This is a genomic window from Pseudomonas sp. xss_2, from assembly GCF_043104195.1.
Lineage (GTDB): Bacteria > Pseudomonadota > Gammaproteobacteria > Pseudomonadales > Pseudomonadaceae > Aquipseudomonas > Aquipseudomonas urmiensis.
This window is the reverse complement of record NZ_JBICKL010000023.1, coordinates 56,973-114,643: the sequence shown is the minus strand read 5'-3', so window position 1 is coordinate 114,643 and position 57,671 is coordinate 56,973. Positions and strand designations below refer to the sequence as shown.

The following is a 57,671-nucleotide window of genomic DNA, read 5'->3' as shown; positions in this document are numbered from 1 at the left end:
AGGTCTTGCTGGGTGCCGGGGATGTACAGGCCGATGCCGATACTGACGGTTATTGGCAGGCTATCCTCGCCAAATAGCGGCAGCGCTTGAACGTCGGCGCGAATCCGCTCGGCCAGCATCAGTGCGCCGGCCAGCTCGGTCTCCGGCAGCACCACCTGAAATTCCTCTCCCCCATAGCGCGCTGCCAGGTCTGCCGGGCGGCGGATAGCTTGTTCGATGGTCTTGGCCACTTCGCGCAAGGCATGATCGCCACCGGCATGGCCGTGACGCTGATTGAACGCCTTGAAGTGATCGATATCGACCATCAGGATCGCCAGTGGCCGGCGGTTACGCTGCGCCCGTGCCCATTCCAGACGCAACACCTGATCCAGACGGCGGCGGTTGGCCAAGCCGGTGAGGCTGTCGGTCGCGGCCAGGGTGGCCAGGCTTCGCTCGGCATCATGCCGGCGACGGAGCTCGCGGCCCAGCAGCAGGGTCAGCCAGAGAATGCCTATGCACAGCACGCCGGTGGCCACGCTGACCACGATTGCCGTGCGCCGCCACGATTCGAAGACTTCATCGGAGGCGTGCGCGACCAGCACGATCAGTGGCAGGTCGGCAACCCTGGCGAAGGTGTACATGCGTTGCTTGTCAGACAAGGCTGACCTGGCGCTGAAGCTACCGCTGCGCTCATTGAGAATACGTTGGAAGTTGGCCCGCTTGCTGTAATCGGCACCGATCATAGGATCTTGCGGCCGGGATGGCTGGCGAGCCAATAACTGCCCCTGGGTGTTGAACAGGTTAATGCTGCTGTCCTTGCCAATGTCCAAGCGTTGGAACAGCTCGTTGAAGTAGGACAGGCGCAAGGCGCCTGCGGCCAGTCCGAGAAACTCACCCTGCGGGCCACTGATCCGTCGACTGAAGCTGATACACCAGTCCAGGTCGCCCAGCTTCGCCTTGAAAGGCGGGCCGACCAGCAGGCCCAAATTGGCGTCGTTCAAATGCGCCTTGAACACCCCGGTATCGGCGAAATTGGCCTTGCGTGGCAGCATGCTGGTGGAGTCACCGACCACATTGCCTTGGGCGTCGAGCCACAGTACATCGCCGCGGCGACGATCGACGAAGGCTTCATTGAAAAGCAGGCGTTGACGTAGTTGGCCGGGGACTTGTGGCAGTTCCTTGCGCCCGACTGCCCAGATCAGCCCTTGTAGCGACTGATCGTAGAGCTCGACATTGCGCAGGATATCGCTCTCGATCAGCTGGACGATGTTGCTCGATGCGCGAATCGCCGATTGCTCGACGCTGTCTCGCTCGCGCGCCAGCAGATAGCTGACGATGGCCACAATGGCGAGCACGGCGAGGCAACTGCCCAGATTGAGGATCAGTTCGGGGTGGGTCTTGTACAGGGCGGCGCGCGGTGATCGGGTGGGCAACGTCATACTCGCAACTGCATAAGCCCCTCATGTCCTTGAGGGTAGGGCCATTAAGCGGCGGCGGTAGTTTAGGCAAGTGGATATTGTCGGACAAGATTTTATCTGGCTGTCCGACGGAATGAGGGGCAACTTCTCTTCGTCGCGGGAAAGCCCACGCCCACGCTACCCCTTGAATGGCTGGCGTGAGAGTGGGCTTGCCGCGCGATTACAGGATCAGAATACGTTCAACGGATAATCGACGATCAGCCGAATCTCGTCATTGTCCTGCTCGGACGCATAGGCCTGGTTGGCCCGATGGCTGGCATAGCGCAGCAGCACCGAGAGGTCCTTCAGGTTGCCTTCCTGGAACACATACTTCACGTCCAGGTCACGTTCCCAGTGGGTGGCGTGCTTGCCGGCCGGGTTGTAGTAGTCGTAGTAGGTGCGGTTCTGGTCAGCCTTGGTCAGGTCGGCCTCACCGCGCGAATACGACAGCGACGAGCTCAGGCCAGCAATGCCAATACCGGCGAAGTCATAGTCGTACTGCAGCTTCCACGAACGCTCGTTCGGCGCATTGAAGTCCGAGTACATCCGCGAGTTGTCCAGGTACACGCTGTCGCCCAGGTTGATGTAGTCGAACGGGGTGTCGCCATTGACCCGCTGATAGGCGGCCGTGATGCTGTGGTAACCGGCATTGACCGTGAAGTGCAGGCTGAAGGTGTTGTTGTCGATGTCGCCCAGCAGCGCCTGGCCGGTGTCCTGGGTGTGATAGAAGTGCACACCAGGGTTGAGACTGACCAGGTCATTGACCACGTAGGTGTAGTCGAAGTCGACGTAGTACTGGTTCCAGATGTCCTTCAGCTCGGCGGCATACAGGTTGGTGGTGATGTTCTCGCTGCCGCTCCACGATGCACCCGCCCAGCTCAGGTGATCGCTGTCGCGGTTGTCTTGCAGAGCACCGTAGTAGGTGTCGATACGCCGATGGCCGCTCTGGTTGTACGGCTTGGTGAAGCTCACCTGGCCGCCTTCGAGCAGCAGGCCGTCGACACTGGTGTTGGTCAGGCTTACGCCGCGGAAGGTCTGCGGCAGCATGCGCGTCTCACCGCCGGCAATCACTGGGTTGGTGAGGAACAGGTCACCGGCCTTGAGCTCGGTGTCGAATGCCTTGAGCTTGACCGCCGCCCCTGCGGTGGAAAACGAGTGCGGCGCGGCGCCCAGTTCGTCTTCGTTCTTGAAGTGCGACGGGAGAATGCTGGTGCCAGCATGGCCGCCACCGCCATCGAGTTTCAAGCCCAGCATGGCGTGGGCATCGAGGCCGAAGCCTACAGTGCCGGGGGTGTAACCGGACTCGAAGCGGGCGACGAAGCCCTGGCCCCATTCGCGGTTGTCACGCACGCCGGTATTGAGGTTATTGCGATTGAAGTAGGCGTTGCGAAAGTGCAGGTTCAGCGACGAGCCTTCGATAAAGCCTTCAGCCTTGGCTTGTTCGTCGGCCTGTGCCATGAGTGGCATCGTTGCGGTGAATGCAATGAACAGCGGGGTAAAACGGAACGCGGAAGTCACCGGTAAGAGCTCCTTTGGTCTGACGGTGGGCAGTTTTTATTGTCGCAATTGCAAGTCTTCTTATTGATATACGTAACAGTCAGGCTGAATTATTCGACACATAAAAAAAGCCGCTGATTGGCAGCGGCTTTAAGAGGCTAACATATTGGCGCGCTGGGCGGCCATGCACTAGCCCAGGGAAAAAGGAGCGTTGTGGCAGGATTGATCAGCTATCGGCATTGTCGTCGTTGACGACTTTGGAAGCGGTCTGCTGAGCGTCTTTCGCAGCGTCTTGCTGTTGCGCGGCGTAGCTCTGGCGAGCTTCTTGATGAACGGCGGCAAGTTCTGCGTTTCGGGCGACGAAGGCCGGCGATTCTTCAGCCATGGCCAGGGGCGACAACAACAGGGAAGACAGAACGAATACGCTGGCAACACCCATACTGTTGGACATTTGGAGCAACCTTCTTGCGGGGCAAGTGATAATTAAGACAGGGGCTAAGTTAGTCCCAATACCGCCGCGGAAACAGCGCAAAGATGGATAAGCACTATTGCGCAAAAGGTAAGGATATGTCGCGAACTCCTCAGTTCTGCGGCGCAAACCCGCGGGCTTGAGCGCTCGGCAGGCGAATGCCAAAGGTGTTGGCGCCGCCTTCGCTGCGCACGAAAACACTCCCGCCATGCATCAAGGCGATGGCCTTGACGATTGCCAGGCCCAAGCCATGATTGCCACTGCCGGTATTGGTGCGGGCAGCATCGACCCGGTAGAAGCGTTCGAACAACAGCGCCAGGTGCTCGTCGGCAATGGCGGGGCCTGGGTTGCTCACGGCGATGCTGACATGCTCCGGCCCTGCCTCGATGTGCACCGCGATGATTTGCTGGGGCGCGGTGTGCTGCACGGCATTGTTGAGCAGGTTGATCAGTGCCCGGCGCAGTTGGGCTTTCTCGATCGGCGCCAGCGCATCGCCGCTGACACTGACCTTCACCTGGGCGTCTTCGAGGATATAGTCCAGGTAGTCGAGGGTGGTGGCGACTTCTTCGGCCAGTGACGCCTGGGTCAGCGCGGTGGCCTTGCTGCCCTGGTCGGCGCTGGCCAGAAACAGCATGTCGTTGATGATGCTGCGCAGTCGTTCAAGCTCTTCAAGGTTCGATTGCAGGACCTCGAAGTAGTGTTCGGCGCTGCGTCCACGGGTCAGTGCCACCTGGGTCTGGCCGATCAGGTTGGTCAGCGGCGAGCGCAGTTCGTGGGCGACATCGGCGTTGAACGCCTCCAGGCGCGAGTAGGCCAGGCTGACCCGGTCCAGCGCTGCGTTGAAGGCGCCAGCGAATTGCGCCAGCTCAGGTGCCAGGTCGTGGGTTTGCAGGCGTCCGTCCAGGCGCGGTGGGGCCAAGGCTTGCGCTTCATTGGACAGCGCCAGTAACGGTCGCAGGCCAATCCGCGCCACCCAGTAGCCGAGCACTGCGGCCAGCAGCACGCCAAGTACGGCCAGGCCCACGATGGCTACCAGCAGGCTGTGCTGGGCCTGCCAGAAGGTTTCGGTATCGATGCCGATCATGAAGCGTAGGGCTGGCCGCTCACCCAGGGCCGGCAGTTCGCTGACCAGCACTTTGTACGGATAGGGGCTGTCGGCCAGGCGCAGATCGCGCATGCCCTGCGCGCCCTCGGCGAAGGCGCGGACCTGCTCGGTCGGCTTGCCATACTCGTAGGCCGGGTCGCTGCTCACCACCCAGAAGCGAATGCGCCGGTCTTCCTCGCTCAGCAGGTTGAGCTTGTTGTGAATCTTCACCCAGTGCTCGCGGGTGCCGAAGCGATTGAGGGTCGACTCCAGCACGCTGAAGCGCGCATCCAGCTCGGCCGCCGGGAGCATGTCCAGGCTGCGGTCGACCTGACGATACAGGGCAGTGCCGATCAGCAGGAAGACGCCCATCGCCACCAGCAGAAACAGCGCCGCCAGGCGCAGGGCGATGGAGTTAGCCGGCACGGTTTTCCAGGACATAGCCCATGCCTCGAATGGTATGCAGCAGCTTGTTGTCGAACGGCCCGTCGAGCTTGGCCCGTAGGCGTTTGATGGCCACCTCGACGACATTCGCGTCGCTGTCGAAATTGATGTCCCAGACCAGCTCGGCGATGGCGGTCTTGGAAAGGATTTCGCCCTGGCGGCGGGCTAGCACGCTGAGCAGCGAGAACTCCTTGGCGGTCAGCTCCAGACGTTGCCCAGCGCGGCTGGCCTTGCGACTGATCAGGTCGATCCACAAGTCGCCGACCTGCACCTGCAAGGGCTCATGGTTGCTGCTGCGGCGCGTCAGTGCTTGCAGGCGCGCGACCAGCTCAAGGAACGAAAACGGCTTGCCCAGGTAGTCGTCGGCGCCTTCGCGCAGGCCGTGGATGCGGTCTTCGACGCGCTCGCGGGCGGTCAGCATGATCACCGGCGTCTGCTTGCGTGCACGCAATGCGCGCAGCACGCCGTAACCATCCAGGCCGGGCAGCATGACGTCGAGGACGATCACCGCGTAGTCGCCTTCCAGGGCCAGGTGCAGGCCGTCGATGCCGTCACGGGCCAGGTCGACGGTAAAGCCCTGTTCGCTCAAGCCGCGATGCAGGTAGTCGGCGGTTTTCTCTTCGTCTTCGATGATCAGTACACGCATGCTCTTGTCTCAACTGGCGTTCGGCGCGGCCGCGGTGGCGGCCTGGCGGCGATGGAACAGACGCTCCAGGGCCAAGTATATGACCGGGGTGGTGAACAGCGTCAGCGCCTGGCTCACCACCAGCCCACCGACCACCGCAATGCCCAGCGGCTGGCGCAGTTCAGCGCCAGTGCCAAAGCCGAACATCAGCGGGACTGCGCCGAGCAAGGCGGCCAGGGTGGTCATGATGATCGGCCGAAAGCGCGTCAAGCACGCTTGATGGATCGCCTGCTCCGGAGTAAGGCCCTGCTTGCGCTGCGCCTCCAGGGCGAAGTCGATCAACAGGATGCCGTTCTTCTTGACGATGCCGATCAGCAGCACCACGCCGATCAAGCCCATGATGCTGAAGTCCTGACCCATCGCCCACAGCAGGATCAACGCCCCCAGGCCGGCCGAGGGCAGGGTGGAGATGATGGTCAGCGGGTGGACGAAGCTCTCGTAGAGCACGCCGAGAATGATGTACACCGCCACCAGCGCAGCGAGGATCAGCCACGGCTGGCTCGACAGCGAACTCTGGAAGGCCTGGGCGGCGCCCTGGAAGTTGCCGGCAATCGAGTCGGGCATGCCCAGTTCGCGCTGGGTCTGGTCGAGGATGCGCACCGCATCGCCCAGGGCTACCCCGGGCGCCAGGTTGAACGACAGGTTGGCGGCCGGGAACAGGCCGTCATGGGCGATCGACAGTGGCCCGGTGCTTGGCGCGGCGACGTGCGCGAGGGCCGACAGTGGCACCATTTGGTTGGTCAGCGGTGAGCGCAGGTAGAAGTAATTGAGGCTCTCGGCCTTGCCACGCTGGCGGGCGTCCAGTTCGAGAATCACTTTGTACTGGTTGGTCTCGGTCTGGAACTCACTGATCTGCCGCTGGCCGAAGGCGTCATACAGCGCCTGGTCGACATCGGTGGTGGTCAGGCCGAAGCGCGCTGCGGCCTGGCGGTCGATCTCGATGCGGGTGACGCTGGCGCCCAACTGCAGGTCGTTGGACAGGTCGCGAAACGCCGGGATCTCGCGCAGGCGCTCGGTCAAGCGCTGGGTCCAGAGGTTCAGGGCGACGCCGTCATTGCTCTTGAGCACGTACTGGTACTGGGTACGCGAGGGGCCGGAACTGAGGTTGATATCCTGCCCGGCACGCATGTACAGCACCACCCCGGGGACTTTTGCCAGTTGCGGGCGCAGCCGGTCGATCAGCTCGCTGGCCGACACATCGCGCTCGCCGCGTGGCTTGAGGGCGATCCAAAAGCGGCCGTTGGCGATGGTCTGGTTGTTGCCGGTGACCCCCACCGCGTGGGAGAAGGCGCGCACCGCAGGGTCAGCCTCGATGATCCTGGCCAGCGCCTGATGCTTTTCGATCATCGCCGGATAAGAGACGTCGGCCGCTGCCTCGCTGGTGCCGAGGATGAAACCGGTGTCTTGCAGCGGGAAGAAGCCTTTGGGAATGGCCACGTAGCCGACCACCGCCAGCGCCAGAGTCAGGCCGAACACGCCGAGGGTCAGGCGTTGATGGGCGAGGGCGCGGTTCAGGCCTTTTTCGTACCAGCGCACCAGGCGCTCGCCAAAGCCATCGTGATGCTCCTTGGGTGGCCGGCGCATGAACAGCGCACACAGGGTCGGCGCCAGGGTCAGCGATACCACCACCGAAATCAGGATGGTCGAGGTCGCGGTGAGGGCGAACTCCTTGAACAGCCGCCCAACCACGCCGCCCATGAACAACAGCGGGATAAATGCGGCGATCAGCGAGAAGCTGATCGATATCACGGTAAAGCCGATCTCGCCGGCGCCTTTTATTGCCGCGGTGCGGCTGTCGTCGCCAGCCTCCAGGTGGCGGTGGATGTTCTCCACCACCACGATCGCATCGTCGACCACGAAGCCCACCGAGATGACGATGGCCACCAGGGTCAGGTTGTTCAAGCTGAAACCAAAGATATACATCAGCGCGCAGCTGGCGATCAGCGACACGCCCAGCACACTCGACACCACCAAGGTCGCCGACCATTGGCGCAGGAACAACGCCATCACCCCGATCACCAGGATCACCGCGATCATCAAGGTCAGCTCCACCTCATGCAGCGAGGCGCGGATGGTCTGGGTGCGGTCCTGCAGCACAGATACCTCGACCGAGGCCGGGAGCATTTCCTGCAAGCGCGGTAGCGCCTCCAGCACCCGGTCGACGGTATCGACGATGTTCGCCCCAGGCTGGCGGAACACCACCAGGTTCAGCCCAGGCTGATCGCCAGACCAGGATTTGACGTAGGCGTTTTCCGCGCCCTGGATCACCTTGGCCACATCCGACAGGTGTACCGGCGCGCCGTCGCGGTAGGAGACGATCAGCTTTGCGTAGTCCTCGGGATGGAACAGCTGGTCGTTGGCGGCCAGGGTCGACACGCTGTGTTCGCCGTACAGCGCGCCCTTGGCCAGGTTCAGGCTGGTCTGCTGGATAGCCAGGCGCAGGTCGGCCAGGGTCAGGCCGATGGCGGCGAGTTTCTCCGGCTGGGCCTGGACGCGGATCGCCGGGCGCAGTTGGCCGGTGATGTTGATCAAGCCGACCCCGTCGATCTGGCTCAACTGTCGCGCCAGCAAGGTCTCGGTGTAGTCGCTCAGCTCGTTGCCGGGCATCTGCGCGGAGCTGACGGTGAGCACCAGCACCGGGCTGTCGGCCGGGTTGACCTTGCGCCAGGTTGGCGGGTTGGGCAGGTCCTGGGGCAGGCGCGCGGTGGCGGTGTTGATCGCCGCCTGGACTTCCTGGGCGGCGGTGTCGATGTTCTTGTCGAGGGTGAATTGCAGGATCAGGTTGGTCGAGCCCAGCGCGCTGCTGCTGGTCATCTGGGTCATGCCGGGGATGGCGCTGAACTGTACTTCCAGTGGCGTTGCCACCGACGAGGCCATGGTTTCCGGGCTGGCGCCGGGCAGCTGCGCGGTAACTTGGATGGTCGGGAAATCTGCCTCTGGCAAGGGCGCCACGGGTAAGCGTGGGAAGGCGATGGCGCCAAGCAGGACCAGGGCGAAGGTCAGCAGCAGGGTAGCGACCGGGTGGTCGATGCACCAGGCAGAAAGACCGTTGCGGGTAGTCATGGTTGCGCCCTGCGATCGGCCATCTCAGTGCTGTTGGGCGCGTCGCTCAGCACTTCGACCTGAGCCCCCGGCTTGAGCCGCGACTGACCATCGAGCACCAGCCGATCACCGGCTTTGACCCCGGCAATGATGTTCAGCGTGCTGTCCTGGAACAGCACCTTGACCGGCACACTGGTGACCTTGTCGCCGTCCAGGCGGTAGACGAAATGGCCGTCGACGCCGCGCTGGACCACCGGTGGCGGCACCACCAGGGCGCTTTCGTCGACCGCGGTGCGCAGCTTTATCGTCACCAGTTGGCCGGGCCAGAGCAGCCCATCCTTGTTGTCGAATTCGGCCTTGACCCGCAGCGTGCCAGTGCTGGCCGAGATCTGGTTGTCGATCAGGGCCAGATGTCCTTCGGCGAGCAGTTTGCTTTCGCCGTCGGCATCCAAGTAGGCCTGGACCACGGCTGGGGTTCGCGCCTTGAGCAGGCTTTGCAGGGTCGGCAGCATCTGTTGTGGCAGGGCGAACTCGATGCCGATCGGGTCGATCTGGGTCACGCTGAACAGGTTCTGGTTATCGCTGGTACGTACCAGGTTGCCGGGGTCGACATTGCGTATGCCGACACGCCCGGTTACCGGGGAGCGGATCTGTGTATAAGAAAGCTGCACCTGGGCATTGGCGATGGCCGCCTGGTTGCCCTTGCCGGTGGCTTGCAACTGATTGACCAGCGCCTGTTGCTGGTCGAGGGTCTGTTTGGAGACGCCATCGTCGCTGCTGAGCAGCTTGTAGCGCTTAAGATCGACCCCGGCCACTTGCAGCTGCGCCTGGCTCTGGCCGAGCTGGGCACGCGCCTGGTCGAGGCTGGCGCGGATGGCCCGATCGTCGAGGGTGGCGAGCAGGTCCCCCTGCTTGACCCACTGGCCTTCCTTGACCAGCACTTGGGTCAGCACGCCTTCGACCTGTGGCCGAATCTCGACACTGTGCAATGACAGCACCGAGCCAATGGCGCTGGCATAGCGCGGCACATCTTGCTGGGCGACGCTGACCACCCGCACTGGAATCGCCGTTTGCGCACGAACGGCCGGCGCCGATTGGCGTTGGCTCAGCCAGCCGCCTGCGCCAATCAGGGCAATGAGCGCCAAGGCGACAAGAAACACAGAGCGGGACGGACGTCGCATCGGGTCGGGCACCGTAGCCGGGGGTGAGAAAACGGATGTCTGTACTCAAGCTTATAGCGCTGGGATCGGGTCGCCAGCGTGACGCCACGCTGACAGCGCTGACAGTTTCGGCAGGTTAGTGGCGAAATGCCAATATGCTGCCCCAGATCAATGTTTCTCTGCTAGTTGGCCATAGAGTCGAACGCCCTGCCGATCTTCCCGACAAGAACGAGAGCCGCCGATGAAGTGCAATGTGCCTGTTACCGGTCGCCAAGTGGAGTACCCCGGCGATGCCAACATCCTGTCCACCACCGACCTGGACAGCCTGATCACCTATGCCAATGACGATTTCGTGCGCATCAGTGGCTTTGCCCGCGACGAATTGCTCGGCCAAGCGCATCACCTGGTGCGCCACCCCGACATGCCGCCGCAGGCGTTCGAGCAGATGTGGCGGGCGTTGAAGGCCGGCAGTTCATGGATGGGTTTGGTCAAGAACCGCTGCAAGAATGGCGATCACTATTGGGTCAGCGCCTTCGTTTCGCCGATCAGTAGCGGCGGTAATACCGTCGAGTATCAGTCGGTGCGCACCCGACCGACTGAAGCGCAGGTCGCCGCCGCCGAACGTTGCTACGCACGCTTGCGCGCGGGGCGGCGAGGTTGGCGCGAGCGCTTGCCGGTGGTTGGCCTGGGCCTGCGCGCTTGCGTGGCGGTGGCGACTGCCTTGGTGGTGGCGCTCGGCGCTGGGCATTGGTGGCTGGGCACGCCTTGGCAGGCTGCACTGCTGGAGTTGCTGTTGGCCGCAGGTCTGAGCAGTCTGGCGATTGTGCTGGCGTTGCGCCCGTTCGAGCGCTTGCGCCGCCAGGCGCTGAGCATTGCCGACAATCCGCTGAGCCAGCAGCTGTATACCGGACGGCGCGACGGCATCGGCCAGATCGAGTTCGCCATGCGTATGCTCAAGGCGCAGCTGGGCGCGGTGGTTGGGCGTATCGGCGATACCTCGGCGCGTCTGGCCGGCCATTCCGGGGCCTTGGTCAATGCCCTGCAGGCCAGTCACGCCAACAGCCTGGATCAGCAGAACGAAGCCGATCAAGTCGCCACCGCGATCCACCAGATGAGCGCCAGCGTCGCCCAGGTTGCCAGCAGCGCCCAGTTGGCCTCGATGGCCGCTGACCAGGCTGAGGACGAGACCCAGGCCGGCCACCAGTTGGTCGACCGCAATCGCTGCGCGATCCAGGATCTGGCGGGGTCGTTGGTAGAGGCCAGTGAAGTGGTGCAGCAGCTGGAGGGTCACAGCAGCGAGATTTCCGGAGTGCTCGATGTCATTCGCGCGATTGCCGAGCAGACCAACCTGCTGGCCTTGAACGCTGCGATCGAAGCGGCGCGCGCCGGCGATCAGGGGCGCGGCTTTGCCGTGGTTGCCGACGAGGTTCGCGGCTTGGCCCAGCGCACGGCGCAGTCGACCCATGAAATCCAACGCATGATTGGCGCCCTGCAGGATGGTGCGCGTGCCGCCGTGCAGGTGATGCAGCAGAGCAGCGCCCACGCAGGACACAGCGTGAGCCAGGCGCAGTTGGCCAGCGGCGCGCTGGATAGCATCAGCGTGCGGGTCAACCAGATCAATGAGATGAGCTTGCAGATTGCGGCGGCGGTGGAGCAGCAGAGTCAGGTCAGCGAGAGCATCAACCGCAACATCGTCAGCATTCGCCAGGCCAGTGAGGCGACCGTCGATGTGGGTCAGCGCAGTCATACCCGGGCCAGTGATGTGGCGGATTTGGCGCAGGATCTGCGGCGCTTGGCCGATGAGTTCTGGCGGCGCTGTCAGTAATTCTTGCTGGGTCAGTGCCGGCCTCATCGCGGGGCAAGCCCGCTCCCACGCATGTTGTTGAATCCAGGAGCAACTGCGTGGGAGCGGGCTTGCCCCGCGATGAGGCCGGTGCGGCCTCAGAAACCTATAAAGGCATAATAGACAGGCGGCTCGGCGGTGGTTTGCAGGCCGTGACTCACAAGGGTACTGGCAAGCTCTGAGTCCGCTACATGCACAGTCCAAGGCGCACGATCATCGCTGGTGACCTGCTCCAGCGCATTAGCGAAAGCCGCCATTTCCGGCAAATAGGCAGTAAAGCCATTGCCCTTCAGCGCGCTGGTGGTCATGCCCAACGCCTGACAAATCGCCACCTTGGCCGCGATATCGTCCCTATCCGCCTGGCGCGACGCGGCAATCAGCGCGACCAGCTGCGGATCCGCCAGTACCTGGCCATGGATCAATTCAGGCCCCTGGTCCCAGGCTTCGGGTGGGCAGTCCTTGTTTTCCGGGCGCAGCGGCAGGTGCGGGTTGATCTCTGCCGGGTAGATGCGACAGACCAGAGGCCGCGTCTCATAAATAGTGCACAGGTCCTGCGCATCGAGGTTGCGACAGCGCCCTGGATTGAATGCAGCAAAGGTCACTGACACGCGCAATTGCCCAGTGCCGCAGCTGACCGGGTGCGAACGCCCCAGCACGTGCTCGCGCTGCTCGACCGGCATGCCCGGGCCATCGGTGACGAAAGCCTCGAGCAATACCACTACCTGGCCGCCAGCCGCCGCCCATTGGCGCGACTCGGCCAAGGTCAACGGAACATGATGGCCGGTGCAGCACTTGCCACAACCGGTGCAGGAAAAACGAATGCTGTCGTTCACTTGGCGCCTGGGTTCCACTCGCTGACGAACGCCTTCTTGTGCTGACGATCGTATAGGCACAGCTCAGTGCCGGTGCGTTGCTGCATGTGCTTTTGCGGATAGACGCCTTCGATCAGCAGGGCACTGAAACCGACCTGGTCGTCGAACTCGGCTGGCTTGCCGCGGGCGTGGGCGTCCTTGAGTTGGCTGGCGGACAGGCAGTCCTTGAGCATCTGTTGGCGATACTCGTTCCAGGCCTGGCTGCTGGAGGCCTGGGCGACACCTGTAGACAGGGCGCAGGCGATCAGGAGAAAGCTGAAATACTTCATACGCGATACCGGCATAAAACATCCGAGGGGCGCGAATTATGCCCCAGTCTCCCCAGGCATCAAGCCTGGGAGTTTGTCTCTGAATATATCAGGGTGGCCCAGCTTGCCTACTGGCATAACTGTCAGTGCTCAGCGAACACCACGGTGCGTGCGGCGGTCACCAGGCAGTCGGTCAGGTCCGGCGAAGAGAACTTGGTGAGAATCGCATTGGCGCCGGCGGTCTTGGCCTTTTCGCTGCTCATGGCGCTGTCCAGCGAGGTGTGCAGCAATATATAGAGGTGCTGGAAGTCGGGCGTCTCGCGCAGGGTGCGGGTAAAGGCGTAGCCGTCCATCTCCGACATCTCGATGTCGGAAACGATGATGTTGATCTCGCGCTCGGTGCCTTGCAGCTCCAATAGCACATTGATCGCGTCCTTGGCACTGCGCGCGGTGTGGCACTCGATCCCCAGGTTGCGCAGGGTGTGTACCGATTGCTGCAGGGCTACCTGGCTGTCGTCGACGACCAGGATATTGGCGGCGGCCAACAGGCTGGCGTCTTCCTCGCTCAGCTCGCCGGGATGCGGCTCGGGCTGAGGGGGGGCGATGGCATGGATGACCTTTTCAATGTCCAGCACCTGCACCAGGGTGTTGTCGACCCGGGTCACGCCGGTGATGAACGAGCGATTGCCCGAGCCGTAGGGCGGCGGTTTGATGTCGGTGCTCAGGCAATGCACGATGCGGCTCACCGCCTGCACGTGCAGGCCCTGGCGCGAGCGGCTGATCTCGGTGACGATCAGGCAGCCGCCGTCCGGGTCGGCCAGCGGCCGCTCGCCGATGGCGCGCGACAGGTCGATCACCGACAACGAATTGCCGCGCAGGGTCGCCACGCCTTTTACGTGAGGGTGGGACTCCGGCAGCTTGGTCAGTGGCGGGCAGGTGATGATTTCGCTGACCTTGAGCAGGTTGATAGCCATCAGCTTGCCGCTGCGCAGGGTGAACAGCAGCAGGGACAACGAGTCCGCGCGGGCATTTTGCGTGGCCATGGGCAACCTTTGGGTGTGTCAGGAAAAGAGAGGATGCCGGGTTATCGGCCTGTGCTGGCTTGGCTTTAGGGGTTTTTCGGTCCGCTGCGATAGGCTGCAAAGCAGCCCCACCCCCATTCAGCGCAGCCCCAAGCGCTTGGCCACCCGACTCAAATTGGCCCGATCCAGCCCCAACTCACGCGCCGCTGCCGCCCAGTTATCCTCGTGGCGCGCCAGGCACGCCTCGATCACTTGCCGCTGATAATCATCCAGCGCTTCACGCAGCCCACCCTCGGGCAGGCTGGCCAAGACTTGCGCGCTTTCAACCGGCGCGGCAGTGGTCGGCAGCACACTACGCAGATCCAGGTCCGCAGCCTCCAAGGTAAGAATCCGTGGCCGCTGCGGGTGCTGCCCGAGGGCCTTGAGGGCCGAGCGGCCGATCAGGTGCTCCAATTCACGCACATTGCCCGGCCAGTCATAAGCCAGCAGTGCCGCCTGGGCCTCATGACTCAGACGCAAACTATTCAGGCCCAGGCGCGAACGGTTCTGCTCCAGGAAGTAGCCCGCAATCAGCAGCACATCACGGCCGCGCTCGCGCAGCGGTGGAACCTGCAACGGATACACGCTGAGCCGGTGATAGAAATCGGCGCGATAGCGGCCGTTGCGCACCTCATCGGCCAGGTCGCGGTTGGTCGCGGCGATCAGCCGGACATCGACCTGGTGCTCACGATCCGACCCCAAGCGCTGTAGCTGGCCGCTTTGCAACACGCGTAGCAGCTTGGCCTGTACCGTCAGCGACAACTCGCCCACCTCATCGAGAAATAACGTACCGCCATTGGCCAGTTCGAACTTGCCACGTCGTTCGCCATGGGCACCGGTGAACGCCCCACGGACATGGCCAAACAGCTCGCTTTCGACCAGGGTGTCGGGCAGGGCCGCGCAGTTGAGGCTGATCAGTGGCTTGTCGGCGCGGCTGCTGGCCTGGTGCAGGGCCTGGGCCACCAGCTCCTTGCCGACGCCGGTCTCTCCGGTGATCAACACGGTCAGGTCACTGCCGCCTACCAGGCGGATTTCTTCTACCAAGCGTTTGTGCGCCTTGCTCTGGCCGATCAATTCCTTGTCCTGGCCGCTGGCCTGGCGGTAGACCTCGGCGCGTTGCTGTTCGTCTTCCACGCGCAGGGCCAGATGCTCGATGCGCTCGGCCACGGTGACCGTGGCCGCTGCCAGGCTGGCAAACGCTTGCAGGGCATCCAGCTCCAGGCTCTGGAACTGACCGGGGGTCAAGGCATCCAGGGTCAGCAGGCCCCAGGGCTGTTCATCGACCATCAGCGGGCAGCCCATGCAATCGTGTACTTCCAGGTCGGCGTCGGGTGCATTGACCAAGCCGTCATAGGGATCAGGCAGTTGGCTGTCGCTGGCAAAGCGCGTCGGCTCGCTGCGGCTGAGCAGGATCTTGAAGCGCGGGTGCTCACTGACCCGAAAGCGCCTGCCCAAGGTGTCAGGGGCGAGGCCGTCGACCGCCAGCGGCACCAACCACTCGCCATCCAGGCGCAGCAAGGCAGCGGCGTCGCACGGCAGCAAATCGCGCATGGCCTGCAATAGGCGGCGATAGCGCTCTTGGTCGGGCAGGTCGCGCGACAGGTCGCTGACCAGGGGGAGGAGGGCAGTGAGCAACGGTTTTGTGGTCATAAAGACTCCTTCTGGTCGTTATGACTATACGCCTGCCATTGTCATTTTGACACTGTGACCCGCCAAGCCCCGAATACACTGGGTTTTAAAGTTGGCACGATTGCTGAAATAGCCAAGGCATCCATTCGAAGCCACAGGCTCAGGAGTTGTCGCAATGCTCAATGCCGAACAACGTGCAATCATCAAAGCCACTGTCCCTCTGCTGGAAAGCGGTGGCGAGGCGCTGACCACCCACTTCTATAAGATGATGCTCAGCGAGTACCCCGAGGTACGCCCGCTGTTCAACCAGGCCCACCAGGCCAGCGGCGACCAGCCGCGCGCCCTGGCCAACGGTGTATTGATGTACGCCCGCCACATCGATCAGCTCGAGCAGCTCGGCGGGCTGGTTGGGCAGATCATCAACAAGCACGTGGCGCTGCAGATTCTGCCCGAACACTACCCGATCGTGGGGCGCTGCCTGCTGCGCGCCATCGAAGAAGTGCTTGGCAAGGACATCGCCACCCCTGAGGTGATCGATGCCTGGGCCGCGGCCTATGGTCAATTGGCCGATATCCTGATCGGCGCCGAGGAAAACCTCTACAAACAGAAAGAAGAAGCCGCAGGCGGCTGGCGCGGCACGCGCGAGTTCCGCCTGGTGCGCCGCGAGCAAGAGAGCAGCGAGATCGTCTCCTTCTATTTCGCCCCGGTCGATGGCAAGCCGGTGCTCAAGGCCGAACCGGGTCAGTACATTGGCCTGCAACTGTTTATCGACGGTGCCGAGCAACGTCGCAACTATTCCCTCTCGGCTTTGTGCGATGGCGAGCAATACCGCATCAGCGTCAAGCGTGAGGCCGGTGGCAAGGTGTCCAACTACCTGCATGACGGGTTCATGGTAGGCGATACCATCGCCCTGTTCCCGCCTGCAGGCGACTTCACCCTGGCGCAGAGCGACAAGCCGCTGGTGTTGATCAGCGGTGGGGTGGGCATCACTCCGACCTTGGCGATGCTGCAAGCGGCGCTTGCTACCGAGCGTCCGGTGCACTTCATTCACTGTGCGCGTAATGGCGCGGTGCATGCCTTCCGTGACTGGATCGACGGCCTGGCTGCGCGCCATCCGCAGCTCAAGCGTTTCTATTGCCATGCCGAGGAGGGCGGTGATGCCGATGCGGTGGGCTTGTTGAACGAGGAACTGTTGGCGCAGTGGCTGCCGCAGGAGCGCGACGTCGATGCCTACTTCCTGGGGCCTAAGGCCTTCATGGCGGCGATCAAGCGTCAGCTCAAAGGGCTAGGTGTGCCAGAGGCGCAGAGCCGCTACGAGTTCTTTGGGCCGGCGGCTGCATTGGAGTAATCCTCCTGGCAGGTGCGGCATCATCGCGGGGCAAGCCCGCTCCCACGCGATAGCGTAGGAGCGGGCTTGCCCCGCGATGGCTGCTGCAGATGTTTCATCCTTAATCGCGCTTTAATCACTGTATCCTTCACTCGCGGGTGTCGAGGGGCTTGCGCCTGTCCGGCATTCGCGTCGCCATTTGTGCATGGCCGACGTTGAACTGACGTCGATCCGTCTGGTCCTAGAGCTCTGCGGATAGTGCCGTCACGCCACTCCTTCGACATTCAAGGTCATGTTCAGCGTGTAGACTGGCGCCCAGGTCGGCCTCAGCGCTGCCACTCTCCATCGAAGGAATCGGCAATGAACGAACAAACATCGCGCCTCAATCGTGAACGGCGCTTCCTGGTGCTGCTGGGGGTGATCTGTCTCGCCCTGATCGGCGGCGCGCTCTACATGCAGATCGTGCTCGGCGAGGCGCCATGCCCGTTGTGCATCCTGCAGCGCTACGCCTTGCTGCTGATCGCGGTGTTCGCGTTCATCGCAGCGGCCATGCCGGGCAAGCGCAGCCTGACGCTGTTCGAAGGCTTGGTCATGCTCAGCGCCATCGGCGGAATCGTTGCGGCTGGCCGCCATGTGTATATACTCGCCAACCCTGCGGTCAGTTGCGGCATCGATACCCTGCAACCGATCGTCGACGACTTGCCCCTGGCCAAGGTCTGGCCACTGGCGTTCCAGGTCGAGGGTTTCTGCAGCACCCCGTATCCGCCGATCCTGGGTCTGTCGCTGGCGCAATGGGCGCTGGTGGCGTTCATCCTGACCGCCATCCTGGTGCCGCTAGGCATCTATCGCAACCGCCGCGGGGCTTAGACCAAAGTCCCGAATTCGCGCAAGTCTGTTGCACCGCGAGAGAATCACCTGATCTCGCCTCCCAGTTGATCCAGATCAAACACAAAGCCTTGCAGAATGCGGGTTTCAGGCCTACTGGGAGGGGTGCGACAAACTGTCGCGAAGTTGATTTTTTGAGCAGGATTGTTACGCATTCTGTAAAAGACTGTTGCTCAATAAGTCATAGTAAAGGGGGGGCGACCTATCTACAATCGCCCCCAATTTCCGTTCGGCACTGCTTGCAAGTCGCAGGATTGAAGGAAGCCACGGCTCCTTTTTGCTGACTTCGTCAAGTTTCGCCCAACGGCGATACCGGGCGGACACCCCTCCGCGTTTTCCCGCACCAAATGGACTTGGTCTGAAGTACAGGCCGTTTGCCTACGAAACCAAAAGCACCGTAAAGCCCGCTCAACGCCAGGTCCTGCAGTCGGACCCCAGGCAGGAGCGAATTCGAGCCCAAATTGCTAACGCTTGGCAGGACGAAGTGTTGGCGAACAAAACACTATTGCATTGAAGCAAGCTGATCTAGAGGTCGTGAGATGAGTAAAAAGCGTTACCCCAGACTGTTTGGCATATTGCCCTTTTTAGGCATGCTTTTACTCAGTGGGTGCAACTGGACCCTGCTCGACCCGAAGGGCCAGGTCGGCATTGAGCAAAAGAACCTTATCCTGATCGCTACCGGCTTGATGCTGCTGGTGGTCGTGCCGGTCATCATCATGACCCTGGCGTTCGCCTGGAAGTACCGTGCTTCCAACAAGGCAGCCACCTACACCCCCGACTGGTCGCACTCGACCAAGATCGAGCTGGCGATCTGGATCATCCCGGTGATCATCATCTGCGCCCTGGGCTACTTCACCTACCTGTCCACCCACAAGCTGGACCCGTACCGTCCACTGGATTCCGATGTGAAGCCGGTGCAGATCGACGTGGTCGCGCTGGACTGGAAATGGCTGTTCATCTACCCGGAGCAGGGCATTGCCACGGTCAACAAGATCGTCTTCCCAGCTAACACCCCGGTCAACTTCCGCGTCACCTCCGACGCTGTGATGAACTCCTTCTTCATCCCAGGCCTGGGCGGTCAGATCTACGCCATGGCCGGTATGACTACCAAACTGCACCTGATCGCTAACGAGAACGGTGAGTTCGACGGTATCAGCGCCAACTACAGCGGCGCCGGTTTCACAGGTATGAAGTTCAAGGCCACTGCAACCTCCCAAGCTGACTTCGAGAAGTGGGTCGCTGAAGTCAAGCAGTCGCCGAAGAAGCTGGACAAGGCCGAATACGAAGCCTTGGCCAAACCAAGCGAATACAACCCAGTCGCGCTGTACAGCGAGGCTTCGGCTGACCAGTTCCAGATCATCGTCGACAAGTACGAAGGTATGAACCGCGGTCGTCCGAGCCACGAAGAAGAAGGCAGCAAGGATCTGGCCACAACCCAGGGTGTGGAGTCGAGTAAGCAACCAGCTGCCGGGGCAGAGGAGTAAGAGATGTTCGGTAAATTAAGTCTGGAGGCGATCCCGTATCACGAGCCGATAGTCATGGTGACACTTGCCATGATCGCGCTCGGTGGTATCGCTGTAGTAGGTCTGATCACCTACTTCCGCAAGTGGACCTACTTGTGGACCGAGTGGCTGACCACGGTCGACCACAAGAAAATCGGCGTGATGTACATCATCGTCGCCATGATCATGCTGCTGCGTGGCTTTGCCGACGCCATCATGATGCGGACCCAGCTGGCTGCCGCCACCGGTGGCTCCGAAGGCTACCTGCCGCCTGAACACTATGACCAGATCTTCACCGCTCACGGTGTGATCATGATCATCTTCATGGCGATGCCGTTCTTCACTGGTCTGATGAACCTTGCGGTTCCTCTGCAGATCGGTGCACGTGACGTGGCCTTCCCGTTCCTCAACTCCCTGAGCTTCTACCTGCTGCTGGCAGGCGTGCTGCTGGTCAACATCTCCCTGGGTGTTGGTGAGTTCGCCAAGACCGGCTGGGTTGCCTATCCGCCGCTTGCGGGTATTCAGTACAGTCCTGGGGTAGGTGTCGACTACTACATCTGGGCGCTACAGCTATCGGGTCTGGGGACAACGCTGACCGGCGTTAACTTCCTGGTTACCGTGATGAAAATGCGCGCTCCAGGCATGAAGCTGATGGACATGCCGATCTTCACCTGGACCTGCACCTGGGCCAACGTGCTGATCGTAGCTTCGTTCCCGATCCTGACCGCTGCACTCGCTCTGCTGACTGTTGACCGTTATCTGGACTTCCACATTTTCACCAACGAGCTTGGTGGGAACCCGATGATGTACGTCAACCTGTTCTGGGCGTGGGGTCACCCTGAGGTTTACATTCTGATTCTGCCGGCCTTCGGCGTGTTCTCGGAAGTCACCTCGACCTTCGCTGGCAAGCGTCTGTTTGGCCACCACTCGATGATCTACGCATCGGGCGCGATCGCCATCCTCGGCTTTGCCGTTTGGCTGCACCACTTCTTCACCATGGGTGCCGGCGCGAGCGTCAACACCTTCTTCGGCCTGGCGACGATGCTGATCTCCATCCCGACCGGTGTGAAGTTGTTCAACTGGCTGTTCACGATCTACCAGGGCCGTCTGCGCTTCACCGCGCCGATCATGTGGACCCTGGGCTTCATGGTTACCTTCTCGATCGGTGGTATGACTGGCGTTCTGCTGGCTGTTCCAGGTGCTGACTTCGTTCTGCACAACAGCCTGTTCGTAATTGCCCACTTCCACAACGTGATCATCGGTGGTGCGGTCTTCGGCTACATCGCTGGCTTCTCCTTCTGGTTCCCGAAAGCCTTCGGCTTCACCCTGAACGAGAAGTGGGGCAAGGCTGCCTTCTGGTTCTGGATCTCTGGCTTCTACGTTGCGTTCATGCCGCTGTACGCCCTGGGCTTCATGGGCATGACCCGTCGTCTGAACCACTCCGACAACCCGCTGTGGGAACCCTACCTGTACGTTGCCGTCGTCGGCGCCGTGCTGATCCTGTTCGGTATCGCTTGCCAGCTGATCCAGATCTACGTATCGGTTCGCGATCGCAAGCAGAACATGGACGTCACTGGCGACCCATGGGGCGGCCGTACCCTGGAATGGTCGACTTCTTCGCCACCTCCGTTCTACAACTTCGCTCACATGCCTGAGAAAGTTGGTCTGGACGCCTGGCACGAAGCCAAGGAAGCCGGTGTGGCCTACAAGCCTGCGGCCAAGTACGAAGCGATCCACATGCCGAGCAACACCTCTACCGGTTTGTTCATGGGCCTGCTGCTGACCGTCTTCGGCTTCGCCTTCATCTGGCACATCTGGTGGCTGGTAGGCGCGAGCCTGGTAGCAACCATCGCAGTCTTCGTTCGCCACGCTGCACGTGACGACCAGGGCTACATGGTTCCGGCTGAAGAAGTGGCGCGCATCGAAGGCGAGCGCATGAAAGCGCTGGCCCAAGCAGGTGCTCTGCCTGCCGGCGCACGTGTCGAATCGTTTGAACGGGTGTAATCAATGTCCAGTCAAGTAATCCACGGTGACGCTCATGGTCATGACCATGGGCACGACGATCACCACCACGACTCGGGCCAGATGACCGTACTTGGTTTCTGGCTGTACCTGATGACCGACTGCATCCTGTTTGCGTCGCTCTTCGCCACCTACGCGGTGCTGTCCGGCGGTTTCGCCGGCGGCCCGTCGGGTCACGACATCTTCCAGCTCGACTTCGTGCTGGTTGAAACCGCGTTCCTGCTGCTGTCCTCGATCACCTTCGGCTTCGCCATGCTGAAGATGTTCGATGGCAAGAAAGCCGGTGTACTGGGCTGGTTGGCTATCACCTTCCTGTTCGGTGCTGCGTTTATCGCGATGGAAATCTATGAGTTCCATCACCTGATCGCTGAAGGCTACGGCCCGCAGCGCAGTGGCTTCCTGTCGGCGTTCTTCGCGCTGGTCGGTACCCACGGTCTGCACGTGACTGCCGGTCTGATCTGGATGGCGATCATGATGTATCAGATCAACAAGCACGGCATCACGCCGACCGCCAAGACCCGCATGAGCTGCCTGAGCCTGTTCTGGCACTTCCTGGACGTGGTCTGGATCTGCGTGTTCACCGTCGTCTACCTGCTGGGGGTTCTGTAATGGCCAATGCACACGACACTCATCATGAAGGCAACCACGGCAGCGTGAAGTCGTACATGATCGGCTTCGTACTGTCGATCATCCTGACCGCGATTCCGTTCGGCCTGGTGATGTATCCGACCCTGCCGAAGAACCTGACTGTCCTGATCGTGGTGGCCATGGCCGTCATTCAGGTAGTGGTGCACCTGGTTTACTTCCTGCACATGGACCGCTCGAAAGAGCAGCGTTCCAATGTCTCGACGTTCCTGTTCACCGTTCTGGTAATTGCACTGCTGGTCGGCCTGTCGCTGTGGATCATGTTCAGCATCCACTTCGAAATGATGGCCAAGTGAGGTAAGACTGCATGTCCGTGAAGCACTTTATCCAAATCACCAAACCGGGGATCATTTTCGGTAACGTGCTTTCCGTGGCAGGCGGTTTCTTCCTTGCCGCTAAGGGGCATGTGGACTTCGCCCTGTTCCTGGCGGTGGTTGTTGGTACTTCGTTGGTGGTAGCGTCCGGTTGCGTGTTCAACAACTGCATCGACCGCGACATCGACGTGAAGATGGAACGTACCAAGAACCGCGTCATGGTTCAGGGCGGCATGTCGCTGCCCCTCGCGCTGATCTACGCCACTCTCCTGGGGGTGGCCGGCTTCAGCTTGCTGTATGTCCAGGCTAATCCGCTGTCGGCGTTCTGCGCAGCTGTAGGCTTCATCGTCTACGTCGGTTTCTACAGCCTCTGGCTGAAGCGCAAATCGGTGCACGGCACCTTGGTTGGCAGCCTGTCGGGTGCCATGCCTCCGGTGATCGGCTACTGCGCCGTGAGCAACAGCTTCGACCTGGCTGCAGTGACCCTGCTGGTGATGTTCAGCCTGTGGCAGATGCCGCACAGCTTTGCCATCGCGATCTTCCGCTTCAACGATTACGCGGCAGCCAAGATTCCGGTTCTGCCGGTGGCGCGCGGAGTCCTGGCGGCGAAGAAGCAGATCGTGCTGTATGTCCTGGCCTTTGTCCTGGCGACCCTGATGCTCACCCTCGGCGGTTACGCCGGTCTGGGTTATCTGGCCGTAGCGGCTGCCATGGGTCTGTACTGGTTGTACATGGCCTGGGGTGGTTACAAGGCTGAAGACGACAGCAAATGGGCGCGCAAGGTATTTGGTTTCTCCATTCTCACCGTCACCGCCCTGAGCGTGATGATGTCGGTGGATAGCCAGACCGCAGCTGACGTGCTGATGACTTACGCACGCTGATAGTCGCCTGCTACACGAAAAAACCCCGGCCATGTGCCGGGTTTTTTTTTGCCTGTTTTTCCTGTACCGGCCTCTTCGCGGGCAAGCCCGCTCCCACAGGTACAGTGCAAGCTTCAAAGGCTGTGGGAATTCTGTGGGAGCGGGCTTGCCCGCGAAGAGGCCGATACCGCAAATATGGATCTAAAGTTTTCAAAAAATATGCCTGAAAAATATATAAAAAACAGGAAATTATCTTTTGCATTAATAGTGTTTCGGCATTATCTTCTGAATCAGGCCGCCACAGCGGCCAGCGTCGCTCGGACGGTTCCGGGCGCTAACGTCTCTCGAGGAAATCATGGCCGACCAAGGTTCGCCGCGCCGCTTCGCGCGCATCGATCGTCTCCCCCCGTACGTCTTCAACATCACTGCCGAACTGAAGATGGCTGCTCGCCGCCGTGGCGAGGACATCATCGACCTGAGCATGGGTAACCCCGATGGCGCCACGCCGCCGCACATCGTCGAGAAGCTGGTGCAAGTCGCCCAGCGCGAAGACACCCACGGCTATTCCACCTCCCGCGGCATCCCGCGCCTGCGTCGGGCGATTTCGCGTTGGTACCAGGACCGCTACGAGGTCGAGATCGACCCGGAAAGCGAAGCCATCGTCACCATCGGCTCCAAAGAGGGCCTGGCGCACCTGATGCTCGCCACCCTCGATCATGGCGACACGGTACTGGTGCCCAACCCCAGCTACCCGATTCATATCTACGGCGCAGTGATCGCCGGTGCCCAGGTCCGCTCGGTGCCGCTGGTGCCTGGGGTGGATTTCTTCAACGAGCTGGAGCGGGCGATCCGCGAGTCGATCCCCAAGCCGAAGATGATGATCCTGGGCTTCCCGTCCAACCCGACCGCCCAGTGCGTCGAGTTGGATTTCTTCGAGCGCGTGGTCGCTTTGGCCAAACAGTACGATGTGCTGGTGGTGCACGACCTGGCCTACGCCGACATCGTCTATGACGGCTGGAAGGCGCCTTCGATCATGCAGGTGCCGGGGGCCAAGGACATTGCCGTAGAGTTCTTCACCCTGTCCAAAAGCTACAACATGGCAGGCTGGCGCATTGGCTTCATGGTCGGCAACCCTGAGCTGGTCAGTGCCTTGGGGCGGATCAAGAGCTACCACGACTACGGCACCTTCACCCCGCTGCAAGTCGCGGCCATCGCCGCACTGGAAGGCGACCAGCAATGCGTGCGCGACATCGCCGAGCAGTATCGGCAGCGGCGCAACTTGCTGGTCAAGGGGCTGCACGAGCTGGGCTGGATGGTCGAAAACCCCAAGGCCTCGATGTACATCTGGGCGAAGATTCCCGAGGCTTATGCGCACCTGGGCTCGCTCGAGTTCGCCAAGAAGCTGCTGGCTGAAGCCAAGGTCTGCGTGTCGCCGGGCATCGGCTTTGGTGACTACGGCGATGACCATGTGCGCTTCGCCCTGATCGAGAACCAGGACCGTATTCGCCAGGCCATTCGGGGTATCCGCCAGATGTTCCGGGCGGATGGCTTGACCCACAAGTAAGGCTTTACGTCTATCGCGGGGCAAGCCCGCTTCAACGCCAGCTTGAGCCCTGAACTGGTCTGGGATTCAACGCTGATCTGCGTGGGAGCGGGCTTGCCCCGCGATGCATTGGATGCCCCGATCAGCGGCAATGTTTTTTTACTCATCCCCTCTTCTCAGCCGCCTTTGCTTGGATTACAAATGGCGCCGCGGGCCCAGCCCCGATAACAACAATCCTTCCCCCCCCTGGTCATCATGTCCGAATACAACCCTTGCCTTGACTGCGGCGCTTGCTGCGGGTACTTCCGTGTGTCCTTCTTCTGGGGCGAATGCCAGTCTGCTGGCGGAGTCGTGCCCGATGACCTGGTGGTGCAGATCAACCCGACCCGGGTCGCGATGATTGGCACCGACGCCAAACCCTGCCGCTGCATCGGCCTTGAGGGTGAGATTGGCAAACAGGTCGGCTGCACCCTCTACGCTAATCGCTCGACTCCATGCCGGGAGTTCGAAGCGTCCTGGGTCGACGGTGTGCACAACCCTAGCTGCGATGCCGCACGCGCTGCTTATGGCCTGCCACCGCTGGAAGCCAACGAGCCGCATTGGCCTGACGAGGGGGCTGAAGTCGCCTGACGGCTGGAGCGGTAAAGCACACAATCGGCGAACGCAGTAGAACCACCGTTCGTCGGTTGGATCCAACGGCCTCTGGCCTGTACCCCGCGAAACACGTGCTTGAGGCACAAAGTATTAACACCATTTTCTCCGCGTGATTTCCGATTGCCGCGCCGGCAGCGACTACACATTCCCTCAAAGGAAATCAGTAGTCGCCAAGGTCAGGCTATTCGACTCGTCGCGTGTTTTGCTTCCCCCGGCAGCGCAACTTGCCGCACGCATTCAAGGACTGAATGGCCTGATCCACGAAGGAGCTATCCGTGGACAGAAGAGTTGCCAAGCGTTCGCCTGCACGTATTTCACAGTTGTCATTGGCCATCAGCCTGGCAGTGGGGGGCATGGCCTTTGGTTTGAGCAGTGAACAGGCGCTGGCCGCCTGCAGCGCGGCGGGGTCGTTAATCACCTGCAATGGCGCGGCCAACCCACTGGCACCGAGTTATACCAACGGCGGCAGTGGCCTCACGGTCAATGTCAATCCTGGTGCTACCTTAGGCACCCTACTGGGTGTGGGCGGGACGTCATTGTCGCTGGCCGGCAACAACAACACCTTGAACAACTCCGGAACCATCGACCCGACGCTGCTGGGGCTGCTGAGCATCCAGTCTTCCGCCGTGCTGATCGGCAACACCGGCACCTCCAGCACCCTCACCATCAATAACAACGCCAGCGGCGTGATCAAGGGCACCGGCGCCCTGCTGGGCGCGAGCCTGCTGAACCTCACCGGCATGGCGCTGGACGCGCGTAACGGTCCGGCGGGCACCACCACCATCACCAACGCCGGTAGCATCGGCTCCTCGGCGCTGGCCAGCCTCACGATCCTGAGTGAGGACACTCCGGTCATCGCCGTGACCGGCGGCAGCACGGTGAACTTCACCAACACGGGGACCATACTGGGCCGGACAGCCTTCGAGGCCTCGGCGGCGGGCAACACCTTCACCAACGCCGGGACCCTGACCGGCAGCTTGTCGATGGGGGCCAACAGCACCAACCGCTTCAACGCCATCACCGGCTCCAGTGTCGGTGCCGGGCTTGGCGTCAGCGTGGCCTTGTTGGTCAACAGCAACCCCAACCTCGCCTATGCCGCAGCCGGCAAGATCGACGGTGGTGCCGGCGGCACCAACACCCTGGCGCTGCGCAACGCCATCGGAGGTGGTACTGGCACTGCCGGCAGCGGCACCATCAATGCCAGCAACTACATCAACTTCAGCCGGCTGATCGTCGACAGCGGCACCTGGAGCCTGATCGGCCAGGTGCTCAACGGCACCACCCAGACCACCCTCAACGATGGCCTGGTCAACTTCGACAACGCCAGCGCCTTCGGCAGCGGCGCCATTACCGTCAACGGCGGCGGGTTGGCTGGCACCGTCGGTGGCCTGAGCCTGGCCAACAACCTCACCCTCAATGCCGGCCTGAACGTCGGCGGCGCCACCGACATGGCCCTCAATGGCGTGGTCTCGGGTGTCGGCGGACTGACCAAGACCGGCGCGGGCCTGCTCACCCTCGGCGCCACCAACACCTACAGCGGCGGCACCACCCTGGCCGCCGGCGGCCTTAATCTGACCAGTGCAGCGGCCCTCGGCACTGGGGCGCTCACCGTCAGCGGTGCCGGCAGCCTGCAAGGCAGTGTGCCGCTGGTGCTGAATAACGCAGTCGCCCTGAACGCGGCGCTGACCCTGCCCGGGAGTAACGCCCTGACGCTCGGCGGGGTGCTCAGCGGGACCGGCGCGTTGGTCAAGAGTGGTACCGGCAACTTGACGCTGAACGGCGTCAATACCTTCAGCGGCGGCACCACCTTGGCCAGCGGTACACTGACCATCGGCAACGACAGTGCCCTTGGTACCGGTGCCCTGACCCTCACCGGTAACGGTACACTGGACAACACCGCCGCGCTCACCCTGGCCAACGCCGTCAGCCTGGGTGGCAACATCCTCACGCTGCCCGGCAGCAACGCCCTGACCCTGAACGGCGTGATCAGCGGCACCGGCGGCCTGACCAAGAACGGCAGCGCCGACCTCACCCTCAACGGCGTCAACACCTACAGCGGCACCACCACCCTGGGCGGCGGCAAGCTCACCGTCGGCAACAGCGCCGCGCTGGGCACCGGTGGCCTGACCCTGGCCGGCAGTGTCAGCCTGGATGCCAGCAGCGCAGTCAGCCTGGGCAACGCGATCAACCTGGGGGCCAACACCCTCAACCTGCTGGGCACCAGCGCCACCACCCTGGGTGGCGTCATCAGCGGTAGCGGTAACCTGATCAAGAATGGCGCCGGCGACCTGGCCCTCAATGGCAACAACACCTTCAGCGGTGGCCTGACGCTCAACACCGGCAAGCTCACCGTAGGCCACAGCAATGCGCTGGGCGGCGGTGCCCTGAGCCTGGGCGGCAACGCCAGCCTCGACGCCAGCACCGCAGTCAATCTGGGCAACGCGGTCAACCTCGGCGCCAACACCCTCAACCTGCTAGGCACCAGCGCCACCACCCTGGGCGGTGTCATCAGCGGTTCCGGCGCGCTGGTCAAGAATGGCAGCGCCGGCCTGACCCTCAACGGCAGCAACACCTACAGCGGCGGCACCACCCTCAATGGTGGCGTGCTGAGCGTGGGCAACAACAATGCCCTGGGCACCGGCGCGCTGACCCTGGGCGGCAATGCCAGCCTCGATGCCGGCGTGGCGGTCAACCTGGGCAACGCGGTCAACCTCGGCGCCAACACCCTGACCCTGCCGGGCACCAGCGCCACCACCCTGGGCGGGGTGATCAGCGGCACCGGGGCACTGGTCAAGAACGGCAGCACCAACCTGACCCTGGGTGGCAGCAACACCTTCAGCGGCGGGCTGACCCTCAATGCCGGCACCCTGACCCTGGCCAGCGCGGCCGCGTTGGGGACCGGCGCGTTGAGCGTTGGCGGTGCGTCGACCCTGGCCAACAGCACGGCGTTCACGCTGAACAACGGCGTCAACCTCGGCGCCAACCTGACCCTGGCCGGTGCCAACAACCTGGTCCTGGCCGGTAACCTCAGCGGTACCGGCGGGCTGATCAAGAACGGCAGCGCCAGCCTGACCCTGGCGGGCAACAACACCCAGAGCGGCAGCACCACCCTCAACGCCGGCACCCTGGTGCTGGGCAGCGCCACCGCGCTGGGTACCGGGGCGCTCAACGCGGCGGCCGGCACCACCCTCGACACCAGCATCGCCGGGTTGAACATCGGCAACGCCGTGAACCTGGCCGGCAACCTCACCCTCGCCGGCAACAACGACCTTACCCTGGGCGGCGTGATTGCCGGAGTCGGCGGCCTGATCAAGAACGGCAGCACCACGCTGACCCTCACTGGCTCCAATACCCAGGTCGGCGCCACCAACCTCAACGCTGGCACCATCGTGGTCGGCAGCAACACCGCACTGGGCAGTGGCGCGCTCAATGCCGCCGCGGGCACCAGCCTGGACGCCAGCAGTGCGGTCAACCTCGGCAACGCTGTCAACCTGGCCGGCGCCCTGACCATCGGCGGCACCGCCAACCTCGATCTGGGTGGCCTGGTCAGCGGGGCGGGCAGCCTGGTCAAGAACGGCAGCGCGACCCTGACCCTGTCCGGCCCCAACGCCTACCTGGGTGGCACCACCCTCAACGCCGGTGGCCTAGTACTGGGCAACGGCGCCGCGCTGGGCGTGGGCAAGCTCACCGTGGCGGGCGCAGGCAGCCTGGACAGCACGGCGGCGCTAAGCATCGGCAACGCCGTCACTCTCGATGCCGACCTCACCCTGGCCGGCAGCAACAACCTGAGCCTCAACGGCGTGATCGACGGCACCGGCCGGCTGATCAAGAACGGCAGCACCACACTCACCCTCGGTGGCCTCAACAGCTACGCCGGCGGCACCCTGCTCAATGCCGGCGGCCTGGTGCTTGGCAACGGCAGTGCGCTTGGCACGGGTACCCTTACCGTGGGCGGTGCCGCGAGCCTGGACAACAGCAGCGCCATCAGCCTGGGCAACAACGTCGCGCTCGACGCCAACCTCACCCTCGGCGGCAGCAACGCGCTGACCCTGGGCGGTGTGCTCAGTGGGGCAGGGCAACTGGTCAAGAACGGCGCCGCCACCCTGACCGTAAACGGCGTCAACACCTACGCCGGTGGCACCACCCTAAATGCCGGTGGTGTGGTCGTCGGCAACGGCGGCGCCCTGGGCAGCGGCGCCCTCAACGTGACCGGTGCCGCCAGCCTCGACAACAGCGCCGTGCTGACCCTGGCCAACGATATCGGTCTGGGTGCCAACCTCACCCTCGGCGGCAGCAACGACCTCACCTTGAGCGGGGCCATCAGCGGTACCGGCGGCCTGATCAAGAACGGCCTGGCCGACCTGACCCTCACCGGCAACAACACCTTCAGCGGTGCCATCGACCTGCTCGGCGGCAGCCTTACCACTGTGGGCGCTGGCGCGTTGGGCAGTGCCTCGTCGCTCAATGTCGGTGCCGGCGCCAGCCTCAACCTGGGCACCAGCGCCGGGGTAGGCGGCCTCAGCGGTGCGGGTACGGTGAACGTGGCCGGTGGCGGCAACCTGACCGTGGGTGGCAACAACCAGAACAACGTCTTCAGCGGCGTGCTGGCAGGTGCTGGCGGGCTGGTGAAAAACGGCACCGGCAGCCAGGAACTGTCGGGCGTGAACGTGCTGGCCGGCAACACCACGGTCAATGCCGGCCTACTCAATGTCACCGGCTCGCTGGCCAGCACCAGTGTGCAGGTCAACAGCGGCGCCAGCATTGGCGGCACCGGCAGCCTGCTGGGCGCGGTCGACATCGCCAACGGCGCGCACCTGCTGGCCAACAGTGGCTCAACCCTCAGTACCGGCGCGCTGACCCTGCACAGCGGCTCGATTCTCGACTTCGGCCTCGGCTCGCCGGCCACCGGCGGCACCGCACTGGTCAACGTCAACGGCAACCTGACCCTGGACGGCACCCTCAACGTCACCGATATTGGCGGCTTCGGCACCGGTATCTACCGCCTGTTCGACTACACCGGCGCCCTGGTCGACAACGGTGTGGAGCTCGGCAGCATCCCGGGCAGCGTGCTGCCGGGCGACTTGCAGGTGCAAACTTCGATCGGCAGCCAGATCAACCTGCTGGTTGGCGGCGCCAGCGGCACCGTGCAGTTCTGGGATGGCGCCCAGAGTGTGCCCAACGGCGTGATCGACGGCGGCACCGGCACCTGGAATGGCAGCAATACTAACTGGACCGATGTCAACGGCGTGCTCAATGGCAGCTGGGCCGGCGACTTCGCGGTGTTCCAGGGCACGGCGGGCGATGTCACCGTGGTCGGCACCCAGGCCGCCACCGGCCTGCAATTCGTCACCAACGGCTACCGCCTGATCGGTGCCGGTGGCCTGGACCTGGTCAATGGCAGCAACGGTGCCTTCACCGTGCGGGTCGACCCAGGCGCCACCGCGACGCTGAACGTCGGTCTCTCCGGCAGCGGCCAACTGGCCAAGCTCGACAGCGGTACCCTGGTGCTCAACGGTGGCAACAGCTATACCGGCGGCACCGTGCTCAGCGGTGGCAGCATCATCGTAGGCAACAACACGGCCTTCGGCACGGGGGCGGTCAGCGCTGCCGCCGGCACCAGCCTGGACAGCAACACAGCGGTTACCTTGGGCAATGCCTTTGCCTTGGGCGGCGCCTTGACCATCGGTGGCAGCGCCGACCTGGGACTGGCTGGCGTGGTTTCGGGTACCGGCAGCGTGATCAAGGCCGGGGGCGCCAACCTGACCCTGGGCAACGCCAACACCTACAGCGGTGGTACCAGCCTGGGATCCGGCACCCTGACCCTGGGCAATGACCAGGCGCTGGGAACGGGCGGCCTGGCCGTCACTGGCGCCGCCAGCCTGAACTCCAGCAGCAACCTGGCACTGGGCAATACCGTCGCCTTGAACGGCAACCTCACCTTGCTGGGCAGCAACGACCTCACCCTCAACGGTGCGATCAGTGGCACCGGCGGGTTGGTCAAGAACGGTGCAGGTACGCTCACCCTCAACGGCAGCAACAGCCAGCAGGGCGCCACCAGCCTGAACGGCGGCACCCTCGTGGTCGGCAGCAACACCGCGCTGGGCACTGGTGCTTTGAACGCAGTCGGCGGCACCACTTTGAGCAGCAACGCCAACGTCACCTTGGCCAACCAGATCAACCTGGGTGGCAATTTGACCGTGGCCGGGGCGCAGAACCTGACCCTGGGTGGCAATATCAACGGCGTCGGCGGCCTGACCAAGACCGGCAGCGGCATCCTGACCTTGAACGGTACCAACGGCAACCTGGGCAACACCAACCTCAATGCCGGCACCCTGGTGCTCGGCAACTCCAACGCCCTCGGCCTGGGCCAGCTCAACGCGGCTGCCGGCACCGCGCTGGACAGCTCTACGGCGGTCAACATCGGCAACACCGTCAACCTGGCCGGCAACCTCATCATCGCTGGCAGCAACGACCTGGGCCTGGGCGGTCTCGTCACTGGCGCCGGCAGCCTGACCAAGAATGGTGCCGGCAACCTCACCCTCAGTGGCGCCAACAGCCTGAGCGGTGGCGTGACCCTCAATGACGGCACCCTCACCCTGGGCAACAACCAGGCCCTGGGCACTGGCACCCTGACCGTCGGTGGCGCCAGCAACCTGCTCAGCACAGGTGCACTGACCCTGGCCAACCAGCTAGCGTTGAACGCCAACCTGAGCTTGCCAGGCAGCAACAACCTGGTGCTCAACGGCGTGATCAGCGGCGCCGCTGGCTTGAACAAGACCGGCAGTGGCAACCTGACCCTCGCTGCCGCCAACACCTACCAAGGCACCACCACCCTCGCTGCCGGCACGCTCACCTTGGGCAACAACACCGCCCTGGGCCAGGGCAGCTTGTCGGTGACCGGCAACAGCACCCTGGCCAGCAATGGTGTGCTGCAAGTAGCCAATGCGATCGGGCTGGGCAGCGGCAACACCCTGGCTGTCAACAACACCCAGACGCTGACGTTAGCAGGTGTGATCAGTGGCGGCGGCGCTTTGAACAAGCTCGGCGCGGGGCAACTGCTGCTCACAGGCAATAACAACTACAGCGGCGGTACCACAGTGCGCGCTGGCAGCCTGCTCCTAGGCAACAACAACGCCTTGGGTAGCGGCGCGTTGACCGTGGACGGTGCCGCGACCCTGGACAGCACACAGGCCCTAACCCTGGCCAACGCAGTCAATCTCACTGACGGTTTCCTGACCTTGGCGGGTAATCAGGCCCTGACCCTCAATGGCGTCATTGCTGGCAGCGATGGGCTGATCAAGAACGGTACGGCGACGCTGACCCTCAACGGCAACAACACTTATAGTGGCGGTACCACGCTCAACGGCGGCGCCCTGGTAGTCGGCAGCAACACTGCGCTGGGCAGCGGCGACCTCACCACCGGCGCCAACACCAGTCTCGATGCCAACGGCGCTGGCATCACCCTGGCCAACGACGTTCACCTGGGCGGCACCCTCAACCTGCCGGGCAGCGCTGATCTGACCCTCACCGGCGTAGTGGATGGCGTCGGCGGCCTGAACAAGGCTGGCACCAGCACCCTGACTCTCAATGGTGCCAACAACTATCTGGGCGGTACCACCCTCGGTGCTGGCCGGTTGGTGGTGGGTAACGACAGCGCGTTGGGGCAGGGCGCCCTGACCGTTGCCGGGGTCTCGACCCTGAGCAGCGGCACCAGCACCACCTTGGCCAACAACGTCACCCTCAACGCCGGACTGACTGTCGATGGCAGCAACGATCTGACGCTCAACGGGGTTGTCAACGGCACCGCTGGGCTGACCAAGAACGGCAGCGGCAACCTGACCCTCAATGGCAACAACGGCTACCAGGGCGGCACCCAGCTCAACGCCGGCCGCCTGACCCTGGGCAGCAGCGGCGCCTTGGGCACCGGCAGCCTGGCGGTCACCGCCGACGCCACGCTGGCCAACAGCGCGCCCATGGCCCTGGGTAACCTCATCGACCTGAGCAACGGCGCCAACCTGACCTTTGCCGCCGACAACGCGCTGATCCTCAGCGGTGACCTGAGCGGCACCGGCAACCTGGTCAAGAGCGGTGTCGACGACCTCACCCTGGTCGGCACCAAGACCTTCACTGGCAACGTCGACATCCAGGCTGGCTCGCTCACCACCCTTGGCAGCGGCGTGCTGGCCAACGTCGATACCCTCAACGTCGGCGCCAGCGGTCAACTCAACCTCAACGGCGATGCCAGCCTCGGCAGCCTGACCGGCAGTGGCCAGGTCGATGTCGGTATCGGCAGTACCCTAAGCCTGGGCAGCAACAACCTCGATGCTACCTTCGCGGGCGGCCTCAACGGCCTGGGTGGGGTGGCCAAGCTCGGCACTGGCACCCTGACCCTGACCGGCAACAGCAACCTGGCCGACAACACCCAGGTTAACGCCGGTACCCTCAAGATCGACGGCAGCCTGGCCAGCAACCTGCTGACCGTCGCCAGCGGCGCCACCCTGACCGGTAGCGGCAGTGCCAACGCCACGGTGGTCATCAACAATGGCGGCCATCTGGCAGGGCAGAGCGGCAGTACCCTGGGCCTTGGCAGCCTGGTACTCAACAGCGGCTCGATCGTCGATGTCGGCCTCGGTTCGCCCTCTACTGGCAACACCGCGCTGTTCAATGTCGGCGGCAACCTCACCCTGGACGGCACGCTCAACGTCAGCAACATCGGCGGCTTCGGCAACGGCGTGTATCGCATCTTCGACTACACCGGCGGGCTCACCGACAACGGCCTGGACTTCGGCAGCCTGCCGCAGGGCGTGGGCCTGGGCGATGTGACCCTGCAAACCGCTCTGGCCAACCAGGTCAACTTGCTGGTGAGCGCCGCTGGCCTGAACATCCAATTCTGGGATGGCAGCCAAAGCGTGGCCAATGGCCAAGTCGATGGTGGCGCAGGTGTGTGGAATGCTGGCAACACCAACTGGACCGATCTCAACGGCCTGAGCAACACCAACTGGGGCAACACCTTCGCGGTGTTCCAGGGCACGGCGGGCGATGTCACCGTCAATGGCAGTCAGACCGTCAACGGCATGCAGTTCGTCAGCAACGGCTATCGCCTGCTGGCCGGCACTGGCGGTGCACTCAACCTGATCAACGGCAGCAGCGGCGACACCTCAGTGCGGGTCGATCCTGGCGTCACCGCGACCCTCGACCTGCCACTCAATGGCAGCGGCACGCTGAACAAGCTCGACAGCGGCATCCTGGTGCTCAACGGCAACAACAGCTACAGCGGCGGCACCACCTTGAGTGGCGGCACTATTGTGGTTGGTAGCAACACAGCCCTGGGCAGTGGAGCACTGGCTGCAAACGCCGGCACCACCCTGGACAACAACAAGACCGTGACCCTGGCCAACGACATCAGCGTGGCCGGCCCGCTGAACCTCAGCGTCAGCAACAACCTTGCCCTGGATGGCGACATCAGCGGCAACGGAGGCTTGGTCAAGTTCGGCACCAGCACCCTGCGTCTGGGCGGCAACAACAGCTACCTGGGCGACACGGCGCTCAATGCCGGGCAACTGCTGCTGGGGTCCAACACTGCCCTGGGCAGTGGCGCACTGAACGCCGCAGGTGGTACGCAACTGGACAGCAGCCAGGCCGTCATCCTCGGCAACAACGTCAACCTCGCCGGTGAGCTGCAGGTGCTCGGCAGCAATGACCTGACCCTCACTGGCATCGTCGCCGGTAGCGGCAGCCTGCTCAAGTCGGGCACCGCCCGCCTGACGCTGCTCGGCGCCAACACCTACAGCGGCGGTACCGAGCTGCAGGATGGCACCTTGGTCCTGGGCAACAACAGTGCCCTGGGTAGCGGCAGCCTCAACGTCACCGGCAGCGCCGCGTTGGATACCAATAGCCCGGTCACCATTGCCAACGCGCTGAACGTTATGGGGACAGTCGACGTGCTGGGCAGCAGCGACCTGCACCTTGCTGGGGTGCTCGGCGGCAATGGCGTGCTCAATAAAAACGGCCTGGCCGACCTGACCCTGAGCGGCAACAACACCTTCAGCGGTATTCTCAACATCCTCTCGGGCAGCCTCAGCACCCTCGGCACCACCGCCCTCGGCACCCAGAGCGAGCTCAACGTCAGCAGTGGCGCGACCCTCAACCTGGATGGCAACACCACCCTGGGCGATATCGGCGGCAACGGTGTCATCGACATCGCCGCTGGCAACAGCCTGAGCGTGACTGGCGGGATCTTCGACGGGGCTATCAGCGGTGCCGGTACCCTCGCCAAGATCAGCGCCGGCACCCTGGCGCTCAACGGCGTCAGCAGCCTGACTGGCGTCACCAACGTCAACGGCGGCACCCTGACTGTCGATGGCAGCCTGGCCAGCGCCAACGTGGCGGTCAACAACGGCGCCACCCTGGGCGGCAGCGGTACTCTGAGCGGCGCAGTGGCCTTGGCGGATGGCGCCAGCCTGGCGGTCAACAGCGGCTCGACCTTGAGCGTCGGCGCGTTGAACATGGGGGCCAACTCGATCCTCGATGCAGGCCTCGGCGCGCCACTGGGCGGCGCGGCGCTGATCGACGTCGCTGGCAACCTGACCCTCGACGGCACCCTCGATATCACTGACCTGGGCGGCTTCGGCTCCGGTGTCTACAGCCTCATCGACTATGGTGGAACCCTGCAGAACAACGGCCTGACCATTGGCACTACGCCGGTTCCAGCGAGCGATGTGACCGTGCAGACCAGCGTCGCCAACGAGGTCAACCTGGTGGTCGGTGGTAGCAGCAACCTGCTGTTCTGGGACGGTAGCCAGACAGTCGCCAACGGCCAGATCGACGGCGGCAGCGGAACGTGGGACAGCACCACGACTAACTGGACCGACGCCAACGCCACCGTCAACAGCACCTGGAACAACACCTTCGCCATCTTCCAGGGCGCAGCGGGCACCGTTACCGTCAATGGCAGCCAGTCGATCAGCGGCCTGCAGTTCGTCACTGACGGCTATGTGCTCGATGCTGGCACCGCGGGTGAGCTGATCGCCGCCAACGGGGGCAGCGGCCAGACCAACGTGCGCGTCGATAGCGGCGTCAGCGCCACCCTCAACGTCGCCATCAACGGCACCGGCAAGCTGGCCAAGCTCGACACTGGCACCCTGGTACTCAACGCAGCCAACGGCTACAGCGGCGGTACCGCACTCAATGGCGGCACCTTGGTGGTCGGTAACGATAGCGCCCTGGGCAGTGGCACCCTGACCGCCGCCGCAGGCACCACCTTGGACAGCAACAAGGCCGTCACCCTGGCCAACACCAGCGTACTCAACGGTGCTCTGGCCATCGCCGGCAGCAACGCGCTAACCCTCAACGGGGCGATCAGCGGCGCCGGTGGCCTGATCAAGAACGGCGCCGGCCAGCTCACCCTGGGTGGCAGCAACAGCTACACCGGCGGCACCCAGATCAACGCCGGCAGCGTGGTCGGCAACAGCAGCAGCCTGCAAGGTGCGATCCTCAACAACGCTGCCCTGACCTTCGAGCAGAACGCCAATGGCAGCTACACCGGCAACCTCACCGGCAGCGGTACGCTGACCAAGAACGGCACTGGCGAACTGCTGCTGACCGGCACCAACGGCCTGACCGGCAACACCCAGGTCAATAGCGGCAGCCTCTTGGTCAACGGTCGCCTCGACAGCGCCAACGTGGTGGTTGCAGGCGGCGCCAACCTGGGGGGCAGCGGTACCCTGGCGGGCGCGGTGCAGGTACAAGACGGCGCCTCGCTCAGCGCTGGCGCCGGCAGCACCGCGCTGTCGGTCGGCAGCCTCGCGCTGTCTTCGGGTAGCGCATTGAACTTCGACCTTGGCGCACCAACGGCGTCCACCACGGCGGTCAAGGTGGCGGGCGACCTGACCCTGGACGGCACCCTCAACATCACCGATGCCGGTGGCTTCGGCACCGGTGTCTATCAACTGTTCGGCTACGGCGGCACGTTGACCAACAACGGCCTGGTATTCGGCGCCATCCCCGGCACCGTGGCCCTGGCTGACCTGACCCTGCAGACCGCGATCGCCAACCAGATCAACCTGGTAGTGGGTGGCGACGATGGCTCGCTGTTGTTCTGGAATGGCAGCAAGACCAGCGCCGATGGCACCATCAGCGGTGGCAGCGGCACCTGGGGTAGCGGCACTAACTGGACCAACGCCGCCGGTACCAGCAGCGACACCTGGGCTGATCAGTTCGCTGTGTTCGGTGGCCAGGCGGGCACTGTCACGGTGGTCGGCAACCAAGGCTTCACTGGCCTGCAGTTCCTCACCGATGGCTACCAAGTGGTGTCTGGCACGGGTGGTAGCCTGACCCCGGTCAACGGCGCCGATGGCAGCCTGGCCGCAGTGCGGGTCAACGCTGGCGCCACCACCCTGATCAGCGCTGCACTGACCGGTAGCGGCGGCATCGAGAAGCTCGATTCCGGCACCTTGGTGCTGGCGGGCGCCAACACCTACAGCGGTGGCACCACAGTCAGTGGCGGTACCCTGGTGGGTAACACCAGCAGCCTGCAAGGCGACATCCTCAACAACGCCAGCCTGGTCTTCCAGCAGGCGGCCAACGGCACCTACGCAGGCGCTCTCAGCGGCACCGGCACCACCACCAAGACTGGCGCTGGCACCTTGTTGCTGACGGGCGACAACCCGTTCAGCGGCGCCTTCAACGTCAACCAGGGCGTGCTGCAGGTCGGCAACGCCGCCAACCCCAATGCCAGCCTCGATGCGCAAGTTACCGTGGGCAGCGGCGCCGGCCTGACCGGTAACGGCACCCTCGCCAGCCTGACCAACCACGGTACCGTGCTGCCGGGCAGCGATGGCAACCTGAGCGTCACTGGTGATTTCACCAACGCCGCCGACGGCACCTTGGTAGTGGCCCTCGACCAGCCAACCGTGAGTGCCTTGAACGTCGGCGGTACCGCCAACCTGGGGGGTAGCCTGCAAGTCACCAGCCTGGCTGACGGTAACGGTCAGTACACGGTGGTCACTGCTGACGACGGCGTGGAGGGCACCTTCGCCACCACCAACCTGAGCAACAGCGCGTTCATCGACAGCGATATCGATTATGGCGACAACGACGTCACCATTACTGTCAGCCGTAACGACAACGATTTCGCCGACGTCGCAGCCACTCGCAACCAGCACGCGGTGGCCAGTGCCCTGGACTCCACGGCGGCACCAACGGCGCTGCAGAACACCCTCCTGACCATGGATCAGCAACAGGCCCGCGCAGCCTTCGACAGCCTCTCCGGCGAGATCCACGCCAGTACCGCCACGGTGCTGATCGAGGATTCGCGCTACATCCGCGAGGCCGTCAACGACCGCATGCGTCAGGCCGACTGCACTGCGCAGAACGACCCACGGCGCACCCTGGCGCCGACCGCCAACCAGCAAATGAGCAGCGAGGGTTGCCAAGGTCAGGCCGTGGGTTGGATGCGCGCCCTCGGTGGCTGGGGTGATTACGATGGCAATAGCAATCACGCTAGTGTCGACCGCGAACTGTCGGGCTTCATTCTCGGTGTTGACCGCGCGCTGGATGACCAGTGGAAAGTCGGTGTCGCCGCCGGCTACACCCGCACCAGCATCGACGCCAGCCGGCGCAACTCGGATGCTTCGGTCGACAGCTACCACCTGGCAACCTACCTCAACTACCAACTCGACGCCTTCGCCGCGCGCTTGGGTGCCGGTTACAGCTGGCATGACATCGACACCAAGCGTGATGTCCAGGTGGGCGCCTACGACGACCGTCTGAAGTCCAGTTACAAGGCGCGCAGTGCCCAGGTGTTTGGTGAAGTGGGCTACGCCTTCGATGTCGGCGGTGTCGCCCTGGAGCCATTCGCAGGCCTGGCATACGTCAATTACGACAGCGACACCGGGCGCGAGAAAGGTGGGGTAGGGCGGCTTGAAGCCAGTGTCGATCAGGACGTGACCTTCTCCACCGTTGGCGTGCGTGCGGGTAAACGCATCACCCTCGACAACGGCAGTGAGGTCACCCCACGGCTGTCGGTGGGCTGGCGGCACGCCTTCGGCGACACCAAGCCGGATGCCGACATGAACTTCGTTCAGGGCGGTGCGGGCTTTAGCGTCGAAGGGGTGCCGATTGCCCGCGATGCTGCGGTGGTCGAAGCTGGGATCGACTACTCGGTCGGCCAGAGCGGCAAGCTTGGCTTGGGTTACTCCGGGCAGCTCTCCAGCGAGAACCGCGACCATGGTGTGGTGCTGAGTTTCAGCATGGGCTTCTGATTGTTTTGCTGCACTGGCCTCGGGGCCGCTCTGCGGCCCTTCGCGGGCAAGCCCGCTCCTACAGGACTGGCTGCGCTGCTGATCCTGTAGGAGCGGGCTTGCCTCGCGATGAGGCCGGTACTGCTGCAGAAAAAACCAGGCTGCCCAGCACACCCTCAGTAACGCTAGACTGTGCCCTTTCCAGCAATGGACAGGAGGTCCGGCGTGACCCAACCCCGCAGTTTCCCCAGTGACCTGTGCCTTGAAAGCCCGCGCCTGCAACTGCGCCCCATGCGCCATGCAGACGCTGCGCAGTGGCTGGCGATCATGGCCGATCCGCAGGTCATGCGTTACTGGCACCACGCACCCTGGCAAAACCTCGCCGAGGCCGAAAGCGCCCTGGCCGCCGACCGCCAAGCCTATGCCAATGGCGAGCTGCTCAAACTGGGCATGTACCGCCGCGACAACGGCGAGCTGATCGGCATGGTCCAGCTGTTCAACATCGATGATATTTCCCGCCGCGGCGAGATCGGCTACTGCCTGGCCAGTAGCGTGCAGGGCCGTGGCTACATGGACGAAGCCCTGACCTGCTTCATCGACTACCTTGCCCACACCCTGCACATGCGCCGCCTGGAAGGCGAGATCGACCCGCGTAACCAGGGCTCGGCGCGCACCCTGGAGCGCCAGGGCTTCGTCCTTGAAGGCACCCTGCGCGCGCGCTGGTGCGTGGCGGGCGAGCTGTCTGACTCAGGGCTCTACGGGCTGTTGCTGGAACCGCCTGTTGCATAGGCGAATAGCTACTTTTCGGGGGACAGTTTTCGTGTCGCTGGTGATCAGTCCGTTGCTCGAAGACCTGCAACTGACTGACATCGACCAGGCCATGAAGGCTGCGCCCGCGCTCATCACCCAGGGCAACACCGTGCCCATCCAGGACTCTGAGTGGTTTGAGCCAGGCACAGCCCTGGGGTATGGTCGCAGCTTGTCCCGTTTGCTCCTGGTGCGACCTTGCCCGCTTTCTACCTGACTTTCAGCCTGCTGTTGTACCTCGTCAGCTTGTACTTCGAGGGTGCCGTGATGAGCGCCGGGCGCCATATGCCGGCCTTGCAGATGCTGCTGTATGGGCCGTGGGGCGTGCCGTTCGGCTTGTACCAGTGGTTCGCCAATCCGTTGCTGGCGCTGGCGGTGCTGGCCCACCGACGTTTTCGCCGGCTGGCGCTGGTACTGGGGTTGGCGGCGTTGTACCTGGCGGCCAGCAGCCTTGGCATCGATCGGCTGCCGGATAACCGCAGCTATGCGTTCCAGGATTTGATTGGCTTTGGCGCTGGCTTTTACTTGTGGCTGGCAGCGATTGCGCTGTTTTGCCTGGGCCAGGGCTGGTGGTGCTGGAAGGCTCGCAGCAGCGCTGACATGCCCGGCTGGCGCTGGCTCGATGTGGCGCTGATCGCGGCGCTGGGAGTGGCGGTGTATGCCGGCACGCAGATGCCCTCGCTGCGTTTCCAGGTCGATAAGGTATTGATGCCGCCCGAGCAGCCACAGGCGTTTTGAACCGCGTTAGTGCTGAACCCTGTAGGAGCGGGCTTGCCCGCGATAGGGCCAGCACTGCCAACAGCACACTGGAGCCTTCAGCGGCTCGTGCCCCACTGCACCACCAGCATTCCCAGCACAATCATCCCCACCCCCACCAGCCGCCAGACATTCACCGGCCGCTCCGGTAGACCCATCAGCCCCCACTGATCGATCAGCAGCGACGACAGCACCTGCCCGGCAATCACGCAGACGATGAATCCCGCCGCCCCCAGCCGGGGCGTCAGGACCAATGCAGCGGTGATGTACAGCACCCCGGCCACGCCGCCAAACCACGCCCACCAAGGCGCCTGGGCCAGGCTCTGCAACTGCGGCAGCGGTGCGCGCATCACCAGCAGCGCTGGCACCAGCATCAACAAACTGACCAGCAGCGACACCCCTGCGGCCCACAGCGGATGGCCCAACAACCGACCCAGGGCGGCATTGCTGCCGGCCTGGAATGGCACGGCGGCGCCAGCCAGCACGGCAACGAGCAATGGCAGCAGGGCAGATAGAGCTAATGCTTGCGGCATGATGTTCTCCAGTAAAAGGGCTGGTTTCAGTCTCGGTTATCCATTTCAATGATGGAAATTCGAAGTCTGCACAGGCCGTATTCGCACCATGGATGATCTGCGCCGTATCGACCTCAACCTGTTGTTGACCCTGCACGCCTTGCTCAGCGAGCAGCACGTCTCGCGCGCGGCCTTGCGTTTGCATCGCAGCCAGCCGGCGGTGAGCCATGCGTTGGCGCAATTGCGCGAGATCTTCGCCGACCCGCTGCTGGTCCGGCGCGGCGGGCGGCTGCACTTGAGTGCCCGTGCGCAAGCCTTGCGTGAGCCTCTGCAACACGCCTTGCAGCAACTCGATGGTCTGCTCGGCAGCCCAGGGTTCGAGCCGGGCAGGGCGCGGCGAACGTTTCGCCTGGCGATGTCCGACTATGGCGCGCGGGTAGTATTGCCGGCGTTGATTCGCGAACTGCGCCAGGATGCCCCAGGGGTGGACTTGGTGGTTTCCCAGGGCAGTCGCGAGGCGATGCTGGGGCAACTGATCGATGGCGAAGTGGATCTGGCCCTGGGGGTGTTTCCCGAGCTGCCTTCTGAGGTGCAGTGCCAGGTACTGTTCGAAGAGTCGTTCGTCTGTCTGGCTGACCGGCGTGGCCTGCCGTCGCGGGGTGGGCTGACCCTGGCGCAATGGCTGGCGCGCCCGCATGTGCTGGTGGCGGTCCGTCCGGGTATCGACAACGAGATCGACCTGGCCCTCGAGGCGCTGGCTGAGCAGCGCCGGATTGCCCTGACGCTGCCGCACTGGGGCGTTGCCCAGACGCTGATCGCGGGCACCGACCTGATTCTTACCGTGGCCCGCCGCAGCCTGCTCGGCACCCGCCTCGACCCCGCCCTGCGCAGCTTCGCACCGCCGCTGCCGATTGCGCCGTTTGCCTTTGCCCAGGTTTGGCATTCGCGGCGCGAAGGCGATGCTGGGCATGCCTGGCTGCGTGAACGAGTGCGGGTTCTGAGTGAGTGTAGTGCCGGGGCGAGCTGATGCTGATGTTTGTTCGGCGTGGTTGGCCAGTTGCCAGAGAATGCTAGGCTGGTTGCCAACTTTGAATGCAAGGACCCGCCATGCTCAGCCGATCCACTATCGCCAGTGCCGCCCTACTGGCGTGCTTTGCTTGCCAAGCCCAGGCCGAGGACTACTCGCAGACTTACACCCAGTGCATGGACAAGGCGTCCAGCACATTGGCCATGGGCGCATGTATCCAGGCCGAGACCAGCTTGCAGGACGAGCGGCTGAACCGGGTGTACAAGCAACTGATGGCCAAGCTCGATAAAGAGCAGAAAACCAACCTGCGCGATGTGCAACGCACATGGATCAAGTACCGCGACGGCAACTGCGCCTTCCACGGCCGCTTGAGCAGCGGCAGTATCTACCGCATCGAAGGGGCCATGTGCGAAATGGACATGAGCCGTGACCGCGCGGCGGAGCTGGAGCGGGTGCTCAGCCCGGGGCAGTGAGGGAAATCGAGGTGACTGCCAACGGCCAAGTCACCCTTGTCTGACGTTATCCACGAGCCTGGCTCTGGTGGCGAGCCTTCAGATAGGCCTGCACCTCTATTGCATCCCCAGCAAACTCGATGCGTTCGGCCTTGGCCGAGCGCTGGTAGGCATACATCGGATCGTAATACTCCTTGAGCAACCCCTCGATCCACCCTCGATGCAGCTCCACTGCACCACTGCGCAGCTGCTCATCAAGGGCCTGCTTGAGCCATTCAGCCAGCCGCTGGAATCGCTCGCCACCCAGCCGCTTGTGGATATTGGCAATGCTCTGCAGCATGCGTTCGGCATACAGCCGAGGGCCATGCTCAGGCCCGTGCAGGTCAACGAACTCGGCAGACAGATGGATGACATAATCGCGCAGGATGCGCTCGACCCGGTTGGCAAAACTGTCTTCCAACCACACCAATGGATAGTGCTGCATGCCTTGGTAGAGCTCCAGCGGCAGGGTGCAACTGCCAATGATCCGCCCTTCATCCTCCAGCACGAATTGCTCGATGCCGCGCGCGCGCTTTTTCAGCACATCGATGGCCAGGCGGTTTTCGAAGTCGATCTGCACCGGCTGGGCGCTCGCGCGCTTGCCGAAGCTCGAGCCGCGATGATTGGCGTGGCCTTCCAGATCCAACACATTGTTCAGTTGGTGGAGCACCTCAGTCTTGCCAGTGCCAGTCAAACCGCCTAGCAGGACGAAGTCGCATTGGGCTGCGGCCTGTTGAGTGGTCTGCAGTAGAAACGTACGCATGGCCTTATAGCCGCCCCTGACCCTGGGGTAGGCGATGCCCACTTCTTCACGCAGCCACTGCTGCACGATCAGCGAACGCAGGCCGCCGCGAAAGCAGTACAGGTAACCATTGGGATGAGCCTTGGCAAAGGACGCCCATGCGTATAGCCGCTCGTCCTTGGTCGCGCCGCTGACCAGTTGATGGCCGAGGCTAATGGCCGCGGCCTGGCCGTGCTGTTTGTAGCAAGTACCGACTTTCTGCCGCTCCTGATCGTTCATCAGCGGCAGGTTGACCACGCCGGGGAACGCACCCTTGGCAAACTCGATGGGCGCACGCATGTCCATCATTGGCGCATCATCGAGAAACAGCTGGCGGAAGTCGGTGCAGTCAGGGCGCATCAAATCACCTCGACCGCGTGGCGCTGTCGTTCGACCAGCTCGCCAATCGGCGACAGCTGCAGGCCAAGTTCAGTGGCCACCGCCAGAAACTGCGCCTCACCCTCCGGGCTGACCGCCACCAGCAGGCCGCCGCTGGTTTGCGGATCACACAACAGCTGTTGCTGCTGCTCGCTCAGCACGCCGATCTTGTGCCCATAGCTGTCGTAGTTGCGCAGGGTTCCGCCAGGGATGCAGCCCTCGGCCAGGTAGTGCTCGACGCTCGGCAGACGCGGCACGGCTCGATAATCTAGGCGCGCCGTCAGGCCGCTGCCTTCAGCCAGTTCCACCAGGTGGCCCAGCAGGCCAAAGCCGGTGACGTCGGTCATCGCCTTGACCCCATCGAGCTTGCCAAAGTGACTGCCTGGAGTGTTCAGCGTGCACATCCAGTCTCGTGCCAGGCCCTGGTCTTGCTCGCGCAGCTTGGCCTTTTTTTCTGCCGTGGTGAGGATGCCGATGCCCAGCGGTTTGGTCAGGTACAGGCGGCAACCGGCCGTGGCGGTGTCGTTGCGCTTGAGATGGCGTTTGTTGACCACGCCGGTCACGGCCAGGCCGAAGATCGGCTCAGGAGCATCGATGGAATGTCCGCCGGCCAAGGGGATACCGGCTTCGGCGCAGACTGCGCGCCCACCCCGGATGACTTCGCGAGCAACTTCGGGCGGCAATACGTTGATCGGCCAGCCGAGGATGGCGATGGCCATCAGCGGGTCACCGCCCATGGCGTAGATGTCGCTGATGGCGTTGGTGGCGGCGATGCGGCCGAAATCGTACGGGTCGTCGACGATTGGCATGAAGAAGTCGGTGGTCGAGACCACCCCGCGTTCATCATCCAGGGCATACACGGCAGCGTCGTCACGCGAGGCGTTGCCGACCCACAGGTTTGGGTCAAGGGCCTGACTGCCGCTCTCGGCGAGGATCACATCCAGCACCTTGGGCGAGATCTTGCAGCCACAACCGGCGCCGTGGCTGTACTGGGTAAGACGAATCGGCTCGCTCATACGCACCTCGCATTGTGTGTTGGGCGAGTCTAGCAAACCTGGCGTTTGGGCCATGGGCACTATACTTCGACGGGTGTTGCGGGGTGTCAGGGTTGGCCTCATCGCGGGGCAAGCCCGCTCCCACGCAAATAGCTGAGGGTTCAAAAGCGTGGGAGCGGGCTTGCCCCGCGATGAGCTCAACACTGACGCCGAACCTGAAACTGGCCACATACAGTCTTCCCCGCCCTCGAACCGGAGAAAACCCATGCTCAAACGTCCACTGGCGCTCGCCGCAGGCCTTGTGTTCTCATGCTGTGCTGTCCTCACCCAGGCCGCCGAAACCCTCAGGGTCAGCGCCATCCCCGACGAAGCCCCCACCGAACTGCTACGCAAGTTCAAGCCACTGGGCGAATACCTGCACAAGCAGTTGGGCATGGAGGTGAAGTTCGTGCCAGTGGCCGACTACCCGGCAGTGGTCGAGGCCCTGGCCAGCGACAAGCTCGACCTGGCCTGGCTGGGCGGTTTCACCTTCGTTCAGGTGCACCTCAAAGACCCCAGCGCCACCCCGCTGGTGCAGCGTGAACAAGACGCCAAGTTCACCAGCAAATTCATCACCGCCGACCCCAATGTGAAGAGCCTGGCCGACCTCAAAGGCAAGACCTTCGCCTTCGGCTCTGTCTCATCGACCTCCGGCAGCCTGATGCCGCGTTATTTCATGCTCAAGAACGACAACATCAAGCCTGAAACCTACTTCAGCCGCGTGGCCTATTCCGGCGCCCACGATGCCACCGTGGCCTGGGTCCAGGCCGGCAAGGCCGATGCCGGTGTTCTCAATGCCAGTGTCTGGCAGAAGCTGGTCGACGCCGGCAAGGTCGATACCGACAAGGTCAAGGTGTTCGCCACCACGCCGACCTACTACGACTACAACTGGACCGTGCGCGGCAACATGGACGCCGGCTTGAAAGCCAAGATCAAGCAAGCCTTCCTCGATCTTGATCCGGCCAACCCTGAGCACAAGGCGATCCTCGATCTGCAGGCCGCCAGCCGCTTCATCGAAACCAGCCCCGATAACTACAAGGGCACTGAAGAAGCCGCACGCGAGGCCGGGCTGCTCAAGTGACTATTCGCCTGCACGGGGCGAGCTTGCGCCATGGCCAGGTGCGTGCCCTGGAGGAGGTCGATTTGTTGATCGAGCGCGGCGAACGGGTGGCGATCATCGGGCCCTCGGGGGCGGGCAAGTCCAGCTTGCTGCACCTGATCGCCACGGCCGTTCGGCCTAGCGCCGGTCACCTGGAGGTGCTCGGTGAGCAGCCCTGGGCACTCTCGGCGCGCGCGCGTCAGCGCTTGCGGGCGCGGGTCGGCCTGGTGCACCAGGCGCCACCGTTGCCTTCGCGCCAGCGTGTCATCACCGCGGTACTGGCTGGCCGTCTGGGGCAGTGGGGCATGCTGCGTGGGCTGCTCAATCTGATCTATCCCACCGACGTGCCGGGTGCGCGGCAGGCGTTGGCGGCGCTGGGTATGGCAGACAAGATGTTCGTGCAGTGTGGGCAACTCTCTGGCGGCCAGTTGCAACGCGTGGGCATCGCTCGGGCGTTGTATCAGCGGCCCGAGGTGTTACTTACCGATGAGCCGGTGTCGGCCATGGATCCGGTACTCGCCGAGCACAGCTTGAGCCTGCTTAATCGCCATGCCCAGGCGCAGGGCGTGACCTTGGTCGCCAGCCTGCACGCGGTGGAGCTGGCGTTGGCGCACTTTCCGCGCATCGTGGGCATCCGTGAGGGGCAAGTAGTGTTCGACCGCCCGGCCAATGAGGTCAGCGTGGGCATGCTCGATGCGCTGTACGCCAACGAGCAGTTGCTGGCGCCAACGACAACGGCGCCGAGCATAGTGGTGCAGTTGCCACGATGCTGAATGTCGAGCGCCGCGATCCGGCTGCGCGGCCTCGGCTGCTGTTTACCTTGTTGTGCCTGGCGCTACTGTGGCCGGGGTTGCAGCTGAGCGAGCTGCACCCCGGCGTTCTACTGCAGGCAGAAAACCGTCGGCAGATGGCCAATTTTCTCAGCGCGTTCTGGCCGCCTGCGCACGATCCAGCGTTCCTGTCCTTGTTGTTCGAAGCCACGGTACAGACTCTGGCCGTGGCCACTGCGGGCATGGCGTTGGCGTTGATCCTGGCGCTGCCGGCGAGCCTGCTGGCCAGCCGTGCGCTGTCGCTGCGCGCCGCCTCCAACGCCGGGCGGCTGACAGCCGGCTCGCGCCTGTTGCGCCTGCCCGTGCGCGGCGTGCTGATCTTTTTGCGCAGCGTGCCGGAGATCGTCTGGGCCTTGCTGTTCGTGCGCGCCGTCGGGCTGGGGCCGACCGCTGGCGTGCTGGCGATCGCCATCACCTACAGCGGCATGCTCGGCAAGGTCTATGCGGAGATTTACGAATCGGTCGACCAGCGCCCGGCGCACGCGCTGTTGCAAGCGGGCAGCGGTCGATTGCTGGCATTCTTCTACGGCATCGTGCCGGGGGCGGCGAGCGAGCTGGTGTCGTACACCGTGTACCGCTGGGAGTGTGCGATACGCGCCTCGGTGGTGATGGGCTTCATTGGCGCCGGAGGCCTGGGGCAGCAGATCGATCTATCGATGCGCATGTTCGCTGGGGCCGAGGTGGCGAGCATGCTGCTGACCTTCCTGCTGTTGGTGATGCTGGCAGACCTTTTGAGCCGCTTTCTGCGCGGGAGGCTGGCATGAGCCGGGCGATCAACCTGCTGGTGTTACTGGCGATTGTGCTGGCGGGGGTCGCTTCGTTTGGCTATCTGGAGCTGGATCTGGCCGCAGTCATGGGCAGTGGTGGACTGGCGCAGATGGGCGAGTACGCGACGCGCTTTCTCAGCCCGGACGTGTCTGCCGAGCACTTGCGCGCGGTCGTGCGGGGCGCGCTGGAAACCTTGGCCATGTCTGGTCTGGGCACCTTGCTGGCGATGGTGCTTGGTTTGCTCTTGGCGTTACCTGCCGCGGGGCGTTTCGGCTGGCCGCTGCAAGGCGTCGCGCGCCTGCTGCTCAATGCCTTGCGGGCGATTCCCGAGCTGGTCTGGGCCGCCTTGACCGTGCTGGCCGCAGGCCTGGGCCCCAATGCCGGCACCCTGGCGCTGGCGCTGCATACGACCGGCGTGCTCGGCCGGCTGTTCGCCGAAGCGCTGGAAAACACCCCCAGCGAACCTGCCGAGGCGATCCGCTTGCACGGCGCCAGCCAAGTCGCGGCGTTTTGCTACGGCACCCTGCCCAATCTCTGGCCTCAGATGCTCGCCTACAGCTTGTACCGCTGGGAGAACAACATCCGCATGGCCAGCGTGCTCGGCTTTGTTGGTGCGGGTGGCCTGGGGCAGATGCTCTACACCACCTTGAGCCTGTTCCAGGAAGCCCAGGCCAGCACGGTGATCATCGGCATGCTGGTGCTGGTGTTGCTGGTCGACGCACTGAGCGACCTGCTGCGTCAGCGTTACGTGCGCGTATGAGCGGCTTCATTGCACCCGTTCGCCGCACTGCGCCTCACGCTGCATCGACTCCAGATTGCGCTCGATGGTCTCGCAGATGGTGTCCATCTGAATCTGGTGCTCGCTGAAACGAAACGGGCTCTGCAGGTCGGTACCAATCCGCTCGATCGCCAGCAGCATGAAACCGACCACGGTCGAGGCCAGTGGCGTGAACCAACCCAGCGACTCCACCAGGCCAATCGGCACGATCAGGCAGAACAACGAAATGAACAGCCGCGGAAAGTACACGTAAGGGTAGGGCAGCGGCGTATTGGCGATGCGCTCCATGCCGCCCTGGGCGTTGGACAGGTCCACCAGGGTCGACTCCAGCCGTGCCAGGCGAATGCTGTCCAGCCGCCCGGCCTTGTATTCACGCGCCAGCAGCGCGGCTGAGCCGCTGAGGATATCGTTGGCGAAATTGTTCGAACGATTGCGCCGCTCGAACTCCTGCGGCGGGATGAACGCCATCAGTTCGTCCGGGCATTTCTCCCCCTTCAGGTGCGCCGCCAGGCAGTTCACGTAAGCCACATGCCGGCGTAGCAAGGTGGCCTTGACCGGGTTCAAGCCCTCGTCGCCGTCGTCGATCAGCGTCAGCACCTGGCGGGCGAAGCTGCGCGAACTGTTGACCAGCGCACCCCACAGCGTGCGCGCCTCCCACCAGCGGTTGTAGGCACTGCTGTTGCGAAAACTCACCAGCACCACCAGCGCCGAACCGAGCAAGGTCAGCGGCATCAGTGGCAGGGTGAACTTGCTGTTGAAGAACAGCATGAAATCGATGGTGACCAATACATCCCAAATCAGCAGCCAGAACAGCGACCAGCCGATATAGCCGAAGGTCTTCACCACCAGGCGGATCTTGCGCGCGATGATCTCTTTCAAACGGCGAACCTCGAAACGAAGCGGATGCAGGTTCGGACGCCGGCTGGCGGGCAAGGTTCGCTGCTGTTCGTCGCGCGGGTGTGTCGAAACGTTTTTGACTTCCACTTACCGGGACGAAGCTGACCCTCGGTTGGGAAATCGCTGAGTATTCAACGATTACGGCGACCTTCATCGTATTGGCTGATGTCGGCCACTTCTCAGGCTCGATCAAACAAGTCGTCCCAGGGCAGGGATATTCAGCAAGCGAGGCAACTCGCGAAGGAGGTTCCCGAATGAGCCAAGAGCTGCTCCCGTTTGATATGGCTGATTTATTGGATAGTGATGAAGCTATCAGCGAGTACCTGACCCAGGTACTTGCTGATGGGGATACCGATGAAATCTTGCGTGCCATTGGTCACATTGCCAAGGCGCGTGGGATGGCGCAAATCGCTCAGCAAACCGGTCTGGGCCGAGAAAGCCTCTACAAGACTTTCGGTCCAGGCGCAAAACCACGGTTTGATACGGTCCTTAAAGTGATTCGCGCCCTTGGAATTGATCTGCTCGCTCAGCCTCATGCACTGCTACCGCGCTAAAACGAGGACGGGCAGATCTACATTTGCATGAGCGAGCTCTAGCAGTGGCCGTTGCTTCAATAGGAGTAGCGCAGGGTGGTCATGAAGTTGCGCGGGGCGCCGTACAGCCCGGCTGCGGTGGTCGAGTAGTACTCCTTGTCGAACAGGTTGTTGACGTTCAAGGTTGCCGACAACGACGGGCTGATCTGGTAGCGCGCCATCAGGCTGGTCAGGGCGTAGCTGCTCTGGGTGGTGGCGTAGCTGGTGTTGTAGCCCGTCTCGCTCTGCCAGTTGACACCGCCGCCGAGGGTCAGCTTGTCGAGCGCGCCCGGCAGGCGGTAAGTGGTGAACAGCTTGACGCTGTTACGCGGGATTTCGGTGACGATACGCTTGTCGTCGTCATCGAAACTGACGCTGTAGGAGTAACCGCCGGTGAGCTGCCAGCCCTCGCGGATTTCGCCGTTGAGTTCCAGCTCGACCCCTTCGCTGGTGGTGCCGCTCTCGGCACGGTAGGCCTGGAAGTTATTAGGCTGCAGGTTGTCGCCATCGGCCACGGCGAGGTTGTCCTGCTCGACCCGGAACAGCGCCAGGCTGGCATTGAGCCGACCTTCATAGAAGCCTGCCTTTAGTCCAATCTCATAGCCGGTGCCTTCCTGCGGATCGAGTGGCGAGCCGCTGACATCGCGGATGTTGGCATTCTGCGGGTTGAAGATCTGGGTGTAGCTGGCATAGGCGGTCCAGGTATCGTCCAGGTCGTAGACCAAGCCAGCATAGGGAATGACGATGCCGGTCTCGGTGCGTTCGGTCTTGGTGGTCGCGCCCCCGTAGATGCGGTTGGTGGTTTCGCGGTTCCAGTCCACTACGCGGGTGCCGAGAATCAGGCTGGCCGCGTCGGTCAGGTGCCAGCGCGAGGTCAGGTAGGCGGCGTACTGGGTTTCGGTCAGGTCACTCTCGCCGATCTTGGTAAAGCGCGGCTTGGGCGCTTGGCCGTTCCAGGTGTAGATGTTGTCGATGTCGCCATCGTAGGTGCCGCGCCGCTGCCAGCCGCCGTAGTTGGCGGTGCCACGTTCTTCGATGCGCGACAGGGTTACGCCAGTGATCAGCTCATGCTCGCGACCCAGGAAGGGAAACGCGCCGGTCAGGTAGGCATCCAGGTTGTCCTGCTCGGGGCTGGCCTGCCAGCGGGTCGGCATGAGAAAGGCCCCGGCGCCGGTGGCGGCATCGATATCGCCGGTCATGTAGGTGGCCACGGTGTCGTAGTCGTTGCGCGCATGGCTGTATTCGAGCTTGCCGCTCCACCCGTTGGCGAAGTGCTGTTCGATCGAGGTGAACAGGCTGCTCTGCTTGCGATCGTAGTAGGACCAATCCGGCGAGCTGTTGAACGAGCGCTTGATGTCGGTCAGCGCGCCAGTGGTGGTGAACAGCGGAAAGCCGGTGCGCATGGGGGCATTGGCATGGGTCACCTGATGGCTGAAGCCGAGCGTCAGCAAGGTCGACTCACTCAGGTCGAATTCACTGATGCCGTACAGGGTGGAGATTTCCTGATTGAAGCGGTCGATCCAGGCATGCTGGTCCTTCTGATCGGCGACGAAGCGCCCGCGCACGTTGCCCGCCTCGTTAAGCGCGCCGCCAACATCCACGCTCAGGCCGTAGCGGTCCCAGCTACCGGCCTCGGCCGACAGCAGCACTTGTGGCGCTTGGGTGGGCCGCTTGCGGATCAGGTTGATGGTCGCCGACGGGTTGCCCAGGCCGCTGATCAGGCCAGTGGCGCCGCGCACCACTTCGACCCGGTCGTACATCGCGGTGTTCTGGGTGTAGTTGTCCATGCGCGAGGAGGTCGGTACTCCGTCGATCTCGTAGTTGCTGATGGCAAAGCCACGGGACAGGTACGGCGTGCTGTCGGCGCCGATGCTCTCGCGGATGACGGTGATACCGGCGGTGGCGTCCAGGGCGTCGGTGAGGGTGTCGAGCTTCTGGTCTTCCATGCGCTGGCGGGTCAGCACGGTGACCGACTGCGGGGTCTCCTTGATCGACAGGTTGAGCCGCGTCGAGCTGCTCGAAGACTCGGTGGTGTACGAGCCAGAGCCCTCGGTGGTCGACCCCGGGGCCTTGCCGGAAATGCTCAGTGGCATCAGCTCCATCGCGCCGTTGGCCGCAGAGGCAGTCGGCAGCAACACATAGCCGCCATTACTCTGCCGGCTGGCTTGCAGGCCACTGCCGCCGAGCAAGCGCGCCAGGCCTTCCTCCACGCTGAAGGTGCCTTGCAGGCCTGGCGAGCTGAGCCCCTGGGTCTGCTCGCTGGCGAATGACAGGGTCACCCCGGCGGCGCTGGCGAACTCGCTCAAGGCTGTGCCCAGCGGCCCGGGTGCAATCTCGAAACGGGTCGACTGCTGGACTTGCGCCGCAACGCTGGCAGGGGTGAAAGCGATCAGGGGCACGCCGAAGAGGGCCAGCTGGACGGCGCGGGCCAGGGGAAGACGAGACATCGAAAGTTCCTTGGGGTTGGCAGGGCACAGTGCGGCAGTTATCGCCGCTTCAGTGCTTGGCCGAATGAGAATGAAAATCGGCAACCCCTAATTGATTTTTTTGCGCATATCGCAGCGGCGCCGGAGGCAGCGAGCTAAAGCGCGAAGAGGCCGGTGCTGACAGGAGCGGGCTTGTCGGGACGCCAAACAGCCGCGAAGAGGCCAGACCTGCCATCGCACACGCTTTCAGACCGCATCGATCCGCACCCAGTAGCGCGTCAGGTAATGCACGCGGACAGGCAAAGACGCCGCCAGGTTTTCCAGCACCGCATCGGTATCATCCAAGCGAAAAGCACCAGAGACCCGCAACCCGGCAACCGCATCGCTGCACAGCAACCGCCCGGTCCGATAGCGCTGCAGCTCAGCTACCAGGTCCACCAAGCGCCACTCCACCGCCATCAGCATGCCCCGCACCCAGGCATCGCTATCCCGTGCCCCCGGCTCCGGCGCATCGACCCGCTCACGGTTAAACGCGACCCGCTGCCCGGCCTCAAGCCGCATCAGCCGATTGGCCGCCGCCGCAGGCCTGACTTCGACTGCATGCTCCAGCACCTGAACCACACTCTGCTGACCCTCACTGCGCACGCTGAACCGCGTACCCAGTGCACGAACGCTGCCCTGCGGTGTATGCACGACAAACGGCCGACCTTGTGGATCGGCCGCCGTCTGGATCAGCACCTCGCCACGATGCACTTGGATTTCCCGCAAGCCAGCGCCATAGCGGATATCCACAGCACTGTCGGTGTTGATATCCAACACCCCGCCATCGGCCAGGCGCAGATGGCGCCGCTCACCCTTGGCCGTGCGGTGCTGGGCCATGCGCGAGCTAATCGGCTCGATGATGTGCAGGCCCCAGCCCGTCGCCCCAGCGGCCAGCAGCAAGCCCAGCACCTTGGCCACAGCCCGTCGCCGCGCCCGCACTCCGGCAAGGGTGGGCAATGCGACCTCTTCAGGCAAATGGCCCAGTTGCCGTTGCAGCTTCTCCACCCGCGCCCAGGCCTGGGCGTGACGCGCATCCTGGGCAAGCCAAGCCTGCCAGCCGAGGCGCTCGGCCTCGCTCGGCGGCGCAGCGTGCAACTGCACATACCAAGTGGCTGCCGCCTGGAGAATCTTGCGCTCGAGCACGGCTCAGTCCTCGACCAGAATCAGGCACTGGGTCATGGCGCGGATCATGTGTTTTTTCACCGTCGTCACCGACACCGCCAAGCGCTCGGCCGTGGCCACATAGCTCAGCCCCTCCAGCTGCACCGCAAGGAAGATCGTGCGCGTACGCGGTCCCATCTCATCGAGCATGGCATCCACGGCCGTCAGGGTTTCCAGGATCAACAGCCGGGTTTCTGGCGAGATATCCAGTGCCTCCGGGCGCAACGCCAATACATCCAGGTAAGCCTGCTCCACCGCCCGGCGGCGGAAGCGGTCGATCATCAACGCCCTGGCAATCGAGCTGAGGTAGGTGCGCGGCTCGCGGATGGCGTCGACGTTGCGCGCTGTCAGTACCCGCAGGAAGGTGTCCTGGGCCAGGTCCGCCGCATCGCTGGAATTGCCCAGGCGCGCCCGCAGCCAGGTTTTCAGCCAGCCGTTGTGGGTGTGATAGAGATCGTGCAGGGCAGAGGCGTCGGCTGGAGGCATGGCGGACTGTACCTGAGAATGATTCTATCTATTGTTGGCTGGATCGTTGGGTTGGGGCAAGTGGCAGGCGGCTATTGAGTATGCAGACGGTGTTTGGTTTGGTGCGGGTAGATGAGTACTAGTTAAAAGGCCGGAAGGGTGCCAGAGCTGGCCTCATCGCGGGACAAGCTCGCTCCTACCCGAACGGTGCGTAGCGCAAAAACTGTGGTCAACTCGATCGCTGTAGGAGCGGGCTTGCCCGCGAAGAGGCCAGCACAGGCAGACCAAGCCAGTCTCACCCTGCAAGTTCTGCTGTGGAGCGGGTAAGGCCGCATCGGCGTATAGCGGCTGCGGGTGCTAATGGCCAGCCTTCTCAGCCTGGCCCAGTTCCACATCATCCATCACCGCCTTGACCATATCGCTGAGCAGATGCGCGGCCCAACCCAGGTCCGCTTCCCCGTCGGTGGCGGCCAGCAAGGTCATGCGCCGCACGCAGGCCATCATCGCCGAGGCCTGCTCCATCGCTCGGCCTGCATCGTGGCCTGCGTTGACGCGGAACAGCGGTTGATCGCCATCGCCGTAGCCGAAGCCGGTTTTGCCAACAGTCTTTGCGCCCATCATTCGACTCTCCATGTCAGTGACGTATCTGTATTTTTCCCAAGGCCATTTCGACCAACCCACGGGCAGCTTCGATTTCGTGAAGGGTGGCGAGATTGAGCGGATGGGCTGGGGTGTTGAAGGTGAACAGCGTGCTTTGGTTGGCAATGGAAAGGGCGCAGACCAGGTACTCGGCAGTCTGGATCAGAAGCTCTTCGAGTGTGTGGCAGGTTTCAGGGGCGTGGGGTGGATCGGGGACGATCTTCAGCATGGTCAAACCTCTGTTGGTTGGAGCCGACACCCGCTGCTGTCAAACAGGATGGGTGGCAGCTGTACGCGGGTTGACAGACCGGTCAACAAAGGAAACCCGGCGCACACGAGGTGCCCCACGCACAGCTGCCATTAGAGGCAAGCCATAAGGTTTTCTGTTGAGTCAGTCTGTCAAAACCGGTCGTTGAATTGGCAACGACCGGGCGAGACTAGAGGGCGACCCAAAGCACCGCAATGGCTTGTAAGGCGGGCGGAGTATGTTTGGGAAATGGACTACAGGGAATGGGGAAATTCTTAAAGTTTGGCGGGGTTCTGGGGCGCAGGTGTGGGCTTGGCTGGGCGGCGGCTGGCCACATCGCGGGGCGAGCCCGCTCCCACAGGAGTGGCGTTTTGCAGCAGATTCAGGGCAAAAAAAAACCGACCTATCAAGGTCGGTTTTTTCTGGATTTTGGTGCCCCGAGGGAGACTCGAACTCCCACTCCTTTCGAAAACGGATTTTGAATCCGCCGCGTCTACCAATTCCGCCATCAGGGCTTGTGGCGCCGCAGTATAGAGAGGGTCCTTCGGTCGGTCAATCGGCTTTCATGGAGAATTTTCATTCGTTGGGCTAAACTTTGCGGCCCTGTCGAACCGAACACCATCATGCGCGTCGCCGATTTTTCCTTCGAACTCCCCGATTCCCTGATCGCCCGCCACCCGCTGGCCGAGCGCCATGGCAGCCGACTGCTGGTTCTTGATGGACCGAGCGGGGCGCTGGTGCATCAGCAATTCACCGACTTGCTCGACTACCTGCGTCCGGGCGACCTGATGGTGTTCAACAACACCCGGGTGATCCCGGCGCGGCTGTTCGGCCAGAAAGCCTCCGGCGGCAAGCTCGAAGTGCTGGTCGAGCGGGTGCTCGACAGCCACCGGGTGCTGGCCCATGTGCGCGCCAGCAAGGCGCCCAAGGCCGGGACGCAGATCCTCATCGATGGCGGCGGCGAGGCCGAGATGGTCGCGCGCCATGACACGCTGTTCGAGCTGCGCTTCACCGAAGAGGTGCTGCCGCTGCTGGAGCGGGTCGGGCATATGCCGCTGCCGCCGTATATCGATCGCCCAGACGAAGGCGCCGATCGCGAGCGCTACCAGACGGTCTATGCCGAGCGCGCTGGCGCCGTTGCTGCGCCAACCGCAGGTCTGCACTTCGATGAAGCGCTGCTTGAGAAGATCGCAGCCAAGGGCGTTGAACGCGCCTTCGTCACCCTGCATGTGGGCGCGGGCACCTTCCAGCCGGTGCGGGTCGACAAGATCGAAGACCACCACATGCATAAAGAGTGGCTCGAGGTCAGTCAGGAAGTGGTCGATGCCGTTGCCGCCTGCCGCGCGCGCGGTGGTCGGGTAGTGGCCGTCGGCACGACCAGCGTGCGCTCGCTTGAGAGCGCTGCGCGTGACGGGCAGCTCAAGGCGTTCAGTGGCGACACCGACATCTTTATCTTCCCTGGCCGGCCGTTCCATGTGGTCGACGCCCTGGTCACCAACTTCCACCTGCCGGAGTCCACGCTGCTGATGCTGGTCTCGGCCTTCGCCGGTTATCCCGAGACCATGGCTGCCTACGCGGCAGCAGTCGAGCAGGGGTACCGCTTCTTCAGTTACGGTGATGCGATGTTCATCACCCGCAATCCGGCGCCACGCGGCCCCGAGGATCAAGCATGAGTCGCACCTGTCGAATGTCCTTCGAACTGCTGGCCACCGACGGCAAGGCCCGTCGTGGTCGCCTGACCTTCCCCCGTGGCACGGTCGAGACCCCGGCGTTCATGCCGGTCGGTACCTATGGCACGGTCAAGGGCATGCTGCCGCGGGACATCGAGGCCATTGGCGCCGAGATCATCCTGGGCAACACCTTCCACCTGTGGCTGCGCCCGGGCACCGAGGTGATCAAGAAGCACAACGGCCTGCACGATTTCATGCAGTGGAAAGGCCCGATCCTCACCGACTCGGGTGGTTTCCAGGTGTTCAGCCTGGGCGCCATGCGCAAGATCAAGGAGGAGGGCGTTACCTTCGCCTCGCCCGTCGATGGCTCCAAGGTGTTCATGGGCCCGGAAGAGTCGATGCAGGTCCAGCGCGACCTGGGCTCGGACATCGTGATGATCTTCGACGAGTGCACGCCGTACCCGGCCGAGCATGATGTTGCTCGTACCTCGATGGAGTTGTCGCTGCGTTGGGCCCAGCGCTCGAAGAATGCCCATGGCGACAACACCGCGGCGCTGTTCGGTATCGTCCAGGGCGGCATGTACCAGGACCTGCGCATGCGCTCGCTCGAAGCGCTGGTCAACATCGACTTCGATGGCCTGGCCATCGGCGGCCTGTCGGTCGGTGAGCCCAAGCACGAGATGATCAAGGTGCTGGACTATCTGCCTGCGCAGATGCCGGCTGACAAACCTCGTTACCTTATGGGTGTAGGCAAACCCGAGGATCTTGTAGAGGGTGTGCGCCGCGGCGTCGACATGTTCGACTGCGTGATGCCGACGCGCAACGCGCG

General features: G+C 63.2%; 43 protein-coding genes, 1 tRNA gene and 1 pseudogene (2 of these 45 cut by a window edge). 24 read left to right on the top strand and 21 right to left on the bottom strand.

Annotated features, from left to right (window positions below; translation table 11 throughout):
- From ACF8K2_RS03460 to ACF8K2_RS03430, 7 genes are all read right to left on the bottom strand, one after another.
- On the bottom strand, window positions 1-1,412 hold the 5' portion of the coding sequence (locus ACF8K2_RS03460) for a sensor domain-containing diguanylate cyclase (RefSeq protein WP_392463484.1). Its footprint begins 85 nt before the window's first position; 1,412 of the gene's 1,497 nt are visible here — the first part of the coding sequence; the start codon lies at window positions 1,410-1,412; its stop codon lies beyond the left edge, outside the window.
- 213 nt (window positions 1,413-1,625) lie between these two features.
- Window positions 1,626-2,954: an OprD family porin gene (locus ACF8K2_RS03455; protein ID WP_264234774.1), complete on the bottom strand. Its 1,329-nt coding sequence runs from the start codon at window positions 2,952-2,954 to the stop codon at window positions 1,626-1,628.
- Between the two features lie 205 nt (window positions 2,955-3,159).
- Window positions 3,160-3,384, bottom strand: a complete 225-nt coding sequence (locus ACF8K2_RS03450) for a hypothetical protein (protein WP_264234775.1) — start codon at window positions 3,382-3,384, stop codon at window positions 3,160-3,162.
- A gap of 130 nt (window positions 3,385-3,514) precedes the next feature.
- The gene (locus tag ACF8K2_RS03445; protein WP_392463456.1) at window positions 3,515-4,927 is read right to left on the bottom strand and encodes a heavy metal sensor histidine kinase; all 1,413 of its coding nucleotides are present in this window, start codon (window positions 4,925-4,927) and stop codon (window positions 3,515-3,517) included.
- Window positions 4,902-5,576 (bottom strand): heavy metal response regulator transcription factor, encoded by a 675-nt coding sequence (locus ACF8K2_RS03440; protein ID WP_186554133.1) that lies wholly within the window; start codon window positions 5,574-5,576, stop codon window positions 4,902-4,904. Before ACF8K2_RS03440 ends, ACF8K2_RS03445 begins: the two co-directional genes overlap by 26 nt.
- Before the next feature lie 9 nt (window positions 5,577-5,585).
- Window positions 5,586-8,678 (bottom strand): multidrug efflux RND transporter permease subunit, encoded by a 3,093-nt coding sequence (locus ACF8K2_RS03435; protein ID WP_392463453.1) that lies wholly within the window; start codon window positions 8,676-8,678, stop codon window positions 5,586-5,588.
- Entirely contained in the window at window positions 8,675-9,838 is a 1,164-nt protein-coding gene (locus ACF8K2_RS03430; RefSeq protein ID WP_392463451.1) for an efflux RND transporter periplasmic adaptor subunit, read from the bottom strand. Before ACF8K2_RS03430 ends, ACF8K2_RS03435 begins: the two co-directional genes overlap by 4 nt.
- Before the next feature lie 220 nt (window positions 9,839-10,058).
- Between ACF8K2_RS03430 and ACF8K2_RS03425 the strand changes: the two are divergent.
- Together ACF8K2_RS03425 and ACF8K2_RS03420 are read left to right on the top strand one after the other, a co-directional pair.
- Window positions 10,059-10,340, top strand: a pseudogene (locus tag ACF8K2_RS03425) (PAS domain-containing protein); the annotation flags it as partial.
- Window positions 10,341-10,520: 180 nt separating this feature from the next.
- Complete coding sequence (locus tag ACF8K2_RS03420; protein WP_392463482.1) at window positions 10,521-11,642, top strand: methyl-accepting chemotaxis protein; 1,122 nt, start codon at window positions 10,521-10,523, stop codon at window positions 11,640-11,642.
- A gap of 116 nt (window positions 11,643-11,758) precedes the next feature.
- Here the strand turns inward: ACF8K2_RS03420 and ACF8K2_RS03415 are convergent, their stop codons facing one another.
- The 4 genes from ACF8K2_RS03415 to norR form a co-directional block, all read right to left on the bottom strand.
- The gene (locus ACF8K2_RS03415; protein ID WP_392463448.1) at window positions 11,759-12,493 is read right to left on the bottom strand and encodes a YkgJ family cysteine cluster protein; all 735 of its coding nucleotides are present in this window, start codon (window positions 12,491-12,493) and stop codon (window positions 11,759-11,761) included.
- Window positions 12,490-12,801 carry a hypothetical protein gene (locus ACF8K2_RS03410; RefSeq protein WP_264234783.1) on the bottom strand — a complete coding sequence of 104 codons (312 nt, stop codon included), beginning with the start codon at window positions 12,799-12,801 and terminating at the stop codon, window positions 12,490-12,492. Before ACF8K2_RS03410 ends, ACF8K2_RS03415 begins: the two co-directional genes overlap by 4 nt.
- Window positions 12,802-12,923: 122 nt before the next feature.
- A complete protein-coding gene (locus tag ACF8K2_RS03405; RefSeq protein WP_264234784.1) occupies window positions 12,924-13,823 on the bottom strand; it encodes a chemotaxis protein in 900 nt (299 codons plus the stop codon).
- A 117-nt stretch (window positions 13,824-13,940) separates the two neighbouring features.
- Window positions 13,941-15,491, bottom strand: coding sequence for a nitric oxide reductase transcriptional regulator NorR (gene norR, locus ACF8K2_RS03400; protein WP_392463445.1), 1,551 nt, complete (start codon window positions 15,489-15,491; stop codon window positions 13,941-13,943).
- A 154-nt stretch (window positions 15,492-15,645) separates the two neighbouring features.
- Between norR and hmpA the strand changes: the two genes are divergently transcribed.
- From hmpA to ACF8K2_RS03335, 13 genes are all read left to right on the top strand, one after another.
- Entirely contained in the window at window positions 15,646-16,818 is a 1,173-nt protein-coding gene (hmpA, locus tag ACF8K2_RS03395; protein WP_186554125.1) for an NO-inducible flavohemoprotein, read from the top strand.
- Between the two features lie 339 nt (window positions 16,819-17,157).
- A complete protein-coding gene (locus ACF8K2_RS03390; protein ID WP_186554124.1) occupies window positions 17,158-17,664 on the top strand; it encodes a disulfide bond formation protein B in 507 nt (168 codons plus the stop codon).
- Between the two features lie 557 nt (window positions 17,665-18,221).
- Window positions 18,222-19,166 carry a ubiquinol oxidase subunit II gene (cyoA, locus tag ACF8K2_RS03385; protein WP_186554123.1) on the top strand — a complete coding sequence of 315 codons (945 nt, stop codon included), beginning with the start codon at window positions 18,222-18,224 and terminating at the stop codon, window positions 19,164-19,166.
- A 3-nt stretch (window positions 19,167-19,169) separates the two neighbouring features.
- Window positions 19,170-21,188 (top strand): cytochrome o ubiquinol oxidase subunit I, encoded by a 2,019-nt coding sequence (gene cyoB / locus ACF8K2_RS03380; protein ID WP_186554122.1) that lies wholly within the window; start codon window positions 19,170-19,172, stop codon window positions 21,186-21,188.
- 3 nt (window positions 21,189-21,191) lie between these two features.
- The gene (cyoC, locus tag ACF8K2_RS03375) at window positions 21,192-21,815 is read left to right on the top strand and encodes a cytochrome o ubiquinol oxidase subunit III (protein ID WP_186554121.1); all 624 of its coding nucleotides are present in this window, start codon (window positions 21,192-21,194) and stop codon (window positions 21,813-21,815) included.
- On the top strand, window positions 21,815-22,147 hold the full coding sequence (gene cyoD / locus ACF8K2_RS03370; RefSeq protein ID WP_186554120.1) for a cytochrome o ubiquinol oxidase subunit IV: 333 nt from the start codon (window positions 21,815-21,817) through the stop codon (window positions 22,145-22,147). The genes cyoC and cyoD overlap by 1 nt, the downstream gene beginning before the upstream one ends.
- A gap of 11 nt (window positions 22,148-22,158) precedes the next feature.
- On the top strand, window positions 22,159-23,046 hold the full coding sequence (gene cyoE / locus ACF8K2_RS03365; RefSeq protein WP_312152488.1) for a heme o synthase: 888 nt from the start codon (window positions 22,159-22,161) through the stop codon (window positions 23,044-23,046).
- 334 nt (window positions 23,047-23,380) lie between these two features.
- Window positions 23,381-24,589 carry an alanine transaminase gene (gene alaC / locus ACF8K2_RS03360; protein ID WP_392463441.1) on the top strand — a complete coding sequence of 403 codons (1,209 nt, stop codon included), beginning with the start codon at window positions 23,381-23,383 and terminating at the stop codon, window positions 24,587-24,589.
- Window positions 24,590-24,823: 234 nt separating this feature from the next.
- Window positions 24,824-25,198, top strand: coding sequence for a YkgJ family cysteine cluster protein (locus tag ACF8K2_RS03355; protein ID WP_186554117.1), 375 nt, complete (start codon window positions 24,824-24,826; stop codon window positions 25,196-25,198).
- 299 nt (window positions 25,199-25,497) lie between these two features.
- Window positions 25,498-39,483 (top strand): autotransporter-associated beta strand repeat-containing protein, encoded by a 13,986-nt coding sequence (locus tag ACF8K2_RS03350; protein WP_392463438.1) that lies wholly within the window; start codon window positions 25,498-25,500, stop codon window positions 39,481-39,483.
- 204 nt (window positions 39,484-39,687) lie between these two features.
- Window positions 39,688-40,251, top strand: coding sequence for a GNAT family N-acetyltransferase (locus ACF8K2_RS03345; protein ID WP_186554116.1), 564 nt, complete (start codon window positions 39,688-39,690; stop codon window positions 40,249-40,251).
- 31 nt (window positions 40,252-40,282) lie between these two features.
- Complete coding sequence (locus ACF8K2_RS03340) at window positions 40,283-40,486, top strand: hypothetical protein (protein ID WP_186554115.1); 204 nt, start codon at window positions 40,283-40,285, stop codon at window positions 40,484-40,486.
- The gene (locus ACF8K2_RS03335) at window positions 40,468-41,007 is read left to right on the top strand and encodes a hypothetical protein (RefSeq protein ID WP_392463437.1); all 540 of its coding nucleotides are present in this window, start codon (window positions 40,468-40,470) and stop codon (window positions 41,005-41,007) included. The genes ACF8K2_RS03340 and ACF8K2_RS03335 overlap by 19 nt, the downstream gene beginning before the upstream one ends.
- Window positions 41,008-41,084: 77 nt before the next feature.
- On the opposite strand, the gene ACF8K2_RS03330 is transcribed toward ACF8K2_RS03335, so the two are convergent.
- Window positions 41,085-41,558: a DMT family transporter gene (locus ACF8K2_RS03330; protein WP_186554113.1), complete on the bottom strand. Its 474-nt coding sequence runs from the start codon at window positions 41,556-41,558 to the stop codon at window positions 41,085-41,087.
- Window positions 41,559-41,646: 88 nt separating this feature from the next.
- Between ACF8K2_RS03330 and ACF8K2_RS03325 the strand changes: the two genes are divergently transcribed.
- Complete coding sequence (locus ACF8K2_RS03325; protein WP_186554112.1) at window positions 41,647-42,564, top strand: LysR family transcriptional regulator; 918 nt, start codon at window positions 41,647-41,649, stop codon at window positions 42,562-42,564.
- 80 nt (window positions 42,565-42,644) lie between these two features.
- Window positions 42,645-43,037, top strand: a complete 393-nt coding sequence (locus tag ACF8K2_RS03320) for a lysozyme inhibitor LprI family protein (protein ID WP_392463436.1) — start codon at window positions 42,645-42,647, stop codon at window positions 43,035-43,037.
- A gap of 46 nt (window positions 43,038-43,083) precedes the next feature.
- On the opposite strand, the gene mnmH is transcribed toward ACF8K2_RS03320, so the two are convergent.
- Window positions 43,084-44,196: a tRNA 2-selenouridine(34) synthase MnmH gene (mnmH, locus tag ACF8K2_RS03315; protein ID WP_392463435.1), complete on the bottom strand. Its 1,113-nt coding sequence runs from the start codon at window positions 44,194-44,196 to the stop codon at window positions 43,084-43,086.
- The gene (gene selD / locus ACF8K2_RS03310; RefSeq protein ID WP_392463434.1) at window positions 44,196-45,230 is read right to left on the bottom strand and encodes a selenide, water dikinase SelD; all 1,035 of its coding nucleotides are present in this window, start codon (window positions 45,228-45,230) and stop codon (window positions 44,196-44,198) included. The genes mnmH and selD overlap by 1 nt, the downstream gene beginning before the upstream one ends.
- Window positions 45,231-45,474: 244 nt before the next feature.
- Here selD and ACF8K2_RS03305 point away from each other — a divergent pair, with 244 nt between their 5' ends.
- From ACF8K2_RS03305 to phnE, 4 genes are read left to right on the top strand one after another with little or no spacing between them, the layout of a single operon-like run.
- On the top strand, window positions 45,475-46,329 hold the full coding sequence (locus ACF8K2_RS03305; protein ID WP_392463433.1) for a putative selenate ABC transporter substrate-binding protein: 855 nt from the start codon (window positions 45,475-45,477) through the stop codon (window positions 46,327-46,329).
- Window positions 46,326-47,120 carry a phosphonate ABC transporter ATP-binding protein gene (locus tag ACF8K2_RS03300; protein ID WP_392463431.1) on the top strand — a complete coding sequence of 265 codons (795 nt, stop codon included), beginning with the start codon at window positions 46,326-46,328 and terminating at the stop codon, window positions 47,118-47,120. Before ACF8K2_RS03305 ends, ACF8K2_RS03300 begins: the two co-directional genes overlap by 4 nt.
- Complete coding sequence (locus ACF8K2_RS03295; protein ID WP_392463430.1) at window positions 47,114-47,941, top strand: PhnE/PtxC family ABC transporter permease; 828 nt, start codon at window positions 47,114-47,116, stop codon at window positions 47,939-47,941. The genes ACF8K2_RS03300 and ACF8K2_RS03295 overlap by 7 nt, the downstream gene beginning before the upstream one ends.
- Complete coding sequence (gene phnE, locus ACF8K2_RS03290; protein ID WP_392463429.1) at window positions 47,938-48,705, top strand: phosphonate ABC transporter, permease protein PhnE; 768 nt, start codon at window positions 47,938-47,940, stop codon at window positions 48,703-48,705. The genes ACF8K2_RS03295 and phnE overlap by 4 nt, the downstream gene beginning before the upstream one ends.
- Before the next feature lie 6 nt (window positions 48,706-48,711).
- On the opposite strand, the gene ACF8K2_RS03285 is transcribed toward phnE, so the two are convergent.
- Window positions 48,712-49,602: a bestrophin family protein gene (locus ACF8K2_RS03285; RefSeq protein WP_186554104.1), complete on the bottom strand. Its 891-nt coding sequence runs from the start codon at window positions 49,600-49,602 to the stop codon at window positions 48,712-48,714.
- A gap of 272 nt (window positions 49,603-49,874) precedes the next feature.
- On the opposite strand from ACF8K2_RS03285, the gene ACF8K2_RS03280 reads away from it, so the two are divergent.
- Entirely contained in the window at window positions 49,875-50,174 is a 300-nt protein-coding gene (locus tag ACF8K2_RS03280; RefSeq protein ID WP_392463427.1) for an addiction module antidote protein, read from the top strand.
- A 56-nt stretch (window positions 50,175-50,230) separates the two neighbouring features.
- Here ACF8K2_RS03280 and ACF8K2_RS03275 read toward each other — a convergent pair whose 3' ends face one another.
- The 6 genes from ACF8K2_RS03275 to ACF8K2_RS03250 all read right to left on the bottom strand — a co-directional run bounded on the left by ACF8K2_RS03275 (window position 50,231) and on the right by ACF8K2_RS03250 (window position 55,687).
- Window positions 50,231-52,639, bottom strand: coding sequence for a TonB-dependent siderophore receptor (locus ACF8K2_RS03275; RefSeq protein WP_392463426.1), 2,409 nt, complete (start codon window positions 52,637-52,639; stop codon window positions 50,231-50,233).
- A 225-nt stretch (window positions 52,640-52,864) separates the two neighbouring features.
- On the bottom strand, window positions 52,865-53,803 hold the full coding sequence (locus tag ACF8K2_RS03270) for a FecR domain-containing protein (protein ID WP_392463425.1): 939 nt from the start codon (window positions 53,801-53,803) through the stop codon (window positions 52,865-52,867).
- Between the two features lie 3 nt (window positions 53,804-53,806).
- Window positions 53,807-54,307: a sigma-70 family RNA polymerase sigma factor gene (locus ACF8K2_RS03265; protein ID WP_186554101.1), complete on the bottom strand. Its 501-nt coding sequence runs from the start codon at window positions 54,305-54,307 to the stop codon at window positions 53,807-53,809.
- A gap of 336 nt (window positions 54,308-54,643) precedes the next feature.
- Entirely contained in the window at window positions 54,644-54,907 is a 264-nt protein-coding gene (locus tag ACF8K2_RS03260) for a DUF3077 domain-containing protein (RefSeq protein WP_186554100.1), read from the bottom strand.
- Window positions 54,908-54,920: 13 nt separating this feature from the next.
- Entirely contained in the window at window positions 54,921-55,154 is a 234-nt protein-coding gene (locus ACF8K2_RS03255) for a hypothetical protein (protein ID WP_392463423.1), read from the bottom strand.
- 448 nt (window positions 55,155-55,602) lie between these two features.
- Window positions 55,603-55,687, bottom strand: a tRNA-Leu gene (locus ACF8K2_RS03250).
- Between the two features lie 108 nt (window positions 55,688-55,795).
- Between ACF8K2_RS03250 and queA the strand changes: the two genes are divergently transcribed.
- Both queA and tgt read left to right on the top strand, forming a co-directional pair.
- The gene (queA, locus tag ACF8K2_RS03245; RefSeq protein WP_186554098.1) at window positions 55,796-56,845 is read left to right on the top strand and encodes a tRNA preQ1(34) S-adenosylmethionine ribosyltransferase-isomerase QueA; all 1,050 of its coding nucleotides are present in this window, start codon (window positions 55,796-55,798) and stop codon (window positions 56,843-56,845) included.
- Window positions 56,846-56,859: 14 nt separating this feature from the next.
- Window positions 56,860-57,671, top strand: partial view of a tRNA guanosine(34) transglycosylase Tgt gene (gene tgt / locus ACF8K2_RS03240; protein ID WP_186554297.1) — the 5' portion only. 304 nt of this gene lie beyond the right edge of the window; the window shows 812 of its 1,116 coding nt (coding positions 1-812); its start codon is at window positions 56,860-56,862; its stop codon lies off the right edge, out of view.

Excerpts from the sequence above, each read along its gene's own strand:
- ACF8K2_RS03450 (WP_264234775.1), bottom strand. The coding sequence starts at position 3,384 with ATGTCCAACAGTATGGGTGTTGCCAGCGTATTCGTTCTGTCTTCCCTG.
- ACF8K2_RS03445 (WP_392463456.1), bottom strand. The coding sequence starts at position 4,927 with ATGTCCTGGAAAACCGTGCCGGCTAACTCCATCGCCCTGCGCCTGGCG.
- ACF8K2_RS03440 (WP_186554133.1), bottom strand. The coding sequence starts at position 5,576 with ATGCGTGTACTGATCATCGAAGACGAAGAGAAAACCGCCGACTACCTG.
- ACF8K2_RS03435 (WP_392463453.1), bottom strand. The coding sequence starts at position 8,678 with ATGACTACCCGCAACGGTCTTTCTGCCTGGTGCATCGACCACCCGGTC.
- ACF8K2_RS03430 (WP_392463451.1), bottom strand. The coding sequence starts at position 9,838 with ATGCGACGTCCGTCCCGCTCTGTGTTTCTTGTCGCCTTGGCGCTCATT.
- ACF8K2_RS03410 (WP_264234783.1), bottom strand. The coding sequence starts at position 12,801 with ATGAAGTATTTCAGCTTTCTCCTGATCGCCTGCGCCCTGTCTACAGGT.
- ACF8K2_RS03405 (WP_264234784.1), bottom strand. The coding sequence starts at position 13,823 with ATGGCCACGCAAAATGCCCGCGCGGACTCGTTGTCCCTGCTGCTGTTC.
- norR (WP_392463445.1), bottom strand. The coding sequence starts at position 15,491 with ATGACCACAAAACCGTTGCTCACTGCCCTCCTCCCCCTGGTCAGCGAC.
- hmpA (WP_186554125.1), top strand. The coding sequence starts at position 15,646 with ATGCTCAATGCCGAACAACGTGCAATCATCAAAGCCACTGTCCCTCTG.
- ACF8K2_RS03390 (WP_186554124.1), top strand. The coding sequence starts at position 17,158 with ATGAACGAACAAACATCGCGCCTCAATCGTGAACGGCGCTTCCTGGTG.
- cyoA (WP_186554123.1), top strand. The coding sequence starts at position 18,222 with ATGAGTAAAAAGCGTTACCCCAGACTGTTTGGCATATTGCCCTTTTTA.
- cyoB (WP_186554122.1), top strand. The coding sequence starts at position 19,170 with ATGTTCGGTAAATTAAGTCTGGAGGCGATCCCGTATCACGAGCCGATA.
- cyoC (WP_186554121.1), top strand. The coding sequence starts at position 21,192 with ATGTCCAGTCAAGTAATCCACGGTGACGCTCATGGTCATGACCATGGG.
- cyoD (WP_186554120.1), top strand. The coding sequence starts at position 21,815 with ATGGCCAATGCACACGACACTCATCATGAAGGCAACCACGGCAGCGTG.
- cyoE (WP_312152488.1), top strand. The coding sequence starts at position 22,159 with ATGTCCGTGAAGCACTTTATCCAAATCACCAAACCGGGGATCATTTTC.
- alaC (WP_392463441.1), top strand. The coding sequence starts at position 23,381 with ATGGCCGACCAAGGTTCGCCGCGCCGCTTCGCGCGCATCGATCGTCTC.
- ACF8K2_RS03355 (WP_186554117.1), top strand. The coding sequence starts at position 24,824 with ATGTCCGAATACAACCCTTGCCTTGACTGCGGCGCTTGCTGCGGGTAC.
- ACF8K2_RS03330 (WP_186554113.1), bottom strand. The coding sequence starts at position 41,558 with ATGCCGCAAGCATTAGCTCTATCTGCCCTGCTGCCATTGCTCGTTGCC.
- ACF8K2_RS03325 (WP_186554112.1), top strand. The coding sequence starts at position 41,647 with ATGGATGATCTGCGCCGTATCGACCTCAACCTGTTGTTGACCCTGCAC.
- ACF8K2_RS03320 (WP_392463436.1), top strand. The coding sequence starts at position 42,645 with ATGCTCAGCCGATCCACTATCGCCAGTGCCGCCCTACTGGCGTGCTTT.
- mnmH (WP_392463435.1), bottom strand. The coding sequence starts at position 44,196 with ATGCGCCCTGACTGCACCGACTTCCGCCAGCTGTTTCTCGATGATGCG.
- selD (WP_392463434.1), bottom strand. The coding sequence starts at position 45,230 with ATGAGCGAGCCGATTCGTCTTACCCAGTACAGCCACGGCGCCGGTTGT.
- ACF8K2_RS03305 (WP_392463433.1), top strand. The coding sequence starts at position 45,475 with ATGCTCAAACGTCCACTGGCGCTCGCCGCAGGCCTTGTGTTCTCATGC.
- ACF8K2_RS03295 (WP_392463430.1), top strand. The coding sequence starts at position 47,114 with ATGCTGAATGTCGAGCGCCGCGATCCGGCTGCGCGGCCTCGGCTGCTG.
- phnE (WP_392463429.1), top strand. The coding sequence starts at position 47,938 with ATGAGCCGGGCGATCAACCTGCTGGTGTTACTGGCGATTGTGCTGGCG.
- ACF8K2_RS03280 (WP_392463427.1), top strand. The coding sequence starts at position 49,875 with ATGAGCCAAGAGCTGCTCCCGTTTGATATGGCTGATTTATTGGATAGT.
- ACF8K2_RS03275 (WP_392463426.1), bottom strand. The coding sequence starts at position 52,639 with ATGTCTCGTCTTCCCCTGGCCCGCGCCGTCCAGCTGGCCCTCTTCGGC.
- ACF8K2_RS03265 (WP_186554101.1), bottom strand. The coding sequence starts at position 54,307 with ATGCCTCCAGCCGACGCCTCTGCCCTGCACGATCTCTATCACACCCAC.
- ACF8K2_RS03260 (WP_186554100.1), bottom strand. The coding sequence starts at position 54,907 with ATGATGGGCGCAAAGACTGTTGGCAAAACCGGCTTCGGCTACGGCGAT.
- ACF8K2_RS03255 (WP_392463423.1), bottom strand. The coding sequence starts at position 55,154 with ATGCTGAAGATCGTCCCCGATCCACCCCACGCCCCTGAAACCTGCCAC.
- queA (WP_186554098.1), top strand. The coding sequence starts at position 55,796 with ATGCGCGTCGCCGATTTTTCCTTCGAACTCCCCGATTCCCTGATCGCC.